The 57,671-nt window shown below is 39.1% G+C and carries 42 protein-coding genes (1 of these 42 only partly in view); 15 read left to right on the forward strand and 27 right to left on the reverse strand.

The features are described from left to right. Positions 1-613: 613 nt before the first annotated feature. The 14 genes from B4U84_RS22460 to B4U84_RS22525 form a co-directional block, all read right to left on the reverse strand. Entirely contained in the window at positions 614-1,792 is a 1,179-nt protein-coding gene (locus B4U84_RS22460; protein ID WP_131120614.1) for a glycosyltransferase family 61 protein, read from the reverse strand. A gap of 1,059 nt (positions 1,793-2,851) precedes the next feature. Next, complete coding sequence (locus tag B4U84_RS22465) at positions 2,852-4,279, reverse strand: sugar transferase (RefSeq protein WP_131120615.1); 1,428 nt, start codon at positions 4,277-4,279, stop codon at positions 2,852-2,854. A gap of 498 nt (positions 4,280-4,777) precedes the next feature. Next, complete coding sequence (locus tag B4U84_RS22470) at positions 4,778-5,959, reverse strand: endo-1,4-beta-xylanase (RefSeq protein WP_131120616.1); 1,182 nt, start codon at positions 5,957-5,959, stop codon at positions 4,778-4,780. 213 nt (positions 5,960-6,172) lie between these two features. Continuing rightward, on the reverse strand, positions 6,173-6,973 hold the full coding sequence (locus B4U84_RS22475; protein ID WP_131120617.1) for a class I SAM-dependent methyltransferase: 801 nt from the start codon (positions 6,971-6,973) through the stop codon (positions 6,173-6,175). A 41-nt stretch (positions 6,974-7,014) separates the two neighbouring features. Beyond that, positions 7,015-7,821 carry a WecB/TagA/CpsF family glycosyltransferase gene (locus tag B4U84_RS22480; protein ID WP_131120618.1) on the reverse strand — a complete coding sequence of 269 codons (807 nt, stop codon included), beginning with the start codon at positions 7,819-7,821 and terminating at the stop codon, positions 7,015-7,017. 3 nt (positions 7,822-7,824) lie between these two features. Beyond that, a complete protein-coding gene (locus B4U84_RS22485; RefSeq protein WP_131120619.1) occupies positions 7,825-8,886 on the reverse strand; it encodes an NAD-dependent epimerase/dehydratase family protein in 1,062 nt (353 codons plus the stop codon). Between the two features lie 109 nt (positions 8,887-8,995). Continuing rightward, entirely contained in the window at positions 8,996-10,159 is a 1,164-nt protein-coding gene (locus tag B4U84_RS22490) for a glycosyltransferase family 4 protein (RefSeq protein WP_131120620.1), read from the reverse strand. A gap of 67 nt (positions 10,160-10,226) precedes the next feature. Next, a complete protein-coding gene (locus tag B4U84_RS22495) occupies positions 10,227-11,147 on the reverse strand; it encodes a glycosyltransferase family 2 protein (protein WP_131120621.1) in 921 nt (306 codons plus the stop codon). 62 nt (positions 11,148-11,209) lie between these two features. Further along, positions 11,210-12,454, reverse strand: coding sequence for an O-antigen ligase family protein (locus B4U84_RS22500; RefSeq protein WP_131120622.1), 1,245 nt, complete (start codon positions 12,452-12,454; stop codon positions 11,210-11,212). 63 nt (positions 12,455-12,517) lie between these two features. After that, a complete protein-coding gene (locus B4U84_RS22505; RefSeq protein ID WP_131120623.1) occupies positions 12,518-13,759 on the reverse strand; it encodes a glycosyltransferase family 4 protein in 1,242 nt (413 codons plus the stop codon). 43 nt (positions 13,760-13,802) lie between these two features. Continuing rightward, the gene (locus tag B4U84_RS22510) at positions 13,803-14,732 is read right to left on the reverse strand and encodes a glycosyltransferase family 2 protein (RefSeq protein WP_242677684.1); all 930 of its coding nucleotides are present in this window, start codon (positions 14,730-14,732) and stop codon (positions 13,803-13,805) included. A 66-nt stretch (positions 14,733-14,798) separates the two neighbouring features. Continuing rightward, entirely contained in the window at positions 14,799-16,151 is a 1,353-nt protein-coding gene (locus B4U84_RS22515) for a flippase (protein WP_131120624.1), read from the reverse strand. A 49-nt stretch (positions 16,152-16,200) separates the two neighbouring features. Beyond that, positions 16,201-18,396 carry a GumC family protein gene (locus tag B4U84_RS22520; protein ID WP_131120625.1) on the reverse strand — a complete coding sequence of 732 codons (2,196 nt, stop codon included), beginning with the start codon at positions 18,394-18,396 and terminating at the stop codon, positions 16,201-16,203. A gap of 130 nt (positions 18,397-18,526) precedes the next feature. Continuing rightward, positions 18,527-18,952 (reverse strand): hypothetical protein, encoded by a 426-nt coding sequence (locus B4U84_RS22525; RefSeq protein ID WP_131120626.1) that lies wholly within the window; start codon positions 18,950-18,952, stop codon positions 18,527-18,529. A 2,077-nt stretch (positions 18,953-21,029) separates the two neighbouring features. Here B4U84_RS22525 and B4U84_RS22530 point away from each other — a divergent pair. Continuing rightward, positions 21,030-22,919 carry a bluetail domain-containing putative surface protein gene (locus tag B4U84_RS22530; RefSeq protein WP_131120627.1) on the forward strand — a complete coding sequence of 630 codons (1,890 nt, stop codon included), beginning with the start codon at positions 21,030-21,032 and terminating at the stop codon, positions 22,917-22,919. 266 nt (positions 22,920-23,185) lie between these two features. On the opposite strand, the gene aspS is transcribed toward B4U84_RS22530, so the two are convergent. The 3 genes from aspS to B4U84_RS22545 all read right to left on the reverse strand — a co-directional run bounded on the left by aspS (position 23,186) and on the right by B4U84_RS22545 (position 26,731). Then, the gene (gene aspS / locus B4U84_RS22535; RefSeq protein WP_131120628.1) at positions 23,186-24,973 is read right to left on the reverse strand and encodes an aspartate--tRNA ligase; all 1,788 of its coding nucleotides are present in this window, start codon (positions 24,971-24,973) and stop codon (positions 23,186-23,188) included. 196 nt (positions 24,974-25,169) lie between these two features. Beyond that, the gene (locus B4U84_RS22540; RefSeq protein WP_131120629.1) at positions 25,170-25,568 is read right to left on the reverse strand and encodes a hypothetical protein; all 399 of its coding nucleotides are present in this window, start codon (positions 25,566-25,568) and stop codon (positions 25,170-25,172) included. A gap of 278 nt (positions 25,569-25,846) precedes the next feature. Then, positions 25,847-26,731: a zinc metalloprotease HtpX gene (locus tag B4U84_RS22545; RefSeq protein WP_131120630.1), complete on the reverse strand. Its 885-nt coding sequence runs from the start codon at positions 26,729-26,731 to the stop codon at positions 25,847-25,849. Between the two features lie 522 nt (positions 26,732-27,253). Here B4U84_RS22545 and B4U84_RS22550 point away from each other — a divergent pair. Continuing rightward, complete coding sequence (locus B4U84_RS22550) at positions 27,254-28,108, forward strand: globin family protein (protein ID WP_131120631.1); 855 nt, start codon at positions 27,254-27,256, stop codon at positions 28,106-28,108. 122 nt (positions 28,109-28,230) lie between these two features. Here the strand turns inward: B4U84_RS22550 and B4U84_RS22555 are convergent, their stop codons facing one another. After that, positions 28,231-28,449, reverse strand: coding sequence for a hypothetical protein (locus tag B4U84_RS22555; protein ID WP_131120632.1), 219 nt, complete (start codon positions 28,447-28,449; stop codon positions 28,231-28,233). Between the two features lie 338 nt (positions 28,450-28,787). Between B4U84_RS22555 and bchH the strand changes: the two genes are divergently transcribed. The 8 genes from bchH (at position 28,788) to nadA (ending at position 40,516) form a co-directional block, all read left to right on the forward strand. Further along, a complete protein-coding gene (bchH, locus tag B4U84_RS22560; RefSeq protein WP_131120633.1) occupies positions 28,788-32,534 on the forward strand; it encodes a magnesium chelatase subunit H in 3,747 nt (1,248 codons plus the stop codon). A 130-nt stretch (positions 32,535-32,664) separates the two neighbouring features. Continuing rightward, entirely contained in the window at positions 32,665-33,138 is a 474-nt protein-coding gene (locus B4U84_RS22565) for a nuclear transport factor 2 family protein (protein WP_131120634.1), read from the forward strand. Between the two features lie 346 nt (positions 33,139-33,484). After that, the gene (locus B4U84_RS22570; RefSeq protein ID WP_131120635.1) at positions 33,485-34,255 is read left to right on the forward strand and encodes an RNA methyltransferase; all 771 of its coding nucleotides are present in this window, start codon (positions 33,485-33,487) and stop codon (positions 34,253-34,255) included. 292 nt (positions 34,256-34,547) lie between these two features. Then, complete coding sequence (locus B4U84_RS22575) at positions 34,548-36,173, forward strand: serine hydrolase (protein ID WP_131120636.1); 1,626 nt, start codon at positions 34,548-34,550, stop codon at positions 36,171-36,173. A gap of 6 nt (positions 36,174-36,179) precedes the next feature. Continuing rightward, positions 36,180-36,560, forward strand: coding sequence for a photosystem II reaction center protein Psb28 (gene psb28 / locus B4U84_RS22580; protein ID WP_017311406.1), 381 nt, complete (start codon positions 36,180-36,182; stop codon positions 36,558-36,560). Between the two features lie 124 nt (positions 36,561-36,684). Next, complete coding sequence (locus B4U84_RS22585; RefSeq protein ID WP_131120637.1) at positions 36,685-38,040, forward strand: histidine phosphatase family protein; 1,356 nt, start codon at positions 36,685-36,687, stop codon at positions 38,038-38,040. A 20-nt stretch (positions 38,041-38,060) separates the two neighbouring features. Then, positions 38,061-39,446, forward strand: coding sequence for a dihydroorotase (locus tag B4U84_RS22590; RefSeq protein WP_131120638.1), 1,386 nt, complete (start codon positions 38,061-38,063; stop codon positions 39,444-39,446). Positions 39,447-39,541: 95 nt separating this feature from the next. Then, the gene (gene nadA / locus B4U84_RS22595; protein WP_131120639.1) at positions 39,542-40,516 is read left to right on the forward strand and encodes a quinolinate synthase NadA; all 975 of its coding nucleotides are present in this window, start codon (positions 39,542-39,544) and stop codon (positions 40,514-40,516) included. A gap of 87 nt (positions 40,517-40,603) precedes the next feature. Here the strand turns inward: nadA and B4U84_RS22600 are convergent, their stop codons facing one another. From B4U84_RS22600 to B4U84_RS22610, 3 genes are all read right to left on the reverse strand, one after another. Continuing rightward, complete coding sequence (locus B4U84_RS22600) at positions 40,604-40,843, reverse strand: DUF3825 domain-containing protein (protein WP_131120640.1); 240 nt, start codon at positions 40,841-40,843, stop codon at positions 40,604-40,606. A 79-nt stretch (positions 40,844-40,922) separates the two neighbouring features. Further along, positions 40,923-41,780 (reverse strand): hypothetical protein, encoded by an 858-nt coding sequence (locus tag B4U84_RS22605; protein WP_131121037.1) that lies wholly within the window; start codon positions 41,778-41,780, stop codon positions 40,923-40,925. 348 nt (positions 41,781-42,128) lie between these two features. Further along, complete coding sequence (locus tag B4U84_RS22610; RefSeq protein WP_131120641.1) at positions 42,129-45,335, reverse strand: glycoside hydrolase family 15 protein; 3,207 nt, start codon at positions 45,333-45,335, stop codon at positions 42,129-42,131. 987 nt (positions 45,336-46,322) lie between these two features. Between B4U84_RS22610 and mgtE the strand changes: the two genes are divergently transcribed. Then, positions 46,323-47,678, forward strand: coding sequence for a magnesium transporter (gene mgtE / locus B4U84_RS22615; protein WP_131120642.1), 1,356 nt, complete (start codon positions 46,323-46,325; stop codon positions 47,676-47,678). Positions 47,679-47,802: 124 nt separating this feature from the next. On the opposite strand, the gene B4U84_RS22620 is transcribed toward mgtE, so the two are convergent. Together B4U84_RS22620 and B4U84_RS22625 are read right to left on the reverse strand one after the other, a co-directional pair. After that, positions 47,803-48,906, reverse strand: a complete 1,104-nt coding sequence (locus B4U84_RS22620; RefSeq protein WP_017311415.1) for a helix-turn-helix domain-containing protein — start codon at positions 48,904-48,906, stop codon at positions 47,803-47,805. A 224-nt stretch (positions 48,907-49,130) separates the two neighbouring features. Further along, the gene (locus B4U84_RS22625; protein ID WP_207390981.1) at positions 49,131-50,012 is read right to left on the reverse strand and encodes an alpha/beta hydrolase; all 882 of its coding nucleotides are present in this window, start codon (positions 50,010-50,012) and stop codon (positions 49,131-49,133) included. A gap of 152 nt (positions 50,013-50,164) precedes the next feature. Here B4U84_RS22625 and B4U84_RS22630 point away from each other — a divergent pair, with 152 nt between their 5' ends. Further along, complete coding sequence (locus B4U84_RS22630; protein WP_017311417.1) at positions 50,165-51,085, forward strand: helix-turn-helix domain-containing protein; 921 nt, start codon at positions 50,165-50,167, stop codon at positions 51,083-51,085. Positions 51,086-51,263: 178 nt separating this feature from the next. Here the strand turns inward: B4U84_RS22630 and gatA are convergent, their stop codons facing one another. Next, positions 51,264-52,721, reverse strand: a complete 1,458-nt coding sequence (gene gatA, locus B4U84_RS22635; protein ID WP_131120644.1) for an Asp-tRNA(Asn)/Glu-tRNA(Gln) amidotransferase subunit GatA — start codon at positions 52,719-52,721, stop codon at positions 51,264-51,266. A gap of 205 nt (positions 52,722-52,926) precedes the next feature. On the opposite strand from gatA, the gene B4U84_RS22645 reads away from it, so the two are divergent. The 3 genes from B4U84_RS22645 (at position 52,927) to lepB (ending at position 55,944) form a co-directional block, all read left to right on the forward strand. After that, complete coding sequence (locus B4U84_RS22645) at positions 52,927-54,282, forward strand: helix-hairpin-helix domain-containing protein (protein WP_131121039.1); 1,356 nt, start codon at positions 52,927-52,929, stop codon at positions 54,280-54,282. A gap of 344 nt (positions 54,283-54,626) precedes the next feature. Continuing rightward, positions 54,627-54,938: a DUF6464 family protein gene (locus B4U84_RS22650; protein WP_131120645.1), complete on the forward strand. Its 312-nt coding sequence runs from the start codon at positions 54,627-54,629 to the stop codon at positions 54,936-54,938. Positions 54,939-55,371: 433 nt separating this feature from the next. Then, positions 55,372-55,944 (forward strand): signal peptidase I, encoded by a 573-nt coding sequence (gene lepB / locus B4U84_RS22660; protein ID WP_017311423.1) that lies wholly within the window; start codon positions 55,372-55,374, stop codon positions 55,942-55,944. A 264-nt stretch (positions 55,945-56,208) separates the two neighbouring features. On the opposite strand, the gene B4U84_RS22665 is transcribed toward lepB, so the two are convergent. The 3 genes from B4U84_RS22665 to B4U84_RS22675 all read right to left on the reverse strand — a co-directional run. After that, entirely contained in the window at positions 56,209-56,751 is a 543-nt protein-coding gene (locus B4U84_RS22665; protein WP_131120646.1) for a ComEA family DNA-binding protein, read from the reverse strand. Between the two features lie 62 nt (positions 56,752-56,813). Beyond that, complete coding sequence (locus B4U84_RS22670) at positions 56,814-57,188, reverse strand: NINE protein (RefSeq protein WP_017311425.1); 375 nt, start codon at positions 57,186-57,188, stop codon at positions 56,814-56,816. After that, on the reverse strand, positions 57,178-57,671 hold the 3' portion of the coding sequence (locus B4U84_RS22675) for an RNA-guided endonuclease InsQ/TnpB family protein (protein WP_242677685.1). 832 nt of this gene lie beyond the right edge of the window; the window shows 494 of its 1,326 coding nt (coding positions 833-1,326); its start codon lies beyond the right edge, outside the window; the stop codon is at positions 57,178-57,180. The genes B4U84_RS22670 and B4U84_RS22675 overlap by 11 nt, the downstream gene beginning before the upstream one ends.

A 57,671-nucleotide genomic window follows, 5' to 3' on the forward strand; every position in this document is an offset into this window, starting at 1 on the left:
ACGAGCGTCTACGCGTCTGTACAATGGTCATTTGTCATTGGTAAGGCTTTTAGGCTTGTTTACTTTTCGTAACCCCAATGTTGTGTTGAGGAACCCAAATGTTGTGTTGAGGAACCCAAATGTTGTGTTGAGGAACCCAAATGTTGTGTTGAGGAACCTATTTGTGATTTTCGTGTCAGCGTTTGTTGATTCTGTTAAAGCTTTAGTTCCCAATGACAAATGACCAATGCCCAATGCCCAATGCCCAATGACAACCTCAACTAGTAGGAGGTGATAAAAATGACAGCAATTATTGTCTTTTCTATATTCTGCTTTCTTTGGATGATTGGCTTTACGCTTTTAGCAGAGTTTTTCTTTTACGAAGAAGAACAAATGTTCTAGTAGTATTCAATGTTAGTGTTCGCTACAAGTAGTGTCACAAGAGGTATTTGTAACACGGATGTACCGATTTAGTATCTGTTTATCCCTATAACCGTGCTACCTGTGTCGCACTGTGAGGAGAGAAAGCTTTACTAATAGTGGAAGCAGTAGTAGCAAAAAGAGATTTTCCCTCCCCCTCTTTTTGCTCTGCATCTCTCCTCATATCTTGAGAGCTTTACCCTCTGGCAATAAATTACACTAAACCTGCTAATTTACATATTTTTTGTAGCTTATTAATGTTAACTTTCACATTTGATAAATGGGGTATTGTGGAATTGTGCGGAATTTTCTCACCTATCATATAAAAGTAGTTAGCCTTAGAATAATTTGCTAAGGCATAGAAATGGCCGTCTAAATAGCCAAAAGGAAAAATTTCAATAACTTTTATACCTTCTCTAATAAATAGTAAATTTGTTAAGGCAGAGCCACAGACTGAGATAATAACATCTGCGCTGTAAAAGATTTCAGCCTCTTCCTTTGTTGTTCTGCCATCCATCGTCAATGCTTCAAAGCCTATACTTTCCAGGTATTCTATAACTTCATGATCATTGATCACCTCTCGATAATTTACCTGACCCCGTTTTACATATAAGCGTTTTGGATATTTATTATTTAAATAGTTTTTTGCAGGTAAGAAGAGATTTCTTGCTAATTTGTAAGCAAAACTGGTTGGATATTGATAACCACCATTTTGTAATTTGCGGTTAATTACACAAGTTACTGATCTATCAGCTATACAGGGAAAATCAACTATTCTTTCTTTTTCTATACCAAGTGCTGTGAGAGTTTCTATTTTGAAATTAGTTATTTCTCCCACATAATAATAATCAATCTCTTGTTTATCGAAAAACTTCCAATACACCTCAAGCATAGGTAAAGTGTATATAAACCAGTGTCCATAATTTTGAGGAGTTGAATTTGATAAATACGCAACTGTTCCCTGTAGTTTGGTAAAATTAACAGATAATTCACATCCGTAGATCGGTAACTCATAAAAATCAATATCTTTCTCATATATTACTTTTAGATTCGCAGCGAAGATGTGATTGTTACAAAAACAAAATTCTTTATTGGTAGTGTCTATTACTACTGCTTCAAATTCGTCTTTAAAAGGAGTAATAACTCTTAAATAATCACTTTCTAGAAATTTAGCTTTTTGAATAGGAGTTTTTTCTTGATTAACTAACTTATAAATTTTTACCTCTTTGTCATTACCAAAATATTTATCAGCATTATCAATGCATAGTTGTATAACTCCTGTTGCCAAAGGTTTTAAGAGAATATATGCTTTTAACAAATATTTTAATTTAATGTACAAAATTAATGCTGTATCATGTATGTAGTTGATCTGGAAATTATTGCGATTTTTCATTATTTTTAATTTTTATATATAGATAAAACCTCTTGTAAAACAACAGAATCGTTTCATTAATACTCCGCGTTCACTCATGAATAGATTTTGTGATATTCAGCATATAATAATCTTAACAATTTTCATTGTGAGGTCAATTTATCAAAAAGATGATTGAAGTGACGAGAATGTGAGATAAAACACAATTAATTATGATGTTTATGATTCCAGTTAGAAACTATTTTCTTCTCCTGGTAGTAACAACAAACGATTAAAATATTTAACTCATTTTCCGGAAAACAGCGCTCTTGATTTCCCACTCGTAGATAATGGGTAATGGAATGGCTCCATTACTTATTAGACAGGTGGCAATTCGGAACGCAAACATCCCAAATGTTTAAAATCATCGCAGAACTATGAACTACATATAGGAGTCCGATTTGATTTCTGAAAAAACCTAAGTATCTGTAGTATCTGTAGGGTGTGTTATGGCGTAGCTATCACGCACCTAAATCCTTAACTGGTGCGTTAGCCTTTGGCGTAACACAACGGCAACAAAGGGGGAAGAAAATCTACACCCCTTTTTGCCTCCCCTACGTGTATTTCAGAAATCAAATATGAGTCTTATAGCTACTGTAATAATTTTATTTAGTATATAACAATACTGCATCAATTCATATATATTTTTTCAATTCTTTGCAAGAAAATACGGAAACAATTTAAAAATAAATTTAGTAATGAATGTGTGGGGTCTAGCGATAGTAAATACAATCATTAGCCCTGATTAGGAAAAATTTGAATCAAAAAGTGCCAAAAAGTCTCTATAAATAAAGTATTTCAGCAGTTTCAACACATAATCTCTAAAGCGTCGCGTCAAAAAATAAGACTTGACAATATAGATACAATTTGCATCCAAGGCGATCACATGATTGCAAAACACTAGTAGTTCACCACATTGATTTTGATGAACTGCGAGTCCCCGACTTTTCTAAAAAGTCGGGGATCTATCTCCTAGCAACCTCTTAAATTTCAATCCAATTGAATAGATAGTTTGAATCAATTGGATAATTTATAAGCTTTTTAGTAAGCACCAGTCTTGTGCAATACAACATTCACAGTTTGAATTAAAATCTTTAAATCAAGCCAAAGTGACCAATTTTCAATGTAAGTAAGGTCTAATTTTACGGCATCTTCAAATTTTTCTATATTGGAACGCCCAGAAACCTGCCATAACCCAGTTATACCAGGAAGAACTTCTTGTCGGATAAAGTGTTTTGTCTTGAACTTTTCCACATCTCTGATGGGTAGAGGACGAGGCCCAACAAGACTCATTTCTCCGAGGAAAACATTAAACAGTTGTGGTAACTCATCTAAACTATAACGGCGCAAAAACTTACCAACCCGCGTAATGCGTGGGTCATCTTTCATTTTGAAGAGAACGCCATCTTTTATTTCATTTTTTGCTTCTAAATTTGCTTGTAACTTCTCTGCATTAGTAACCATAGTACGAAATTTCCAAATTTTAAATTTTCGACTATGTAAACCAATGCGTTCTTGTCTAAAGAAGACTGATCCAGGAGAATCCAACTTAATTAATATTGCAATTGACACATAAATTGGAAATAGCATTACTAGCAAGATCACAGAACAACAAAGGTCGAAACACCGTTTGATCCAAAAATCACTACCTGCAATAATTGGTGCTGGAATGGTCATACAAGGAACTTGACCAATCATCCAGAAAGTAGATTTAGCAGGACGAATTTCGCTTTCAGTTGGCAGAATTCGCAAAGTAATACCAGCTGTCTCAAAGTTCCAGCAAACGTACAGACGATTTTTAATTGCACTCCAAGAAACAAATGCTTCTACTATTCCCTGTTCACGAAGATATTCAAAAGTTGATTCTCGATTACATAAATCTAAACATGTAGAGTCAGCAATGCCTTGAATTGTATAGCAATTTTCCTTTTCTATAATCTTGATATGATTTTCTTTATCTTCTTTCTCTGTAATTAAGAATATGGGGTGACGAATCGCTCCTTTTGTACGTAAAAATTTAGTAGCCACATCAAATAGATAGCGACCAATACAGATAAATATTAAAGATGACAACCAAAAAATCAAAAAAGTTGAACGAGAAACATAATGATTTGGTTCATAAAGAAAAGCAATGAATAAAAGTAATACCTGTGATAAAGATACGGCTTTGATAATTCCAGTATAGTTACGACGCTGAATGCCGGCTTTGTATAGACCTTTTGTTGCAATTATGCCTACTTCTAAAGCCAGAGTTATTATTAAAAAAGGAGCTTTTTGTGTCCAAGGAGAATCTAGTGGAGTTCCATACAGTATGGCTAAACTCCATGCTAAAATCACGGCAAACACATCTATAGATACAAGTATTAGTACTCGAAAAAATCGAATAGCCAATCCTCTTTGTATCCTTGTGCCTTTTGCAGAACGTAAATCTGCTTTCAAGTTAACTATTGGTAGAGATTTTGTAGTCATAATAGCAATCCTTCCTGAGTTCTCACGAAGTTTTGAGTGGTTAATTCAGATTATTTTTGAAGAAAACATCTGGATATATTCTGAGAATATGAAAATGTAATTAATAAAAATTTCAAGAAGGAAATTTAAAAACCATACTTCAAAAATACATGTATAGTATAATACAAGATTACCAAAGTTAGTCTTGTTTGGAATCAAAGTTGCTACTAGTACTCGACCACACAAAGTTTACAAAGTTTGTAGTAAGTAAGGGCTACTCTGCGGGAAAGCTGCATGTACTGCCCTTAGAGTAGTGTTAAAAGAGGACTAAAGTTCTGACTACAAACCCTTCAAAGTTAGGTTGCCAAAGTATTAGAGTGATTTCTGAGCAAATAATTACGATCAAAGACAATTTGGTATAGTGTGCAAACTGATTTTCCTATATTTTGCAAAAATATATTTAAAAAGTGAATAATTGGTTTACCATCGTACTTACCGATCCTCTCGTGCAAGCTAAAATTACCGTTTTGGTGCATTGTCAAATGCTTTTGCTATGGCATTCCATGCCAACTTGCGTTGAAAACTAGAGTCAAGTGGTAAAGGACGCACTGGTAATTTATCCCGACGAGGAGCAAAATTTGAAAGCCAGGTATAGCGATCGCTCAATCCCCAAGTAATGACTGCAATCACAGCTTTTTCATCTAGTACTACTGAAAGATATTCTTCGTAAGCAGCAGCAACCATGCGATCGCGAATCTTGAAGTCTTTCGGTAAATTTTCATCTGTTACATCTAATTCAGTAACCAGAATTTTTAAACCGAGACTAGCAACATCAGCTAAAAAATTTCGTAATTTTTTAGAATTGAAACGAGTTTCGTGACCCCACAGATGTGATTGAATACCAAAGGCGTGAATCGGCGTTCCTCTGGACTTCAAACGCTCTAGCAGTTTGAGAGTAGCGCTTCTTCTTGCTTCATGTTCAGGAATGTCATATTCTAGTCCAGCATCGTTGTAGACAAGCAAGGCTTTTGGATCTTTTTCGGCAGCAACCCTAAAAGCAAGCTCTATATAATCTGGACCAAGAAACTTTAACCAAGGAGAGTTTCGCAAACCGTCAGAGCGTTTGTCATCTGGTTTTATTGCCTCATTTACAACATCCCAAGAGTGAATTCGTCCAGCATATCGTTTAACAGTCGTTGACACATGATTGATTAAAATGTTTTGAACTTCTTGAGAGGTAGTTCTAGGATCTTTAAACTTATTAATTAACCAATGAGGTATGACGTCATGCCAAACTAAAGGATGTCCCCGGAAAAGCATCTTATGCTTAGAGGCGAATTGGGCAAAAGAGTCGTTCCCAGTAAAATTGAAAGTACTGTCACTAGGCCGAGTCGCACCCCAATAGAACCCTCCTACTAAAAGGCTGCACTCCTGAACAAAAGCAGACCGTAGTTCTTTGTTTTGCAGTAATCTATTGTAACCATCGTCCGGAAAAGCTCCGTAGATTAACCCCTTAGCAGCAGCGCGATCGCGTAAGGAAGCTTTACCCACCACAGATGAACTTCTCTTTAGATGAGATTCAGATTTAGCTTGGCTGTAGTATCTGAAGGTTTTTGTACCAGCAAAGCAGATTGTACCTGCCGAAATTCCCAAACCTAGTAGAAAATTGCGACGTCTAAATAGTTTTTGTTTTTTGACCATACAAGCATCAGTTACAGTTTAAGGTCATGAACAATTTCTCAATAAGCAAATCTTGCTTATTCCTCTCCAAAAAACGAAGATAGAAAATACTATTTTTAAGCTGTCAAGACTTCTTTGCACAAGCTATGCTAAGGGGCTAAATTTCAAATTATTATTCATTATTATCTCAAAAATCAATACTAAATCTAATGTTATTGTTCGCACCCCATACTATCATTTCACGCCTGTATAATTAGTTTGAAACCACTCACGATTGACTTCTATTTTATCATCCGTTTGCTTTAGCCAAGGATGTATATTTTCAGGCATTTGTGCTTTTAAAACAATAAATGCAAAATTATTATTGAACCAAGGAAAAACTTTACTTAAAGCTTTCAAAAATGGCTCAAATAAATGCATTACTAACTCTAAATCTCTTCTTTTTAATGTCTTTAAATTCCACCAGGGTAATCTTAATGCATTGATGAATATAAATTTGTGATTTCCATAGGGAGCATAACAGTTGATAGATTGAATTACATCACGTTCTGTCCATCGGTATACATAATTTGGAATAGCAGTATTCCTTACTCCACCATAAAAGCAATCATTTTTTGCTACTTCTGCGACTTCATATTCTTGACCGAAACCAAGTTTTACTCCAAGACGTACTAAGGGGTTATCTTTTGGTTCAAATACCAAAATGCCTTTTTTACAAACCCTGAACAATTCAAGCAACCCTTTATGGGGAGAAGCACAATGATGTAGACCGCTATGAACAATCCCAAAATCGAAAGTTTCATCCGCATATGAAATATTTTCGCAATCTTGAAAACACCATTCGTAGGGTTCGTAATCCTTAGCAACCTGTCTGGAATCAACGTTAGAGATAGTTACTTTTTCAAAACCAGCTTTGAGCAATATCTCTTTATCAGCAGAAGCACCACAGACGACCAAAATCTTCATTGATTTATTCAAAATTCCCTGAGCAAGAAGTTGCTCTAGTGTTGTCAGATAAAAATCGAAATGATTCATAATGGCTTAGATTGATTTAGCTTTGAAATGTGCAAAAATTATTATCCGTATGATTCTATCTTTTCACTACCATCCGGTCTCGCTGGGATAAACTTTCTCAAGCCCATATACTGTAGAAATACATTCCACACATATAGAGGATTGAGTAAAACATAGCGTCGCCATAAGCGTTTAGGTTCTTGAACCAAGCGATAGAACCACTCTAAACCCAAATCTTGTAGAACTTGCGGCGCTTGCGGTAGAGTACCTGCATGAAAATCAAAAGCAGCACCAACTGCTAGAATTGGGATCTTTAAAATATTGCGGTATTCATAAGCCCAGACTTCTTGTCTTGGACAACCTAAACCCAGAAAAACCGCGTTTGCGCCAGAAGCTTGAATGCGATCAGCAAGTTCTATACGCTCAACCTCAGTGAGTCTACGAAATTTGGAAGGTTCCATACCAGCGATTACTAGACCCGGAAAGGATTGCTTCAGATTATGGGCAAATCTGCTCAGTGTTTCTAGCTTACTCCCGTATAGATAAACAGATAATCCACGATCTGCAAAAGCTTGAGCAACACGTAATGTGAGATTAGGTCCGTAGACCCGATCAGGTAATTTTTTTTGATGTAACCACCATAAAGCCCAGCGCACAGGTTGACCATCTGGCACAATCAGATCCATTCCATTCAAACGTCTCCCATGTACTGGATCTAAAAAACCAGTCATCACTCCATGAACTGCTAAAGCGCTCACAGAACAAGGTTGCTTTTTTTCAGCTGCGGATACAATTTTTGCAACTGCAAATTCATAGTCTACAGCGTGTACATTCACACCTAAAATGGGATATTTACCCTCATTAATCATTACTTATATCCACCTTTTGACGTTATATTCGTAAATTTCGCGTAGAATTTGCGTCACATCATATTTAATTGACCAATCTGGGTAATGTGCTTTAAATTTTGATAGATCGCTAATATACCAAATATGGTCTCCGATCCGATTGTTGTCGGAATATGAATAGTTCATCTCCTTACCGGTAATTTCTTGGCAAATATCGATCGCTTCTAGCATTGAGCAATTGCTTTCACGACCACCCCCAATGTTATAAACTGCACCCACACTAGGGTTTTTATAAAATTCATAGAATGCAGAAATCAAATCAGATGAATGAATATTGTCACGTACCTGCTTACCTTTGTAACCAAATATAGTGTAAGGCTTGCCAGTAACCGCACATTTCATCAAGTAAGCTAAAAATCCGTGCAGTTGTGTTCCCGAATGATTTGGTCCAGTCAAACATCCCCCTCGAAAAGACACTGTTTTCATATCAAAGTAGCGACCATATTCCTGGACAAGAACATCTGCTGCAACTTTGGAAGCTCCAAATAAAGAATGCTTACTTTGATCGATACTCATATCTTCGGAAATACCCGAATAGTATTTATGAGATGCTTCAATTTCCCACCGCTTTTCTTGCTCTAATAAGGGTAGGTAATTAGGTAAGTCTCCATAAACTTTATTTGTGGATGTGAAAATAAATACAGTTTCTGGACAATACTCACGAGTTGCTTGCAACATGTTGAGTGTTCCATTAGCATTCACGGAAAAATCCGAAAATGGATCGTTAGCAGCCCAATCGTGGGAAGGTTGGGCTGCTGTATGAATAATTAATGATATGTTTTTGCCAAAATGTTGAAAAATATCTGCTATTTTCGAGTAATCTCGAATATCTACGTTGTAGTGTTCATATTCCTTGAATTCCGCTTCTAAACGCTTGCGATTCCACTCGGTTGAAGCTTCTTCACCAAAGAAGAATTTACGCATGTCATTGTCAATACCGACAATATGTAGTCCAAGATGAGCAAAGTATCTTACTGCTTCTGAACCAATTAAACCAGCCGAACCTGTAATGATCGCTACGCTCATTTTTACCTCAATATTAGATTTATCTTTTGAAAAATGTTAATTATGAATACAGAGCTAATAGTGTGTTATAAAAAATGCTCATCATTTTGAATTTAGTTACCCACCATAGCTATTTTTGCAAAACATAAGAAGCCGTCTGTGCAAAGAAATTAGCCGCTGCTACAGGAGTATGCTGAGATATTAATTTTTGCGAATTTTGTCCCATTTTAGAAATATAATTTGGATTATCGATCAAGCGCTTCATTGCTTCAGCGAGTGTCTCTGGATTATACGGATCAAAAATATAACCGTTTTCACCATCAATCACCATTTCAGATGCTCCTGCCCATTTTGAACAAAGGATAGGCTTACTAAAAGCCATTGCTTCTAAGACAACCATTCCCCAAGTATCTTCCAAAGAAGGAAAAACGAAAATCTCAGCATTCTGAAAATATACTCCTAGATTCTTATAGTCAACCCAACCGACCCAGTTAACGCAATCTTGTATATTCTCATCGGTACAAAAACTCTCAAGCTCTTCCTGCTGTGGTCCTCTACCGACAATTTGTAAGGTGTAGTTACAATAATTTTCCTGTTTGAGAATAGCACATGCTTTCAGCAATTGATGAAGTCCTTTTCTCTGCTCTATCCGTCCTACGTATAAAAAAACTGGGTGTTGTTGCTGTGGAACAATTTTTTCAATATCAAAAGTCTGAGGTACTTGCAATAAACTTTTGACGTCCGGAACCATGTATGCTCTCCTTCGGACTTTATCTTTTTGGACTCCTAAAAATTGGATCAGATATTCCTCTCCACCGTAACTATTTGTAATTAATGCATCTGCAAACCAAGCCATCATGCTTCTGAGGAATGAACGGACTTTTGAATGTCGAAAGTCTACGTTTGGTGAACTACCCTCCCAAGCAAGAACAAGTCGCCATTTCCCGAAGGGTTTGAAAAGCAATGCTAATACCGTCCAAGCAGAGAAACCGCTTGTAAAAACTACATGAGGTTTAAATTGCAATAAATAACGGATAATACCTGGAGATAAGAACATAAAACCACCGCTATAGTCGGTTTTTTCCTTGTTTGTTGTTACTCGCATGGTCTTTCCGACTACTTTAACCGCAGAATTATTTCCAGTCTGTAAATCAAAACCAGGCCAAGGACGACCCGTGTAGAGAATAGTTTGCTCAGATAAGTTTGCTAGTTCTTCTAAAACTGGTTGCCAATAAGTACCTAGCTCTACAGTTGGAAGAAGCAAAGCTATACGGGGTTTGTCTATTTTATTCATTAATTTGTTACTTTTTTAATGCTATTACTGGAACATTGCTTCCTATGTTTTTATTTGACTTTAGAATTTAAGCTACTAACTTGTGAGATAACACTGACTTTAAAACTAATCTTGCATAAGGAAGTAGCCAGTAGAAAACCCAGAATGGGCCAGCATGTCTACAGGCAAATACTTTCCATTCTTTAATTGGTAGTCCTCTGGGCTGATTAATTTTCTCCCATCGTTGACGCAAAGTTAAATTTGGTTCATCCCAAGCTTGATGTCTTAAGGGATTATACTCACAGATTCCGACATATCTTGGTGCTAGCCAAACTGAACCACCTTGTTGGTGAACTCGTAGTCCATAATCAAAATCTCCTGTGCTATGACGAAATGCTGGGTCAAGATTTCCTACTGCTTGAACTACTTCTCTGGATAAGAGGACACAGTTACCATTAATGGTTGAACAGGGTTTTAATTGATTATCGTCTGGTTTGATTAAATTAAACTTCAGAGGATGCCACCAACTACTTGCAATCATACCTCCATAACTAGGCAAACCAGTTTTTGGATCTTGAGTAGACCCGACCACAACTGTTTTCACATAACCTTGTTTAGTTAAATCATGGTAAGAAGTCAGCAAACTACTTATAGCTTCTGGGTAAAGAATAGTGTCATCATTGAGCCAGAGATAGTAGTCATAATCGTACTTGATAGCCTCAGCAAAAGCTAACCTCATTCCTCCGTTCCAAAACAGGTCTCCACTTCCCAACAGAACATTGATCCCAGAGTAATGACTACGTACTACTTCTCCTGTACCATCAGTGCTGCCATCATCTACTAAGTAAACTTGCATCTCAATATTTGATGGCAATTCCTGTTTGTACAAAGCCTCTAAACAGCCTAAAGTCTTCGCCAGGCGATTGTGACAAGTCATAATTACAGCGAGACGTAAGGTTTTGGTGGTAGCTTTTTGGCTATGATTGGTGACTGTATTTTTAACCTGCATAAATGTTTATGAAAATATGATTCAGAGCAACCATAACTTAATGTAAATTATTTTTTTTCAAACTAGGTAGTTAAGCGATGGAGAGGTGAAAATTTTCTTTTGAACTCAATAGCAGAAGAAAGTGATACACAGACATATACAACCCAAAACGTATTTACTAATAAAATACAACTGTCACTGAAATTCAGAAGACAAAAAAGTCCAATAAATTGTAACATCCAGGCATATTCTATGGTTCTAGAGTAAATAAATAATATTATGACTCTTTTTAAAGTCAAAAATAAATTAACGATAAATGTTAAGAACCCAATGAAACCAAGTTGAACAAAAAGATCTACATAACCGTTATGAGAGTGGAAGGAGGTAGCACTACGAGAAACTGCCTCATCGAAAGCTGCCCAGCTATTTTTTATGACATAATCAGCAGCTTGTGAACCCCAAAAACCTCCATAACCATAGCCCAACCAAGGTCGCTCTAATCCTTTTTCAATAGAGAGACCCCAAAGAGGAGTGCGACCGTTAAATTCAAGATCCTTTCCTAATAAATCAACTACTATAAACTCCAAATTAGCAGTCAACAAAACAGTAACTGCAATAGCAAATAAAGAAAAAATTAAAAATATTAATAGTCTAACTTTACCTTGTTTATTGATTTTATATAAAAGAACAATAGCTAAAGAAAAAACAATCATTAACAATGAAGTTTTACTGTTAGCTTTTATCGCTAAAAATAAAGTTAATAAAAAGCCAATAATTGCAGCAATTTTATTATTTTTTTTGTCTAAATATGTTACTACAAATATTGAAGCAAAAAGTCCCAACTGACGGCCAAGTGTCTGTTTGTGTGAGTAGATACCTAACCAAGATAATTTTCCATCGACTACAGCAGTGCCAAAAGATGGAAATAAAAAGACACTACCTAAAGATAGAATCATTGATATTCCAGCACTCCAAGACAGCAAGCTTACCTGTTCTCTAGGACGGTATTGCATTGCTAAATAAGCTCCTAAGAGACTTGAGCGGAGTAAAAACCTCAATTGATATGCAGTACTTTCTGGATTGTTAGACCAAAAAAGTGAGGCAAACGCTAAACTGAGCAATAAGAGTAAAGAGATATCTCGTGTGGCAACATAAAGAAATCTTTTTCCTCGTCCAAAAATTACAAAAAATAAAAATAAATAGATTATTATACTGACGAGATTTACTATTAAGGGTGGGAAAGGGAAAAACTCAGTAAGTAAAATTAAAGCAATTGTACTTATAATCTCTAGCTTATTTTTCAAAGCTACAAGCGATATTTTTGTCATTTTTTCTAATCAAGGACTGATAATTTTCAGTAGCATAATATTTTAAAAATGTTTATGAAAATATCAACAAATCTCTTGAAAAAGAGATTTGTAGTGATCTGCTTGAATTTCTAAAGTAAATTCTTGTAATACCTTTTCCCTAGCAAAATATGATAGTTGACGATGCCTTTCCTGATTTTCGAGTACCCAGGCAATACCTTGAGCCAAATCTTCAACTTTATAAGCTTGAGCTAAGTAACCATTTTTTTGATGCTCAATCATATCTGGCATACCGCCAATGTTAAATGCGACACTGGGTGTTCCACAAGCGATCGCTTCCATGACTGTGTTGGCTAAATTTTCTTCAATTGAAGGTAAAACAAACACATCTGCGGCTGAATATACCACAGCCAAAGACAAATCATCATTAAGCGTACCGACGTAATGAGCCTGAAAACCAAAATCAGGAGGATTTTCTGGTTGAGATGCTCCAAAAATGACTACTTCTAAGCGATCTTTCCAGCCAGATTTGCTCAACTCTTCCAAAGCTGCTTGTAACAGATGAAAGCCTTTTCTTTTATCACTGGTTGCTCGTAATGAACCGAAGAGAACAAGTTGCTTATCTTGTGGTAATTTGAGTAGTTTTCTGGCGATGTGACGCTCAATAGGTCGATATGTTTGAACATCCACTCCATAAGGAATAACTTCAACACGTAAATCTTGAAAAAGCGAACTATCTCTTGCACATCTAGCTAACCAAGAGCTAGGTGTAACTATTGTGAGGTTAAGTTTTTTCCAAGCATTCGTTTTGCGTTTCCATACCCAACGAGACAAATCCCAGTCCTTGTTGCTACCAAGCTGAGGACAAGTTCCACAGGATTTAATGTAGCGCTCGCAATCACCACTGTAGTGACATCCTCCAGTGAACGCCCACATATCATGAAGCGTCCAAACTAAAGGTTGTTTCAGCTTGGCAAGTGTTTCTATATGTACAAATGCTCCACTAATCCAGTGTAAATTAATGATATCTGGATTAATAGCAGCAATTTTGGGAATTACTCTATCTGGTAACCATTGAAGAGAAAATATATTTTCACTTCGTTGACGATAAAACTTTAATGGTAAAGTATCAAATGTCAATTTTGAACGTGCTAGCCCTTGAAACATCCTAATTCTTGGCGCCAATACTGTTTTGTCATCACTATTTTTTTCTTGTACTAGCATTTGTGAATTGATACCAATATTTTGCAACCCCTTGTGCAAACGATATGAAGCACGAGCTGCACCACCTGAAATATCTTGAGTACTAAGGAGCAAAATTTTCATTGGAGCAAATTCTTATTTGAAAAATTTCACTAATGTTAATATGTCAAACTAGATTAAGTATCTTTTTGATGTTCTGTTTGAGAGGTTGGAGTGGGTCTTCTTTAAATAAAGTTTGTTGTGTAAAAGTATCTGCTTGCACATTTTTAGATATAAAAGGTGGATGCTTTAAAGGAAAGATCATTTCCTCTGTAGGCATATTGTTGTAGGGGGATTTTTTATTTCCAGTGAAATGAGTAGAATCTGAACCGAAGCCTATATTAGAAATTAAGTTCCCATTTGAGATAATACCTAAGCTGCTTTGAAGCCAACAAGCAAATGTCCATTGAAAATCCCATATGTTCATGGAAGGGTTATTGTAAACAGAGTCAAATATCTTGCTCCAATATTGAACTGACCTAGAATCCATGAGGATATTATCGAGAAAACCCATAGCTTTCATTTCTGGCCAAAGCTTCATGTATAAATCAAAGTGCTGCCAAGCACGTCTCCAGCTTGCCCAGCCCCAGGAATGGTTGTATATAGAAAAGTAGTAACTGTAATTAGTTCGTTTGCGTCCAAACTGAACATTTTGTCCAGAAATTGAAGAGATCCGGGTATCGTACCTGTATTTCTCTAGTAATTCTTCACAGAAACGAAAAAATGTTGGATGAGGTACACAGTCATCTTCTAAGATAATTGCTTCTTCAACATTATTGAAAACCCAATCCAGACCACTAGAAACGCGTTTTGCACACCCTAAATTCACATCTGAGTAGTTTGTCAGAACATCACAATCCCAGTCAACACGGTTAATAATTGCACGAGTAGCTTCACACTTTTCTGGCTCATCAGCACGGTCGTGTCGGGGACCATCTGCGATGACAAAAAGTTTTGGTGGTTTGGCTTGGCGAATTGTTTCAAAAACACGCTCTGTTGTATGTGGGCGTTTGAAAATAATAAACGCTACTGGCGTTTGCAAATGAAATTGAGACATGAAAGCTTACCTAATCAATTTAAGGTAGAGATGAGTTAAAAAGTAAATGATCCTTCACTCATTTACTCATTTAGTATTAAATCCTTTGACGTATCTGAATATTCTATTTAATAAACTTGGTAATAAAATTGCTTTGGTTTGCATCATAAAAATCTTTCTAGTTCGTGGCAAAAATAGAAAAGATATATATGAAGCAATACATTGAGCAATTAGTGAAGAAATTGCTGCTCCTATACCTCCATAACCTTTGATTAAAAAGTAGTTCAAAATTATATTGATGACTGCACCATTGGCAGTTGCTATAAATGTAAATTGCATTAAATTTTCTGCTGTGGTCCACAGACCACATACCAAGCCTATGGAAACAAATAATCCAGTCCAAATATGGATTATAAGTATAGTCCCTGCTTCTGCATATTCTTGGCCATACATCAAATTGATAATTTGGTATGAGAACAATGAAAATGTTACACCAACTGCAAAAGACACAATTGTCAGAAAGTCTAAAACTTTCTGTATTTGTTCATAGTACAGATCTTGATTTACTTGTTTGGCTTTTAAAATGGATGGAAAGACTGAACTTGTTATGGCAGTTGGTATGAAATACCAAATTTCTGATATCTTGATTGCTGCCGAGTAGATTCCTACTGCTTTGTCACCAATCATCTGACCTAGCATTAACTGATCAGTTCGCATGTAAATCATGACGACAAAACTTGTAAAAATGAGTGTCCAGCTATCTTTAAGTAACTCTATGGCATACTTCGAGCTAAAATGCCATGCTTGTATGAAATAACCTTTAATCCTATACGCCACTACAAGTCCCAAAGCACTCAGAGCGGTTTCAGCAGAATAAGCCCAAGCGAAAAAAAGTAATGGAGCTTGTATTTGGATCAAGAAAACCCGCATACAACTAGCTAGCACCAAACCTATATTCTTAAACCAAACCGTATATTTGGACTGAACTTGGGATTGGAACCAATAATCAATAACGTAATAAGATTCAAAAAACATTCCCACAGTCATAATTCCAACCAATTGATGGATAAGAATTTCGCGGGGACGGATAATGATAATTACCGCAACTGAGAGAAATATGATCACAACTTGGGCTAAAACCTTCATTAAGAAGGCTGTGCCTAAGATTTCATCTTTCTTGTTGGGTTGACGGACAATGTTACGAACAACAATGCTATCAAGTCCTAGATTTGCAACTGTGTTGAAGATAGCAGTAAAAGCGATCGCGTAATTAAAAATACCGAAATTTTTTGGTCCGAGGTAGCGGGCTACCCATACGCCCACCAATAGTCCCGTACCCATTCGTAAAACTCTATCTGCTAACAGCCAACCTGTGTTACTAATAATCTTTTGTAGGTTAGGACTGAGTTTATCGGTAATTCTTTCTATGTTTTTGAGCATTAGTAAGCAACTACCTCAAAAGCGATCGCATCTTTTATAAAGTACTGAATCAACGATTTTTCACCATCAGAGATTTTTTAGACACACTAGTTGACTCCACTGAATCTTTTGCATAGTAGAAGTAGCTGTCAGGTTCGCGCTTCACGCTGACACCATTAATGACCATACCCAATATTTTTTGTCCTGACTGAGTTAAAAACTCTTTAGCTGCACTAGCACTTGCAAAATCAACCACTTCTGGACGCACCACTAACAGAATACCGTCTGCTAATTTACCCAGAACTGCTGCATCTGCTGTTCCTGCTAAAGGTGGAGCATCGAAAATTACACAATCATAATCTTTTGTAAAGTTCGCAACTAAGGCAGCCATACGCTCGGAATCTAGTAGGGCTACTGGATTAGGAGGTATCACTCCAGAGGTGAGAACGTGTAAATTGGGCATTACTTCGTGGACAACGGTCTCTAAAGGAACTTGATCAACAATGATATTACTTAAGCCTTTTTTATTGCTTAGTTGCCAAATATGATGCTGGATGGGATGACGCATATCAGCATCTACCAAAAGTACTCGACGTTCAACTTCTACCATTGCTACAGCCAAATTGGCAGAAACCTCTGATTTTCCTTCTTTAGGAATGGAACTAGTAACTGTAATTGCTTTTAGCTGCTTATCTGAAAGGAATTTCAAGTTTGCTTGTAGCATTTGGTATGCGTCACCAACAGGAAAATGGGGGACATCTCTACCAACTACTCTGGGAACTGGTCTATCTAAACCTTCTACTGAATAGCTATTTTTCCCACTTCGACTAACACTAGGAATTACCCCTAGCAAAGTGTATTGGAAAAGTTCTCTCGCTTCTTTAACAGTTTTGATAGAGCGGTCTATTAAATCAGAAATCAGAGCAGCAATTATTCCAAGCAGTATACCTAAAATTCCTCCACCAAAAACAATCAGAGCTTTTCTCATTCCACTCGGCTCATCTGGTACTAATGCAGGGGAAATGATTCGAGCATTACCAATATTTTGGTTTTCGGCTACGTTAATTTCTTGTAATCTGGTCAAAAGCGTTTCATAAGTTGTTTGCGCGGCTTTCAGCTTTCGCTCTAGTTCCCGTTGGGTTTGCTCTAATCGAGGTAAAGTATTGGCTCGCTGTTTGTACAAAGACCATGTATTTCTCAAATCAGCAATTCGTTTCTCCAAACCTGCACGTTCTTTATCTGTACTTGCTAAATCTTCAATCAGCTTTTGTCGTACCTCTCCCATCTGTAAATTAGCTGTAGACATTTGCTGACTATTACCACCTACTTGCTCTACTCGCTGTCGTAATAAATTTTTCAGAGCAGAAACTTTTTCTTCTAACTGAGAGACTGTCGGATGTCCTGGTAGATAACGGGTTCGCGCCACCGCCAAATCGGTTTGTGCTTCCTGGAGTTCTTTGATTACTTCTTGAGTTCCAGCTACTTGGCTCAAGTCAACTGCTGATACAGCTTCTTGCGAGTTCACCCTAGCCTGGTTTTGTAATTTCTCCAGACGAGCATTAGCATCAACAAGTTGAGCTTGGGCTTGGGCAATTTCATCTTCTAATTTTGAGATTGTATTAACTGCTGCGGTTGCTTCTTCTTGCAGAACGATTACCTTATTTTTCTCTTTGAATCTACGTAAGGCTAATTCTGCTTTCTGCACAGCTTCCTCAGTTTTAGGTAACTGCTGCAATATAAATTTACCTGCTGAGGTTGCTTCTTCTCTATTGGCTTGGATGTTTTGCTTAATATAAGCATCAACTACTTTATTGATGACTTTTGCAGCCAATTGAGGGTTTTCATCTGTATAAGATATTTCTAGGACATCTGTACCTTTGAGACCCTCTACTTTCAAATTTTTTAGCAAATCCTTAATTTTTAAGGGTTCACCTTCATCATCTTTGAGGCTCAAGGTTGTGATGGTTTCCTGAATTACAGGAACAGATGTAACAATTTTAGCTTGTGTGTCTAAGGGACTGTCCTTCTCCGCTAGAGATTCCAGTCGTCCTAAATCTTCTCCCAATCCTGTTAATGAGGATGCTCGATTTGTCTTAATTAACAGACTCGCTTGTGCTGTATATGTCGGTTTCGATGATAATGCGTATAATAATGCAAGGGTGAGAACTACTCCAAATACTCCTACTGCGGTCATCCAACGTCGTTGTAGAACAAGCAAGTATTTTTGAACATCTATCTCTTCAAGTTGATATTCAGATTCTTTCATGGCAGATGTTGGCCTATTAATCATAAATTACAATTAAAAATCTGCTAATCGCTTATACCAATTATCTATAAAAGAAAGCTGCATATATAATATATTTTATGTGCTGTGCAGATCCAAAAATAATTGGTGATTAACCGATAAATCCGAAATCCTTGCTGCTTTTACAACCAACCATTTTTGAATGTCTGCGAGTGAATTCTCCTACCGAAGGGTTTCCTTCTGGATAAATTACCCCCATTGCTTGCTGCCAAAGTTCTGGAGCTGCAATCGATACTTCATAAACGCGATCGCGCTTTTTCAGGTGATACCATTTTTTTTCTTGACATTGATCACACCAAAATGCTTCCAACCATTCTCCTTCTAGAGGTACTGCGGTTTTCTTTGCTACTAAAAAAAGTGCTGTTTGTCGCCCTATTCCCCTCTGCTGGAGTTGTCCTGGGCGATCAGCAAATAATGGATATTTTTGACTGACACTATCTAGATAGCATCCGTGAATCGGACAATAGATCGCTCGTCGTTTTGAACGTTTGCGATTTCGGTCACATCTTCTTTGCACTTTGACCTCCCTTGTTGGGTAAATGTACAGTAGAGCAAGAAGTTTGCGCTAGAGGAACTGAGATCTAAAACTAGACCATCGTAAGTTCATCTCTATTTTTGAATTAATTATTTAGTTTAAATTTACTTTAGTTAATCAATAATTTAGTCATTCTTTTATAAAGATTCTGCAAAGGATTCTTTTCGAGAACACAAAATAGACACACAATAATTATCGATTCAGACCTCAAATTCAATCAAAAATATATCTGAGCGCTAGACAGAAGGACGTTTGTGCAGGGTAATTAAATTTTAGTTATAACTTTCCTGGTAACTCAGTCATCCTGAGATTTCTAAACATCTAAATCTAGCAAGATGGCTGGGTTGGAGGGACTGAGATCTTAGTTGACCATCGAAGCCCTACTCCATCAATTCCAAATAATTTATTCTATTTATTTTGAGTATTCCTTCGCAGGATGAGAATCATATAATTCCAGGGATTTTCCAACTACAACTCTAACAATACAATTGCAATAGTTAAAAATTATAATGTACAGATATTGGTCGATGCGTTGATAAATAGATAAATTTTTTGCTTGAGCATGACTTGCTTTCCTCAGGCTGCAAGTAAAAAAATACTTTGTTTTTCTCTATATAAATAGAATCTTGCAGTGCTTCCAAGACAATATTACTGGTATTATTTGTCAACAGTATTTATAAATAAAGATAATTTCTATTGCGCTTCCTTAAGTTTTTATGGTTACATTTACTAATGTAAATTCCGTTACATTTTAACTGTCTACTAAGCTTATTGTTCATTAATTTCCACAGTTTTGTTTTACATATAGGAGTATACAGCATATATATACCAAAAAATAAAGACTTTGTACAGAATTATTTAAAACCAGTACAATTTATGCCTCTAGGTACATTCATGTTTATAAAATCGCGACCGAAATTATTACTATAGGATTTTAAAATCAGTATCTTTTGTGTCTTTAGGTATATTCATGCCTATGGGTAATATCTCAAACATCAATTATGACGAACATCTTAGCAGGCGATAAGTAAAACTAACATTATATATGCTCTGTTACGAAAACATCCTGCTTCAATCGAGTGAGAGCAGAGTCTATTTTGACAGATACTTCTTTAGATGACACAGAGCAGGCAGAAAAAACTGTGGAGTCAATTTCATTTTCCACGTATCCGAAATACACAATCTCAAATCGAATCACATGAATGAGTCAAATAATTCTGATGTGTAAAATCAAATAGGCAAAAATATATCTCAATCTTGATATGAATAATATGTTTAGCTCAATTTTTATCTCAAATATCTTCCGCCAGATTTAGTTTGATTTAATACATGCAACTAAGTGGAAAATTTTATACCTAAATAAATATACGAACTCAACCATATCCTAAACATTAAGGACTGTGGAATGTAATAACATGCAATTAATTTATATAACCCAACCATGCAGGCTTTGTGCAAGTTAAAAGAAGCGAGAAGATAGGGTTGTGTGTTTTATTTAGTTTGTGTTTCTTGCTTTATGGATTCACTATACAGCTTAATAAATTAACAAATAGCTTGAAAATAAGTTAAATATCAGTGTAATATTCTCTAGAGACTCAAATAATTGAATATTATTCGTAATTTAAGCTGAAATTTTAGCATCTACTATGATTGAGTCGCCCAATTGTATATGTAATTTTTTATGCTCGGTTACATCGGTTGGAGTTACCTCAATTGAATTTTCAGCTTTAGTTACAGTTACCTGAAGTTAAAGGTGTAAAGTCTACCAAGTTTCGACAAAAATTCATTTCGATAACCACAGAAGATAGTGGTTTAGGGGTGTAATAAGGTTGCGATCGCGACTGCACATAGACGCAGATACGATGCAATTGACTATCAACCCAGCGAAATGAATAGCTTTTGCGTAGGTAAATGTATTTTTTACCCAATTAATTAGACTTGATACGAATTTACACTGAACCATAACTTAATTCATGGATTGGACGGAGCAAATGCAACTTCAGGATTTTTAGCGAAGGGACACTACCATTTCCTCTTACACAACTTAGGAGTATTCAAAATGGGTAAAACTTACTATGTTTCTGCCGAAATCGGTAATGATAATAATAACGGCTTAAGTGAAAACACTGCATTTAAAAGCCTACAAGTAGGAGCAGATCGTCTAAAAGCAGGCGATACACTCTACATCATGAACGGGACTTATACCCAGAGTGATCCCAGCAAAGACTTACTGTCAATTTGGAATAAAAGTGGCTCACCGGACAACTGGACAACCATCAAAGCGTACCCAGGACACACTCCTAAGTTGAAAGTCAAGGGAAGTCTTGGGATTAACGTCACCTCTTCATCTTACGTACGTATTGAAGGACTTGACATAGAAGGTAGTAAGGATGAGATTACATTAGAATATGCTCAAAAAGAGCAATACAATCCAAACAACTTTATTACCAATAGCTCTGGGATTAGAGTTAACGGTCGCTCTGACATGGGCTATTCTGACCACATTGTTATTAGTGGTAACAAATTCCATAATTTCACTGGTGCAGGTATTGCAGCTAACGATGCGGACTATCTCACAATTGAGAAAAACGTCGTCTCTGGCAATGCTTGGTATTCGTCCCATGGTACAAGTGGTATCAGTCTGATTTGGAACAGGAACTCAGACAATAACACTAGCGATTACAAGATGATTATTAAAGACAACATTGTCTACGATAATCAAAGTCTTATTCCATGGATCGGGTCAGGCAAAATTGGTGAGGGTCATGGTATTATACTTGACACATCAGATGGTACAGATAATCGTAGTCAACCCTATCAAGGAAAGACATTAGTAGCCAATAATACCGTTTACAACAATGGTGGCCATGCTATTGTAGCTTTCCAAAACTCCAATGTAGACATTGTCAACAATACTACTTACCAAAATTCTCGTAATTCATACACGAACGGAGAGATTGCAGCCCTACATTCTAAAAATGTGCGTGGCTACAACAACATTATGTATGCGAGACCTGATCGCAAAGCCAATTTAATTTGGGATTCAAAAAATGTGACGTTTGATTACAATCTGGCTTATAACTCCTCTCAATTCATGAGTTCAGATAATCCCAATGCAGGGAATTTGCAAAATATTTTGGGTTACGATCCACAATTTGTAGATCCTTCGCGGGGTAATTTTACACTCCAATCCACAAGTCCGGCGATTGATGTTGGTTCTAACATTTTTAATGGCGTCAGCACTTTGAAAACAGACCAACGCGGTAATAACCGTCCGCAAGATGGCGATGGTAACGGTAGTACCATTACTGATATTGGCGCTTTGGAAGTGGGAAGTAATTCAGCTTCTCCTCAAAATAGCCAAGTTATAGGTGTCAGTGATAGTACGACTCCTATTGTTGAGGAGACAGGTAATAACACTGTTGTTACAACTTCGGATGCAAATAGCAATCAAATTCTCCCTCCAGGATCAAATAATCAAGTTTCTGGCGATTTGGAAATCGACATTCTCACAGGACAACCTAGTGGAGATGGCTCTATCTATATCGTTAATAATCAACAACAGGGATTTTCCCAATCATCGGTGAATGGAGTCGATCCGATCACCAACTCTAATCCAAATCAAGGCGATCGCATCTGGTTCAACAATGATGGCACATTATCCACATCCACAACACAAGGAACCCAAAGAATATACGTATACGATGCAGGTTTGGTGACAGGGAACAATCTATCTGCTGCAATTCAAGCAGCTTATAACGATAAAGATCCACAAACCCAAGGTGATCAGGCATTAAATAACAACGAGAGTGTATTATTCCAATGGGAAGGTAGTACCTACTTGGCAATCAATGACCAGAATAAACCTTTTGATACCAATAATGATTTGCTGATCAACATGAATGGTGTGCAAATTCCAGGGAAAAATACAGCCACAGGTGTTTTGTGATTGCAAAAGCTATTTTTGCAATCAGGTAGGCTAATACCATTTCACGTTAATCGTGATACACATAAATAATGTAGAGACGCGATATATCGCGTCTCTACAAAAAAATATGTTTCACTTTTAAAAGAAATTGGTATAACAATACTACTCGGTTAACGTGAGTTCGATAGATTTCATGAGCCACAATCCCACCCTCAAATAATTTTACTTGTGGGCTTGCGGGCGATTCAATAGCCTAGTCTGATAATTCTAGTCGAACTCACGTTAATTCAAGATTTTGGTTTATAAGTTGAAGTCACATGTAATTCTTTGAGTTGCTTGACATCTACACCCGAAGGTGCATCTGTGAGTAAGCAACGCGCTTGCTGTGTCTTCGGAAACGCCATCACATCTCGAATAGATTCTTCTGCTGCTAACAACATCACTAATCTATCTAAGCCATAGGCAATACCGCCATGAGGTGGAGTACCATACTCAAAAGCTTCTAAGAGAAAACCAAACTTATTTTGTGCTTCTTCATGAGAAAGTCCGATCGCATCAAAAACTTGCTGTTGAATTTCCCGTTGGTAAATCCGCAAGCTACCACCACCAACTTCAAAACCATTGAATACTAAATCATAAGCTTGGGCGCGTGCTGTTTTCAAATCGTCTAAGTCATCAGGGTGGGGTGCAGTAAATGGGTGGTGGAGCGCTTCGAGGCGCTTTTCGTCTGCATTCCACTCAAACATCGGGAATTCTGTAATCCAAAGTAAATTGATTTTATCAGGATCAATTAATCCAAACTCTCTAGCAATAACTTGCCGTAATCTATCTAAGGTTTTATTAACAGTAGCACTATCCCCAGCCCCAAATAACAATAGATGACCGGGTTTTGCATCTGTGCGACGCAATATTTCCTGTTTTTGTTCCTCTGTAAGGTTATCTTTAATCGCCCCAATAGTGTCAATTTCTCCGTTATCTCTGACGCGGATGTAAGCTAAACCTTTAGCACCAGCTTCACTCGCTTCTTTGAATAAGTCACCACCTGGTTTGATGCGGACATTAGAAATGGCGTCATTACCGTTGGGAATAGGTAGGATTTTGACAATTCCCCCACTGGTGACAGCATCCCGAAAAACTTTGAAACCGCAGTCTTTGATCACATCAGAGACATTCACTAATTCCAATGCATAACGGGTGTCAGGCTTATCACTACCGTACCGTTCCATCGCCTCAGCGTAGGTAAGACGGGGAAAAGGATATTGTAACTCAATACCCTTAACCGTTTTGAAGATATAACCAACTAACTTTTCGTTGAGTTCGATAATTTCTTCTTGGGACATGAAACTCATTTCCATGTCCAATTGCGTGAATTCTGGTTGTCTGTCAGCACGCAAATCTTCATCGCGGAAGCAACGGGCTATTTGATAGTATCTGTCAAACCCAGACACCATCAATAACTGTTTAAATAATTGAGGAGATTGGGGTAAAGCAAACCACTCACCAGGGTTGACACGACTGGGAACTAAATAATCCCGCGCTCCTTCTGGGGTGGAACGGGTAAGTATAGGGGTTTCAACTTCCACAAAACCTTCTATATCTTCTAAATAGCGACGCATTGCTTTCACAACTTGATAGCGTAATTGCAGATTACGTGTCATTTGGGCGCGTCGCAAATCTAAGTAACGGTACTTCAACCGCAAGTCTTCTCGTACCGTATCTGTCTCGCTGCTAGAAACCTGAAAGGGTAATTGCTTACGAACAGCGTTGAGTAATTCTATATTCTCTGCGTAAATTTCAACTTCACCTGTAGGTATGCGGTTATTAAGAGACTCGTCTGGACGTTGCGATACCCTACCTGTGACTTTAATGACATACTCATTTCGTAAAGCATTCGCCTGTTCATAGGAATCCGGGGTACGTTGGGGATCACTGACAATTTGCACAATTCCAGAGCGATCGCGTAAATCTAAAAATATCACACCCCCATGATCGCGGCGACGGTCTACCCATCCGTATAAGGTGACAATTTCTCCAATATGTTGTGTTCGGAGTTCGCCGCAATAGTAAGTTCGCATAGTTGTTAGTTCTGAGTTACCAAGCTAGACAAATAAGTAAAAGTCAAACCTTTTAATTATCTAGCATCATTTGCAATTGTTGTGATTCCGGTTAAAAAAAGATGAAATTATTTAGCGAAATCAGGGGCAGGTTTTCCAACCCGCCCCTAAAGGGTAACAAATACTTAATATTATTGAGCAACTAGGCAAGCTAAGATTAAGAACGTGGAGTATTAAAGGCATCCCAAGCAGCTTTAGCAGCATCTTGGCAGCGAGAGCCGAATTCTTCTGCTTGTTTGAGGATTAAATGCCAGTTTTTCTCTGCTTCCTGCTGCAATACTAGCCAAGAATGTTCAATGCGATCGCGCTCAATCAGTTTCTCACCTTCAATTGCTTGGCGCGCTTGACGTACCGCATTGAGATAAGTTTCACGGGTGAGAGTCCCTGCGGATTCAGCCTCAGATTGGGCGCGTCTTCTGATGGCTTCAATTAATGCTTTTGTTTCGCCCTTAACTTCGTCAGTCTCACCAGCCATTTCCGTTTCCACTATTTCTTCGGTTTGAGAACTGACGCGCACAACAACCAAGTTTTCTTCATTGTTCGAGTTCATTTGTATCTCCTTATTGTGATACTGAATATCTGGGTGTGTAGGTTATTAGATTCAGGAGAATCAGCGCTCAGGGAACTTCAAAAAATAAATTACTCCACCTTTGCACCTAATACAATTTATTTCCCCCTGTCTCCCTTGTTTCTTGCAATTAAATACAGGACTTACGCAAAAATCGCCAAAAAGCTTTACTTATTAAACCGCCAAGACGCCTTAGACGCGCAAGCGGTTTGCGTAAGGTAGGAAGCCAAGAATCGGTAGAGTGTGCGTAAGTCCTAAAATAGTTCTTAATACCCAATCCCCAATCCCCGATCCCTAATTCCTTCTTGTTCCAATTTCAGTAATGCTTGCACTCGTGCTTCTGTGGATGGGTGACTAGAGAACAAATTACTCATAAACTGCCCTGAGAAAGCATTTGTAATTAATAGTGGCTCAAAAGCAGGGTTAGCATTAAGAGGTATTTGTCGCGCTGTCGCATCTAAACGTTGCAGCGCACGGGCTAAAGCACGGGGATTTCCTGTAATTCTGGCGGAACCTGCATCTGCTGAAAACTCTCGTGTCCGGGAAATAGCCAACTGAATAATTGTTGCTGCAAGTGGGGCAAGTATTACTGTTAATAATAACCCTAGAGGATTAGGCCCATTGCGATCGTCCCGTGAATAGGGCGAAAACCACAGCCCGTAACTCAGCATTTGAGCTAGGAAAGAAATCGCCCCTGCGATTGTTGCAGCAACCGCTTGGGTCAGGGTATCGCGGTTAGCAATGTGAGTGAGTTCGTGGGCAATTACACCCTCAAGTTCTTCTTCTGGTAATATCTGCAAAATACCTTCAGTGACGGCGACAGCTGAGTGTTGCGGATCACGGCCTGTTGCAAAGGCGTTGGCATTTTGAGAAGGAACAATATATATACTTGGCATTGGTAGATTTGCTCGTTGGGACAATCTTTCTACCAGTGCATATAGCCCAGGTGCTGCTTGGGGTGACACAGGTTGAGCGCCATAAGCAGCCAGAGCAATTTTATCAGATTGATACCATGAAAATAAATTGGTAACTGCTGCTAGAACAATACCGACTACTACGCCTGTGCTACCACCAATTATCCAATAACTAATCGTAATTAAAAGCCCGCTTAATAAAGCTAGTAAAGCGGCTGTCTTTACTTGATTAACCATACTTAATTTACTCTTGGCTACAACTACTAAACATTAGCTTGAGCCGCAATTTGATCTTATCGACCTCTACACAGATTTTTCAGGTAGAAATAGCGCCCCTTTTCTGTACGGTTTTCTCTCTTTATGTTAAAGAAAATCGAGTAATTTGGATTACAAGCAAATAGGAAACGCTTAACAGGGAAAAACGTAAAAATTTTGTTTTTAAATAAAACGCATCTATCAAAAGTAATAAATATATATAATTTTTTATAAAAATATCAAACTAGTGTGACATTTGGAATTAGCGATCGCCTAGTTTTGCAAAGTATCTTATGTTGTAATTGCGCTTTACTATATGGTGTCGGTAGAATTTCTAGAAACTAAATATTGGTCATTAACAATACTTTAAAAGTATAGTAGTCTATCACAGTAGTTTTGTAGGATGAAGCGGGAGAATATTCAAAGGTTGAGACAAAGGTTTCATAATATACCTAATCTGAGTAATTTTACGTTATCACACTGTTATTTTGTAAGGATAACCCCATGAGGGAAAGTACAAAAAGCATTGCAGTTTTACACAAAGTCGGAAAAACTTTGCACGAATTAGCAGAGTTTGTTTTCAATCCTTGGTTAAATAGTACATCTGTTCACCCATTAGAACGAAGAGTGCAAATTTTAGAACGACGCTTGTATCAGGGAATCGTAGAGAAAGAGGAGTTTCAAGACATAGTGATTCAGGATTTGCAACAACAGATAGACTGTTTGCAAGAAAGTACAAATTCTCGCTTAGAAAATATTATTCATTACGAACTCCGTAATCAAGTACTAGAAGTACTCAAAGAACAGACGCATATCATTAACCAAATCATCAAACCAGCTGTTGAAGATGTCATCTATGAGTTAGAGCATAAAAAGCAGTCTTCTCAACCTAATATCAATACTGCTGAAATTCAAAAAAGACAAGACAAACTTCGACAATCTTTAGCACATATTGAAGATTTGAATGCATCTATTCCCCATATAGAATCACAAAGAGTAGCTTGTATCGAAGCTGGACGATGGCTACTATCTCGGCGATTAGAATTAGCACAAGTAGTGACAAATAAACTCATGAGTCCACAGCATTCTCAAACAGAAGAATTTCGCCAAAATATTTGCAAATATATCAAATTACTTGGCTGTTGTATGGAAAATGAGATTGAACCACGTCTATTGTATAAAAAAGTTATTACTCACCAACAGCCATCAATTCAGATATATGTGAAAGCATTTCAAATCATCAAAACTAAATACATTAATGATTGGGAATCTTCACATCAAGTATCAACTCAAGCTGCGGAAGAATTAAGAAGTTATTTTAACTACTTGATTAAATATTTATCAACCAATTATCTTTGATGGTACAGAGCAAACAGATTATCTGTGAAACTAATCCACAATCTAAAATCCTCAAGCTCCTAGATTTATTTGTGGAGTCAATTCAAAATCTCAAATCCAAAATCCAAAATCGATTGACGGTGTCAGTCTGAATCAAGAGCATTTTTGATCTTAATCTCGATCGCAGCAACAACTCGTCGATGATCATTTTGTGCTTGCAATAAAAGATTGGCCTTATTCTCAATTAATTTACTCTTTTGCCAGCATTGCTCCTCATTTAATTGTATTGCTAGATTTTGTAACACCTGAATCATAGCTGTATTATGTTCCTGAACACGCTGGTCTAAAAATTGGTGTTTCATGGCAAGTTAAATTTCGCACATTACATTATTCTCTGGTTAAGCATGAAACCAGGAATATTAAGATTAAGAATTTAAAACTTACCAACCAACACATACTCAAAAAAAACCTCGGCGATTAACCGAGGAAGTTAGGAGAGATATATATCTTGATGGGAGATACCTATACCAAAATCAAAAACTTTTAGTTATATTTGTTTTTGTATATAAAGAAATATAACAATCTTGTTACAACATGTCAATATGACTTGACATTAAAAAGCTAATACCAGTTATTTATTTTCCTGGATGCTGTAGCAAGATTAAAATCAAGATGAAGAAACATTTCGTAGCTCAAGGACATGAAACGCATCGTCTTGGTAGCAGGGTTTGAATCTTTCAACGCCGACTTGTATCGCAAAGCGGCTTATCTGGCGATCGCTAGTTGTCCAGAGTTGGATATTAGAGTTTTTAGCGATCGCGACATTACCAGTAAGCGCCAAGAAGTAGAAGCAGCACTGAGTGGTGCTGACGTATTTTTTGGTAGCTTGCTGTTTGATTACGATCAGGTGTTGTGGTTGCGATCGCGCATTGCGAATATTCCCATCCGCCTTGTCTTTGAGTCTGCATTGGAATTGATGAGTTTTACTCAGTTGGGTGCGTTTGCGATTGGTGACAAACCCAAAGGTATGCCCAAACCTGTAAAATTTATCCTCGATAAATTCAGTCAAGGACGAGAAGAAGATAAATTAGCAGGTTACATCAGCTTCTTAAAAATCGGCCCGAAGCTGTTAAAATTCGTGCCAGTACAAAAAGTCCAAGATTTACGCAACTGGCTAATTATCTATGGTTACTGGAACGCAGGTGGGCCGGAAAACGTCGCAGCTTTATTTTGGACATTAGCAGAAAAATACTTGGGGTTAAAAGTTGGTGACATTCCCCCACCCATCGAAACCCCGAACATGGGATTGCTTCACCCCGATTATCAGGGATATTTTGAATCACCGCGTGAGTATTTGGAGTGGTATTGCAAATCTTATAGAGACGCGCCATGGCGCGTCTCTACAAAACCAGTAGTCGGAATTCTGCTTTATCGCAAGCATGTAATCACCAAACAACCCTACATTAATCAACTCATTCGCCGTTTTGATGCAGCTGGATTAATTCCTTTACCTATATTTATCAACGGTGTGGAAGGACATGTTGCGGTTCGTGATTGGATGACAAGTGATTACGAAATTCAGCAACGCCAGCAGGGTAACATCGAAACTCCATCTTTATCTGAAGAAGCAGTAAAAGTAGATGCGATCGTCTCGACGATTGGTTTTCCTTTGGTGGGTGGCCCTGCGGGTTCGATGGAAGCAGGACGCCAAGTAGAGGTAGCAAAACGCATTCTCAATGCTAAGAATGTTCCGTATATAGTTGCTGCACCTCTTTTAATTCAAGATATTTATTCTTGGACACGCCAAGGTATAGGAGGTCTACAAAGTGTAGTTTTATACGCTTTGCCAGAATTAGATGGAGCGATCGACGTTGTTCCTCTTGGCGGTTTGGTGGGAGAAAATATCTATTTGGTTCCCGAACGAGTACAACGTTTAATTGGCAGAATCAAAAACTGGATTCATCTGCGACAAACTTCAGCATCTGCCAGAAAAATTGCCATTATTCTGTATGGATTTCCGCCCGGTTACGGTGCAGTAGGAACTGCTGCATTGTTGAATGTACCTCGTAGTCTTCTGAAATTTCTAGAAGCACTTCAAGACCAAGGTTACAACGTCGGAAATTTGCCAGTTGATGGAGAAGAGTTAATTCAGCAAGTCAAAGAAGCGGATGAAGCTTTTGATGAGATGGAGAGAGATAGACGCGGTGATGGGAATAGAGAAACTTTCCCCGCGTCCCCGCGTCAGAATGTCCCCGCCTCTGTTAATGCTAAAACTCTGGAAAAATGGTTGGGATATCTCCGCACTTCCCGGATAGAAAAGCAATGGAAATCTCTTACGGGTACTGGGATTAAAACCTATGGGGATGAATTCCATATTGGCGGTGTGCAATTAGGAAATATTTGGATTGGTGTCCAACCACCCTTGGGAATACAAGGTGATCCGATGCGGTTAATGTTTGAGCGAGATTTAACACCTCATCCTCAGTATGCTGCTTTCTATAAATGGTTGCAAAATGATTTCCAGGCTGATGCTGTAGTTCATTTTGGAATGCATGGTACGGTGGAATGGTTGCCTGGTTCACCTTTGGGTAATACGGGTTATTCTTGGTCAGATATTTTGCTAGGAGATTTGCCCAATCTATATATATATGCAGCAAATAACCCTTCAGAATCGATTTTGGCGAAGCGTCGTGGTTATGGGGTGTTAATTTCTCACAATGTACCGCCCTATGGTCGTGCGGGTTTGTATAAAGAATTGGTGATTTTACGGGATTTAATCGCGGAATATCGTGAAGATCCACAGAAGAATTATGCTCTCAAGGAAGGGATTTGTAAAAAGGTTGTTGATACTGGTTTAGATGCAGATTGTCCGTTTGAGGATGCGAAGCGTTTGGGAATTCCTTTTACGCCAGAGAATGTGCGGATGTTTAGCGCTCATGCTTTTAATGATTATTTGGTGAAGTTGTACGAGTATTTGCAAGTTTTGGAGAGTAGGTTGTTTTCTTCTGGGTTGCATACTTTGGGGGAAGCGCCGGATGAGGAGGAGATGGGGGCGTATTTGGAGGCGTATTTTGGGAACGAACCGCCAAGGCGCCTTAGACGCGCAGCGGCTTCCCGTAGGGTAGGACGCCAAGAGGAGGAGTTACAGATTAGAGATTTATTAGAAAAAAGTACTGATGAGTTGACGAATCTTTTACGGGGTTTGAATGGGGAGTATATTCCGCCTGCGCCTGGTGGTGATTTGTTGCGGGATGGGCCTGGTGTGTTACCGACGGGAAGGAATATTCATGCTTTAGACCCTTATAGAATGCCATCTGTGGCGGCGTATGAGAGGGGAAGGGAAATCGCTCAACAGATTATTGCCCAGCATTTGCAGGAACATGGTAAGTATCCGGAGACTGTGGCGGTGATGTTGTGGGGTTTGGATGCGATTAAAACTAAGGGTGAGTCTCTGGGGATTCTTTTGGAGTTGGTAGGAGCGGAACCTGTGAAGGAGGGGACGGGGCGAATTGTGCGTTATGAGTTAAAGGCTTTGGCGCAGGTTGGACATCCTCGGATTGATGTGTTGGGGAATTTGTCGGGGATTTTCCGCGATAGTTTTGTGAATGTGATTGAATTGTTGGATGATTTGTTTCAACGAGCGGCTGAGGTTGAGGAACCGGAAGACCAGAATTTTATTAGAAAACATGCTTTGGCTTTGAAAGCGCAGGGTGTGGAGAATGTATCGGCTAGGTTATTTTCTAATCCGGCGGGTGATTTTGGTTCAATGGTAAATGAGCGTGTGACTGATGGTAGTTGGGAATCTGGGGAGGAGTTGGGAAATACTTGGCAAAGTCGCAATGTGTTTAGTTATGGTAGACAAGACCGGGGTCAAGCAAGACCGGAAGTGTTAACACAGTTGTTAAAAACGAGCGATCGCATTGTGCAGGAAATTGATTCGGTAGAATATGGTTTAACCGATATTCAGGAATATTATGCCAATACGGGCGGCTTGAAAAAGGCAGCTGAAAAAATTGGTGGGAAGAAAGTAACTGCTAGTTTTGTAGAAAGTTTCTCGAAAGATACCACACCCCGCAAGCTGGATGATTTGTTACGGATGGAGTATCGCACGAAGTTGCTAAACCCCAAATGGGCGGAAGCGATGGTCAATCAAGGTTCTGGTGGTGCTTTTGAAGTTTCTCAACGGATGACGGCATTAATTGGTTGGGGCGGTACTACAGATTTTACTGACGATTGGGTATACGATCAGGCAGCAGATACTTATGCTTTAGACCCAGAAATGGCAGAAAAATTGCGAAAAGCCAACCCGGAAGCTTTTAAAAATATAGTGGGTAGGATGTTGGAAGCCCACGGACGAGGTTTTTGGCAAGCTGGTGAGGATAAGTTACAAAAGTTACGAGATTTGTATGAATTGACAGATGAAGAGTTAGAAGGAGTGACGGTTTAAGTTCCAAAGTACTTGAGTAGAGGTGCTTGTTTATTGCATAGTAGTTAAACAATCATCTCTTGCACAGATATAAAGGCGCTAAGAAATATCTAGCGCCTTTCTTAAAATTAATTGAGTTGAGTTGAAATCCATGACATCTGAGCTATCAGCTATTCAATGGGTAATTGAGCGCAGCAAAATCATTGATATCATTGTAGGTATCGCAAATGCAATCGATGATAAAAACTGGCACAAACTCCGCAAATATTTAGCAGACGAGATTTATATTGATTATTCGGAATCTCGAGGAGGATTGCCACAACAAATCAAGGCAGAAGCATTTGTACAACAGCGAGTAGAGGGACTGGCTGGGTTAAAGACTCTGCATATCAGTACTAATCATGAGGTAGCAGTCAACAAGGACTATGCACAGTGTCGATCAGCGTATTGTATTTATCGATTTGACTCTACCTGTGAACCAGGGCAAGACCGACTTGATACAGCAGGAAATTACGAGCATCAGTTAATTAAAGTCGATGGAGAGTGGCGAGTTAGCGCGATTAAGCAAACTGTGGTGATTATAAGTGGTAATCGTCGAATACACAGAGGGCTGCGCGACTCATAATCGTGTTAAAAATGTACAAATTACTGTAGAGACGTTGCAGTGCAACGTCTCTACATGCCCAAAATGGTGAGGAAAAATCTATCTGGGTCTATTAGTGGTCGATTTCTAAAACATATACTTGTTTTGACATACTTCCTTGTCCTAAAGTCCAAGGATTCCTTAACGCTTCATTGGGTTGTGCTACCGAAATAGTCTTATCATCCCTCGACGTTCGTTTAAAGTCTCCCAATGCCTTATGGCGGCTATCCAAATTCTACCACAATAGTCGAAAAGCCGTCCTTCTAGGATGGGGCTTGTATCCCATTATTTTCGGTCATCAATCCAAAATCTAATAATCCAAAATCGAATGACAATAGCTGGAGTAAAAATCATATTAGTAGAACCAGCGGGCCCTTTGAATGTGGGGTCTGTAGCGCGGGTAATGAAAAACTTTGGACTAAATCAGCTGGTGTTGGTAAATCCCCAATGTGATCCTTGGGGAACAGAAGCTAGACAGATGGCGGTTCATGCCCAAGATATTTTAGATGCGGCTGTATTAGTTGAGACATTACCCGCTGCTTTGCAAGGATGTAAAAGAGCGATCGCCACAACTGGTGTTGTTCATGATTGGGATGCACCTCTAGAAAATCCCCAGACAGTATTACCCTGGTTATTAGAAGAGATTGGGCAACCCGCAGCCTTGATTTTTGGTAGAGAAGACCGGGGGTTAAGTAATCAAGAATTAAATTATGCCCAGCGATTTATCCGTATTTCCACTAGTTATAGTTATTCTTCGCTTAATTTAGCTACAGCTGTAGCAATTTGTTGTTATGAGTTGTCACTAAGTCACAACACAGGTAAAGAAGACAGGGGGGAATTCTCGGTGTCTCCCTCTCTCCACATCACCGACTCCGAAATTGCATCTATAGAAATTGTGGAAGGATACTATCAGCAATTAGAATCACTACTGCTGAAAATAGGTTATTTACATCCTCATACAGCAGTTAGCCGTATGGAAAAGTTTCGCCAACTTTATAACCGCACTCAATTGCAAAAGCATGAGGTTGCTATGTTACGAGGAATCTTGCGACAAGTAGAATGGGCGATCTCAAGTCACAAAAATCATGAAAAATTGTGACTTTTAGTTAGTAAATACGTAATTACCCCACAATTGGTAATTATGGCTTAAACTAAACACAAAAACATGACCAAAATGGAGGAAAATACACCAAGTTAGTATTTCCAAGGAAATTAGTGTCTATATATACTTACGTGTTAGCAAAATTTGGGGGCAAATTTTGATTTGAAATCGACAGAAAAATCACCTCTGTCTTTCGTTGTAGCGATTAAAGATATACTTCGCTCGACTTAGTTAAACTTCCTTCACTAATTGCTAGATTATACACTTTACTATCACCATCATTTATTTTATGGAAACCAGAACAAATTTACCCGGTTTCTCACGATCTCAGCCAGGGAACGGACACCAAAAGCCTATCCGTAAAGTGCAGAAATTGGGAAAAAGTCCAGCCAAAGTATCTAGTCAACAACAACGTCCCCCTCAAACTGCGACAAAGCTGACACGTGTCAAAGCTACTCCTAGTGCTACTCCTGTTGGTGTAGCGAAAAAGCGACCAGGTGTAGTAGTCTCAGCCGCTGTGAAACCTTTACCTGCAAAACCAGGACAAATTCCACCCTACAAGCCAAGTAATACTAAAGTAAAAACTGTACGATCGCGTAAGCAAGCATTACCAAAAAAAGTTAAAACATCGCGAAAAACAAGGTTAAAGCCAATGGCTAGGACCATGCTATACGCTTTGCGATTATTAATAGTTGGAATTGGGATTGGTGCGATCGTCGGAACTGTATTATCAGTCCTAGACCCTGCTAATCAGATGACTACAACACAGACATCACCTGACAAGTCAGAACAAGCACAGATTCAAGCTGTCCCCACTCCTACACCAGCGGCTGTTTTATCTTTATCGCAGGAAATTACTTCCTTAAAAACTACTGTGCAAAGCTTGGCGTCTGCTAACCCAAATCTCACACCAGGAGTATTCGTAGTTGATTTAGAAAATGGTAGTTATGTAGATATCAATGCTTCTGCTAGTTTCCCCTCAGCCAGCACAATTAAAATCCCAATTTTAGTAGCTTTTTTCCAGGATGTTGATACAGGTAAAATCCGCCTGGATGAAATGCTGACTATGGAAAAAGAAATGATGGTTGGTGGTTCTGGAGATATGCGGTATAAACCAGCCGGAACCCAATTTAAGGCGCTGGAAGTCGCGAATAAAATGATGACAATCAGCGATAATACAGCAACCAATATGTTAATAGCCCGGATGGGTGGTATTGAAGCTTTAAATCAGCGTTTTCGGAATTGGGGTTTAAATACTACAGTCATTCGCAATCAATTACCTGACTTAGATGGGACAAATACAACTAGTCCCAAAGAGTTGGGAAATTTGATGGCGATGGTCAGTCAAGGTAACTTGTTGAATATGACATCACGCGATCGCATCCTGGGAATTATGCGTAATACTGTCAGAAACCAACTGTTACCAACAGGGTTAGGACAAGGTGCAACTATTGCCCACAAAACCGGTGACATTGGCACTATGTTAGCAGATGCTGGTCTGGTAGACCTTCCTACTGGCAAACGCTACATAGTTGCTGTCATGGTAAAACGTCCTAATAACGATCCTAGTGCGGAAAAACTCATTGGTTCGATCTCAAAGGCTGCTTACCAACAATTTACCCAAACAACCCCCACCGTCCAAACTCCTGCACCGACTCCTACACCAACTGCTGCACCTAGTATCACTCCCAACCCAACCCCGACTAATAGATCTCAGCCACAGGTGACGATTCCGACTGCGCCAATACCAACAATTACTCAACCTCCAACCAATTATCAGCCATACCCAGTGTTCACTCCGCCTTTACCTAACACTCTAGGTAGTCCTCTACCTCCAACAGGTTATCCGCAGTATCAACCACCAGTGATGAATCAGCCGCCGTATTATTATACTTACCCCTCTTATCAAAGGTAATTGGTCATGGCATCTACTATACCGACGATTCAATTTTTTAATGGTGTTTATGAAGAATTAGGTAACGTTAGCTTGCGACGTGGTCGTTCTGGTAAACGCATTATTTTGATGATCTTTAACCAGTTGAAAGCCTTAGAGGGATTCAATAGCTTCACAAAACAACCCTTAAACTCTATGCTACTAAGCGACGAAGAAGGCGAAATCAAGATCACACCTTCGTCTGTACAATTTATTTTTGGTGGTGCAGAGGGGGACGAGTTGCAGAGAGTAGAATGCAAACTGGAAATTGAACAAGACGACCATTGGGAAAGATTTTTGAGATTTATGCATCGTTATGCTGAGGTAAATGGTATGGCCTATGGTGAATCCCCACTCACTGAAACTTAGCAAAAATGAAAGAGGTTTTTTCTCTTACACCCTTACACCCTCTTTCAACTCAGTGGGTTTTTTGCTCTCAACAGTGTAAACATTTTGCAGTAGAATGAGTCCTTTAGAGAGAGGAGGGCAAAAAGTGACTAGGGTCATCATAGTGCGTCATGGTCAAAGCACGTATAATACGGAAAAGCGTATTCAAGGGCGCACCGATGCGTCTACATTAACTGAAAAAGGTTGTAACGATGCCAGTTTAGTTGGTAAAGCCCTCAGTAATATTTCATTTAATGCAATTTATAGTAGTCCTTTACAGCGAGCCAAAGAAACAGCACAAATAATTTGGCGATCGCTAGAAAATAATTCTGATCAGTCTATTGTTCCTCAAACTTCTGATTTACTGCTAGAAGTTGATTTACCCTTGTGGGAAAAAATGCTTGTAGCAGAAGTGAAGCAGAAATTTCCTGAAGAGTACCGCATTTGGAAGCAATCACCCGATCAACTACAGATGCTTGTTCCAGATAGTCAGGGGAATAGCCGAAAACATAATCCGATTTTATCTTTGTACGAACAAGCACGGCAATTTTGGCAAGAAATTCTGTCCCGTCATCAAGGGCAAACTATATTAATTGTAGGACATAACGGAATTAATCGAGCTTTAATCAGCACAGCGTTGGGAATTTCTCCATTTCGCTACCATTCTCTCCAGCAATCTAACTGCAACATCAGCGTCCTTAACTTTGCGGGTGGTTTGGGAGATGCAGTCCAGCTAGAATCTATGAATCAAACGCAACACTTGGGAGATATTCTCCCTTCTTTGCGACCAAACCATCAAGGTGTGCGTTTGTTACTGATTCGTCATGGCGAAACCGAGTGGAACCGCCAAGGGAAATTTCAAGGTCAAATTGATGTTCCTCTCAATGATAATGGTAGGCTACAAGCACAAAAAGCTGCCTCATTTCTCAAAGATGTAGAACTTGATTTTGCCATCACAAGCTCGATGCTGCGTCCGAAGGAAACAGCTGAAATTATCTTAAATAATCACCAGAGTATTAAGTTAGAATTGCTAGATGGTTTGAGAGAAATTAGTCACGGACTTTGGGAAGGAAAATTAGAATCAGAAATTGAACAAGAATTTCCCGGAGAGTTGCAGCGCTGGCGAACAGTACCAGATAAAGTACAAATGCCCGCAGGAGAAAATTTACAACAGGTATGGGAACGCAGTGTGGCAACTTGGCAGTCTGTAGTAGAAACCGCATTGACAAACCAACTCCAAACTGGCATAGTCGTTGCTCATGATGCTACTAATAAAACTCTGCTTTGCCATGTTCTAGGTTTATCAGCAGATAATTTCTGGAATTTCCGTCAGGGTAATGGTGCAGTCAGTGTCATTGATTACCCTTCAGGCTTGAATGGTTTACCAGTGTTGCAAGCAATGAATATTACCACTCACTTGAGTGGCGGGGTGCTAGATAAAACCGCAGCAGGGGCGTTGTAAGAGCAAGTCCTAGTTATGATATGACAAGTGAATTATTACAACAAGTACGGATTATTGACCCGGTTTCTGGCACTGATCAAGTAGGTGATGTGCTAATTAATGCTGGTTATATTAAAACAGTAGCTAATAGTATTTCTGATGTAGCATCAGACACTCACATCCGAGATTGCCGTGGATTAGTCTTAGGAACAGGGTTGATAGATTTGTATAGCCACTCCGGAGAACCGGGATTTGAAGAACGAGAAACTCTGTCTTCTTTACTACAAGCAGCTGCGGCTGGTGGCTTTACCAGAATTAGCATTTTACCCGACACATCGCCCGTTGTAGATAACCCGGCGGTGGTGGCGCAGTTTTGGGAGAAGATGCGGGGATACCGGAGACAAGGGGGACAAGGAGGATACGGGGGATACGGGGGACAAGGGGGACAAGGGGGACAAGGAAGCAATTTTTCTCCCTTGTCTCCCCAGTCTCCCTTGTCTCCCCAGTCTCCCTTGTCTCCTACTCTTCCCCAACTCAACGTCTGGGGTGCGATCACTCTGGATATTGGTGGTAAGCAAATGACAGAGTTGGCAGATTTAGCGGCGGTAGGGGTAGTCGGTTTTGCTGATGGTCAACCTTTGGAAAATACAGCATTGGTACGGCGAGTATTAGAATATCTCCAGCCCTTGGAAAAGCCTGTGGCGTTTTGGTGTTGCGATCGCCAACTCAAGTCTAATGGAGTCATGCGTGAAGGTCCAGACTCGCTACGGTTTGGTTTACCAGGAAATCCAGCGGCTTCAGAAACCTCTGCGATCGCCACTTTGATCGAATTGGTAGTTGCAACCGGAACACCAGTACATATTATGCGGGTTTCCACTGCCCGCAGCGTCGAATTGATCGCATCAGCAAAAAAGCAAGGCTTACCGATTACCGCTAGCACCACTTGGGTGCATATTTTACTTGACACGGAAGCACTTAAAAGTTATAGTACAAACTTACATTTAGAGCCGCCGTTGGGTAATCCGAATGATTTATTGGCATTACGGCAGGCAGTACGCACAGGAATTATAGATGCGATCGCTATTGATCACGCTCCCTACACCTACGAAGAAAAAACAGTAGCATTTGCCGAAGCACCACCGGGAGCCATAGGTTTAGAATTAGCACTACCTTTGTTGTGGCAACATTTGGTAGAAACTGGTGAATTTAGCGCCCTAGAATTGTGGCAAGCATTGAGTCATCGTCCAGCGGAATGTTTAAAACAGAACTTGAATGCGATCGCTCCTGGAGAGAAAGCAGAATTAACACTATTTGATCCCCAGAAAAGCTGGAAAGTGGATGGACAAAGTCTCCGCACTCTCTCGCAAAATACGTCTTGGTTGGGACAACAGTTGATCGGTAGGGTAGTGAAAATTTGGGTACCTTAGGCCAAGGGAGTGTTACCCCTCCTTACATTTTTGGTAAAAACTACTATAATTACTGAAACAAGACAACCACTTGTAAAATAAAGCTACGCCTAACTGTGTTTACAACTGCACTTATTCAACGAGATCAAACCCAACCGGGTGCATTACCATTAGATTTATTTGCGGCGATCGCAAGGTTAAAAAAAGAATTGAATGCGGTAATCCTGGCTCATTATTATCAAGATCCAGATATTCAAGATATTGCAGATTTTATTGGCGATTCTCTCCAACTTTCTAAAGCAGCAGCTGACACCAATGCTGATGTGATCGTCTTTGCTGGCGTTCACTTCATGGCTGAAACAGCGAAGATTCTCAATCCCGATAAAATGGTGCTGTTACCAGATTTAGACGCAGGTTGTTCTTTAGCAGATACCTGTCCTCCAAAAGAGTTTGCAGAATTTAAAGCAGCACATCCCGGACATTTAGTAATTTCTTATATAAATTGCTCTGCTGAAATTAAAGCAATGAGCGATATTATTTGTACGAGTTCCAATGCTGTCAAAATTGTGCAGCAGATACCCAAAGATGTACCGATCATTTTTGCACCAGATCGGAATTTGGGACGATATGTCATGGAACAGACTGGCCGAAATCTAGTGTTATGGCAAGGTAGCTGTATTGTCCATGAAACTTTTTCAGAAAAGAAAATCGTCCAATTGAAGATAGCACATCCAGAAGCAGAAGCGATCGCACACCCAGAATGTGAACCTGCTGTTTTGCGTCATGCTAGTTTCATCGGTTCTACAGCAGCTTTACTTAAATATTGTCAACAAAGCCCAACTCAAGAATTTATTGTCGCTACGGAACCGGGAATTATTCACCAGATGCAGAAAGCTGCACCTCACAAGAATTTTATTCCTGCGCCACCAATTAATAATTGTAATTGTAATGAATGTCCGTTTATGCGGTTGAATACTTTGGAAAAATTGTATTTGGCTATGAAAAATCGTGCGCCGGAAATAACGATGTCTGAAAAGATACGATTGGCAGCCTTGCGTCCGATTCAACGGATGTTAGAGATGAGTGTTTAGTTAGGTATTGGGTAGAGATGCGATCGCTCGCATCTCTATATAATTTTTTGGGTATGGGCTTTTGTTTAGCTCTACCCAATCTGTTTACTATGGCTGTAGCGACTCAGTATCAGGTTTTGCTAATAATCTTGCATTGTTATATGCCATATCCAAAGTCAGAATTGTTTCACCTGAGTAAACATCATTAGTTCTATTAATAACAAGAGCTACATCTGCCTTTGATGAACTAGTCATGCAAAGTGGAAGAAGAAGTTGGAGTTGACCTAATGTAGCTTTTTTATCCCAAAAAAACTGAGGAACTGCTGCCTTATAATTACGTCTCAGCATCAAAATTAATTATGATTGTTTTAGTTTCGGTAAATTTTATTCTAGGATCTCTTATATGTAATATCACTTAACAGAAAAACTAAAATTTACTCTTCTCCGCTTCTTTCTGCGCCGCTTCACTATATTTCTTATACAATTTCGTCCGAATTTGTGCTTCTTGATAACGACTATGGCTAGGTGGAACATTACCCATTAACTCAGAAGCTCTTTGCCAGTCAGCTGCTATTTCTAACCATTGAGTTGAGGTTTTTGCTATTTTACCTGCATCGGAAGCTTGGTTAGCAATGCGTACTGCTATTACAAATGAGTCTTCTGAGTTTGGAGATTTTTGTATTGGGATTAAAGATTTTGCTGTTTCTGGTATGAAGGGATTTTGTAATTTACCATTTAACACTGCATAAATCACTGAGCTTAATAAGAGTAAAAATAAACTTAAACTTAAAGAAAATAATAACTGGCTCCAAGCAGAATAATTAGTTTTCTTGTTAATTGGTATTGGCTGATAAAATTGGATTTTATGGAAATTTAGTTTGTCTGACTCAGATTTTTGCTCTTGGTAATTCTTAATTAATTGCTGAAAAACATTAGGCTGTTCTAAGATAATTTCTTCTGACCACAACAGTTGCTTTTCTGGATCACGAATAATTTCTTCTAACCATAACAATTGTTGTTCTTGAACAAGGCGACTGCTAATATTGACTCTACCAATATTACGGGGTTTGATTGACTCCAGAATTTGCTGAATTCGTTTCACTAAAGTGGATTGCTCTAGTTTATCTAGTGTGGAAGCCTCACATAGAATTTGCAATACACCATCATGATAAATTGCTCTGGTTCTCACGCCAGAATTTGCTAATTTTTCATTTAACACTTGGATAATCGCAGCAACGCTACCCTGACGTGCTTGCCAAGCGATATCATTGGTTCTGTTTAGCATCATGTGAAAGTGCGATCGCTTTTCAGCCTAAGTTATAACCGACAAATCAGTGAAAACATATTTGGACTTGTGCTGGATACAACAAAGCCTGTTTTTGATTGTATGAGTAAAAACACTAGCTTGCCACATGTAGCCTAAAAATTGAAAATTTATTTTTTCCCACTAATCGCCACTCTACTGGCGTGTCAAGGCTATCTGGTGCGTTTTCCTCCGCGATCCAATACTGCAAGGTCTAGGATTTTTCGTCATATTTTTGGGGTTGTAGACGCGATATATCGCGTCTCTACATGATTTAAACGTCAATTGATTTACATTATCCGAGTAGTATTGCTCCGCGATCCTCTGCGTTTAAAACTCTTGCACAAACTCGGTCAAGAACCTAAACGCCTTCACTACGTAACTAGCACATTCTTTGGGAGAAGTATTGTAAAACGATCGCCACGCACTTCCTTTATCTTCATCATAGCGATCGCCTCTTTCTGGATGTCCATCCAACCATGCTAGTCTGACAGCATGACCGATTAATATATCTAAGACTATATATTCTTCGATTTGCAAGTCGGGGTTATTGGATGCGATCGCAGCTAATTCCATTAATGTTTCGATATTGACTTGGCGATATTCGGGGGCCTCTATTTTATTTAACAGATGTTCTACTTGCAGGGCAAAGTTCTTTTCCCCGGCTGTCATTTCGGAAATCATCTCTTTACTTTCTAAGCGGTTGCGACGTTCTAATTTATCGCCAATTACCAAACCCTTACAATGATGCATTAACAGCCAAACTTGTTTAAAAAAGTCTTTAGGTGTGCGTCCTGTCGCACCTTCAGCTTGACGAAACCGTCGCCAACCACCCGGTTGAACTTCGATGTCCTCGAAAACTATTGGTTGTACCACCCACTCAATATCGCTTTCTTTTTGTTTGACGTGCAAAGACTCTTGCTGACGTAATAGCTTACTCATGTCTGAATACTCGCCTAATACCTGGCTTAACCGAGTTTTGACTTCAAATGGTGAAAGTTGCATCAAAGTTTCGTAGGCTTCATCTTGAGTCAGTTTCAACTCTTGTGCAAGTTCGCTGGTAAGCAACAAAATTAGATAACCTACTCTGAGGGTGAGTAGTCCTTTAAATAATTGTGGTTCTGACTTGATTAGGGTACTCAGATAAATGAGGATTTCTTGAGTTAAAACGCGATCGCGTATATCTTCGCGACAAAAATGATTGATTTTCTCGACAATTTCGTTATGGGAAAGGGGTACAGTCATCAATGAAGCTTCACTGTAAGCTTTACCAACTGCTATTTGCTTACCACGGACGATGATACTGGTAACTACGTCTGATAAAGCAATATACGCCATTTGCCGCAACCCTGCTGCACGCCGTACAACCGCCCACATCCCTAATTGTGCGGCTTTGGTGTAAACTTCATCTAGTAAATCTCCGACTGTGACAAGATTTCCTGGCCCGCCAAAACCTGTATTAAAATCTAGTCCTTGCAAACGTGTCAGCGTCTGCAACAATTCTATTTGTTCGTAAATATTTTCTGAGGAACGCAAGTAACCAAGCAATAACCCAAAGTTGGTTTCGTACTCTACTTGGAATTCTTGAATATGTCCCAAAGGCCAATTTTTATCTGGATGTAGTGCTAAATAAACGCAGCGGGGTTTGGCATCTTTGACGGAAGACAGGCTAAATTTAAACTCTGGCAGAAAATCAATTCGTTCGATCGCTGCTGTCAACATCAACTGATTCAGCCGTCCTAATTTTACCTGCACACCGTTACAAATACCATCTTTGAGTTCTTGCATGAGGTTTAGTAGCGCCTCGGAACCAGTTTCTAACATTGTGCGTGTCAACATTAAAGTCAGAATCGGACGCCCTAAATCACTCCAATATTTTTGAATATAAGCAAGTTCACTGCGTAATTGCGCGATCAAAAAATGATAATCCAGAGTTAAATAGAATTGCTGAGGATCTAAAAATGAAGGTAAAAATACAACTGTTTCACTACCAATACGAAAAATTCTTGATGTAGTTAAACTACGAGGACGACGGGGTGGACGTCCAGTTAAACCGAGTTTGTCACTACGTCCAATTTGAGCATAAATATTGATAAAATCATCAGCTTGGCGGATTTGAATTGGTTCTACTTGCTTGGGTGTTTGGGTTTCAATTCCGTAAACTTCTAGTTCTGCTTGTAAATCTTCATCTTCTGCCAATAAAGCAATTTGTACTAGAGGTTCTCGGTGTTTATCCATGCGTAAGTGTCGCCCCAAGGGATCAATATCTCCCACGGCAATTAATTTTTCACTGAGCATTTGACCGAGATAATATAAACTCTGCGCCCATACTAAAGGTACATTTTCATTAGGTAAACGTGGCTGAGTGGATGGTGTTTGTTTTTCTGCTTCGACCAATTCTGCACTCACATAATAAAGTTCTGGTAATAAACCCAAGCCATCTTTTTCTACAACTAAAAATTCTAAACGTTCTTGATAATATTTCGCTTGCTCTTCGTTGCCACAAAATAACCCATCTAAAAATAAATAGGTGAAAAATAAAGGCCATTCACATTCAATATTTTCAAATTGTTTCAGTTCCCACGGTTCATAGTGCAGACGTTTGTTATCTTCCAAAACAGTTTGGTGTCCGTCGCGTAAAAAACGCTTGCAACCGTATTTACCTTCGAGTTTTGTAATAATATCGTTCCGGGTGCGATCGCGTAATTGTATATCTTCAACTGCAAACGCCGGAAAACTAATCACACTCAAAAGTGCTGCATCTATTTCTTTAGAAGCAGATTCTCTTGGTAGTAGAGATTCAAGAGTAATTCTGGCACGCGCAATTTCATCTGGTAGTACATGAATTACTGATGCTTGACTACCACATACACCGAATAAATCTAGTCCATCAATTGCTTCTAAAGCAGCTTTCGCCATACCAATAGAACTAGCATTTAATTCTGCATTACCATGATTTATTTTATTGCCTCTTTCCCAAATTCCATAATCAGGTGTGCGATAAGCCCTACCAATGTAGTAAACCAAATTTTGGACAAAGTTGACTTCATCAAGAGTAAAAATAATCTGCAATCCTGAAGAAGTCATCTGTGCCAAAATCAACAAAAAAATTGATGTTGCATCTAGTTGTAAATGTCCCCATTCTTCATCACCAACAACAATATCTCCTGTAGCCGTATTGTATTTGGCATGTAAAGCATCTAAAGGTGACTGAGTATGTTTAAATTTTTCTACTTTGTGCGCCTGTCGCATCATCGCAAACAACAAACCCCGCATTAATTTGACGACGCTGTGTTCTAACTCATAGGCGCGTCCTTTGTCTTCATCAACCTTGCGGTACGCTAGCGCTAACCCCCAAACAGCCAAAATACTATAAACATTATCACGTACCCAAGCATCAGTGTAATCACCATGAGCAGTGATTGCTGTACTTGCAGGTAATAAACCAGTAATTGGATTTTGCCGTGCTAAGATTATTGTCTTGATTTGCTGATAATAATTCTCTAGACGTTGTGGCAATTTGGAAGCTTTTTTCATGTTGAATTAAACAGTAGATTCTGGAAAATAACCCTGTGACTTTGTATTTAATTATCTCAGCAAAATTTTATTTTGCTGTAATTTAATAGAACTTATGCAAAAACCTCTCAAACTCTTATTTCTCCGTGTACTCTGCGTCCTCTGCGGTTCATTTTTCCGTTACCTGTGCGTAAGTCCTGTTTAAGACTAATATTATATAGCAACATTAAATTATTTGTAAAATTCCTTTTTCTCTCCTTATTTGTATCCTTTGCAATTTGTTGATAAAAAACATTATTCTCTGCAATATATCAAAATAATTATTAATTAATTAACTATTAATAATGATGCCTAATTTAACAAAATTATGATTTTTTCAAATTTTGATATATAGCCGTCTTCTATAGACTATGAAAATAATCTTTTTTAACGAACCAGATAGACGATTTTAGATTATTTTTTCGGTTCAAGCCTCACCCCTTGTGGAGGGAACATACAATCATCAATCCAAAATCGCAAATCTAAAATCTAAAATCGGTTGGCTGCCAGCTTTCAGTGGAATTGCAGTAGTAATTGCTACTAGTAAAACTAATAGTGTCAGTTAGGATTGTTGAATTTTTGCCGATGAATACCTTGAAAATACCTTGCAATAATCACTAATTCTCAAGGAGTAATTGTTTTAACTTCGTAAAGTTGAAAAATTAATCCTGAGAGAAGCTTGACACATTTGCTAACAGTAGTAGAATCTACTCAAAGTAATCAAAAAATCAGGGTAGCTAAGTGGGTTGCTTGTGTGTAGCATTACATAATATCCACTTTGACGCTTAAGCGTTCACCGGATGCTTAACAGCTCCAGGGTAGTCTTAAATTGAGCGATGCCTTGATTGGTCATCGATGTTGAGTTCCAGAGATTTTATGGACCAAAGTCCACAAGACGGTAGTACTATCCTCCTCTAAGCTGGCGAGTTTGTCTCCCGGCGCGGGGGAGGCAATTGGGAGGTTAAATAAATGCTTGTACAGGACGTTCGCAATTCTGTCATTGACGTTGCTGACTTGAATCAGCTCAAATGGGATTTAAACCGTTTACAACCGGTTGATGTCGGAGAGTACATCACCCAGTTACCCAGAAAACAAAGGGCGATCGCATTTCGTCTACTTAATAAACATCAAGCTACAGACGTTTTTGAATATCTACCTCCAGACGTGCAAGAAGAATTAATCAATTCTCTGCATGATGTGCAGGTTGTGCAAATTGTCGAAAATATGAGTCCCGATGATCGGGCAGAATTATTTGATGAGTTACCTGCAAAGGTTGTTAAACGCTTATTACAGGAACTTAGTCCAGAGCAAAGACAAGTAACAGCAACAATTCTCGGTTATCCTGAAGGCACTGCCGGCAGGGTAATGACCACAGAATATGTACGCTTGCGGGAAGGACTGACTGTAGGCGAAGCTTTGAGCAAAATTCGTCGCCAAGACGAAGACAAAGAAACGATTTACTACGCCTATGTGACAGATGACAACCGCAAGTTGGTAAGTGTTGTCTCTCTGCGACAATTGTTGTTTACTTTTCCTGATGTTTTGATTGGGAGTATCGCAAGCGATCGCGTTGTCAATGTCAAAACAGAAACGCCCCAAGAAGAAGTCGCCCGCATCATGCAACGATACGACTTGATCGCTTTACCTGTGGTTGACCGGGAAGAACGACTAGTTGGTATTATCACCATTGATGACGTAATTGATATTCTTGAAGAAGAAGCTACAGAAGATATTCAAAAATTAGCAGGGGTGAGTGGTGGTGACGAAGCTACTTTGTCTTCTCCATTGATCACGCTCAAAAAACGTTTACCCTGGCTATTTGGAGTGATGCTGTTGTACATCGGAGCATCCAGTGCGATCGCCCCATTTCAATCTACTATTTCGATGGTGCCAGTATTGGCTGTAATTATGCCCCTATTCTCCAATACAGGTGGTACTGTTGGCATTCAAGCTTTAACAGTGACAATTCGCGGACTTGGAGTCGGAGAAGTCACACCCAAGGATACTTTGAAACTTCTGCGTAAAGAACTGACAGCAGGTTTGGGTACAGCTATAGCTTTAGGTTTGACGATGATTTGTCTTTCCTTAATTTGGGCGCCTCCTCAAGAACGTTGGGTATCATTGATTGCTGGAACGGTAATGGCGATAAATACCCTTGTCGCCGTCACTTTAGGGACTTTGTTACCAATGGTTCTAAAGCGCCTCAAACTCGACCCAGCACTAGTTAGTGGACCATTAGTGACAACCATGCTGGATGCGATCGGGTTTGTCATTTTCTTAACTTTAATTTCTAGTGCTTTGCATATATTCCACTTGAAACCCTAACTTTTACTATTTTTTAGCTCAAGGGGGATCGGGGATCAGGGATCGGAGATAGGGAGAAATTTCCCCCTTGTCCCCCTTGTCCCCCTTGTCTCCCTTGTCTCCCTTTCCCCTTTCCCCAATCCCTCTACAACGCCTCTGGTGGTGAAATATCTGGTCCGACGGTCACACCAGCATCGCTAGACTTGATTCCCGGTATAATTTTGGATTCATTATGCTTGAGTGAGCCTGAAACAGAAGAAGAGGTAGGAGCGGGAGTAACTGTATTTTGATTCACAAATCTGCTAGTTTCTCCTTGTTGGGAAATGTACGATAATCCGCTTACAGCACCAGCAACAAGAGCAGTGTAGCCCACATATAAATGCATAGGACGAATTTCAAAGTTTAGTTGTTTAGAAGTTTTTTTCGACTCACTCCAGGAGGGTAAAACAGATTTTGTTGTTTCTGGTGCTGGTAAGGAAGCGACTAAAGCTGTTCCATTGAGTCCTAAAACATTTGCCATTGTACGGATAAAACCGCGCACAAACACATCTTCTGGTAATAACTCCCAGTTCCCATTTTCTATCGCTTCCATTTGATGAGGTGAGATGTAAGTGTAAACGCAGAGCTGATCAAGACAAAGACCTCTAGACTCACGAGCTTGGCGGAGTTGTTCCCCTATTTGACGCAGACTTTCTGTACGTTGTTGATCTGTGGTTTGCGTTGTGACTTCTGTTTGGGAAACTGTTTTATTTTTGAGCCATTCTAAAGGTGTTTTTACTACCGTAATATTTTCGTTGTTAGCTATATTTGCTACTAACTGCTGTTGAGATGTTATGTTTTCTATTTTAGTATTTTCTTTGTTTTCAAAAGTATGAAATTTTACGTCTGTTAAACACTCTGATAAATTATTGTAATTATCTTGTTGCGTCTTTTCCGTGAAATCAGCAGTCTCTGCTTGTGGTTGATTACCTGTAAATTTTTCCAGAGGTTTTTCAACTTGTTGATACTTTTGAACTAATTGTTGAAATGCTAAATCAATCACTTCTCTAGCCACGGCTTTGATCAATAATTTACCTTGGTCAGCAGAGTCACCAAGTAGTTTTTGTATTGTAGCTAAAGCACGACGGTAAACCAGAGAATTATGCAGTTCTGCTTCTATTTCTCCTAACAGCGATCGCAATTCATCTTGAGAAATTTCAATAGTGGGATTCTCTAATATTTGTGAAAAGCACACAGGTGTAGTAACCATTACTATAAGTCTCTGTAGTAATCAAAGCAAAAAAAGTTATACCTGTGTCATTTCTTCTAAAATTATTTTCTCATATCCGGATTGTTAAGTATAAATTTATCACCATTCTCAAAAGCAATAACAAATAAATTTGTTAGTACTTTCAACAGTATGTTTTTGGTTTTTTATACAATAGTCTTTACTTAATTTACTATTAAAAATCATACTTTCAATGAAAAGATGATTTAATTTTTATTTGTTTGATTAAGCTGGTTGGATAACCAAAGCACTGCTTGTAAATACTCAGCAGCAGCTACTTCTGCGATGTTATTATGTCCACCATCGGAAACTAAAAGTAATCTTTTCGGTTCAGGAGCAGCAGCATATAATTCTTCACTCATGAAAGCAGGGATAGTGATATCACTGATCCCATGAATGAATAAAATAGGCATTTTTAACTGAGGTACTTTTTGAATTGATTCAAATCGCTGTGTCAATATTAAGCCGACAGGAAACATCCGAAAAATGTTCCGGTAAGCTACCACTTGGCGAATTGAGGTAAAAGAGCTTTCTACAATCAATCCAGCGGCTTCTGGCTGTTTAATAGCTAGATCAATAGCGATCGCACCTCCCAGAGAATGACCATAGATAAAAATTTGACTGGGTGCAATTTTGCGTTGATGTACTAAATAATTCCAAGCGATCGCAGCATCTTCACATACTCGCCTTTCATTAGGAAAACGACCTCGACTGTTACCATAACCTCGATAGTCAATTAATAATACCGAAAACCCTAGTTGATAAAATCTACTGGCATTAGCAATATTGGCGCCAATATTTATACCATTACCATGTAAATAAAGTACAACTTTCCCATTCGATTGATTTGGTCTGAGCCACCAGCTGTGAATATATTCCACCTGATGCGATTGAATTTGTATAGGTATCCAAACTTCTTCATAATGTAAATTTAAAAACCTTGGTGTTGTTTCAACTTTAGAAGACGGGAAAAAGATAAACCGTGTTTGTTGGAAAAAAAGAAGTATACATACAGCACAGTAGATGAGTCCTGTAAGGGTTCCAAGCCAAAATAATATATTGGTGAACAATTGTATTTTATGTTGCAACTTAATCTGTTAAATGCCAGTATTTATGTATACAATATAATCGCAAAAGCTTGTAAATTTCGTCTTTGCCAAGTAACATTGTTTATCAAAAAAATTATGATTTAAAAGTTTAATAAATAAAGAATAGTAGATTATTCAGTAGATTTTGGGAGATGACAGTGACGTCCTTTAATGAGGCTCAACAAGAGCAGCTCAAGGAAATCGGAGCATATTTACGACAGATACGCGAAGAGAAATCCGTGCGTATAGAACAAATAACTGCTCAAACCCTGATCAGACAAGCATTTTTAGAAGCATTGGAAGAAGGTCGATATGAAGACTTACCAGAGCCAATTTTTGTACAAGGGTTTATCCGACGCTACGGTGACGCATTAGGACTTGATGGTGTAGCATTAGCCAAAAATTTTGCAATTAACTTCTTCCTGCTCGATTCTGGTAATGATGGTAAGAAGGCACAGAAAAGCTCAAGTATACATATCCCTCTTGCTGTTCCTTACGTAGTATTATTAACACTTGCTTCTTTTATATTGTTTTTTCGTCTTAATCCCAAAACTCCAGCCGATTCTGTTGCTCAGAATCAAAAATCCCAAGCTTCTCCACAAACAACACTATCTACAACTGTAGCTGCATCACCAACATTGTCCCCATTTACTACCCCAGCAACAGCAACTCCATCACCAGCAGCATCCTTAGCTGCGTCACCAACACTATCCCCATTTACCACACCAACAACTACAACTCCCCTACCAGAAACATCTCCTTCCACCCCACCAGCATCTCCAGTTGAAGTAACACTAGAACTGCAAGGAGAATCATGGATACGAGTCAAAGCAGATGGTAAAACTATGTTTGAAGGGACTTTAAATAAGGGAGACAGAAAAACTTGGACAGCAAACAAGCAATTGACTGTACGTTCTGGAAATGCAGGTGCTGTATTGGTTTCTGCTAACAACAGTGAACAAAAACCCCTTGGAGGTTTAGGAAAGGCTAAGACAGTAACTTTTACTCCTGAAATTGTTAATAATCAAGAGTCCAGGGTTAATAGTCCAGAGTCAATAGTCAATAGTCAATAGTCAATAGTATTCAATTTTGGATTTTGGATTACTCTTTGAGAAGCCGCTATCGCGTCTATGGATTTTGGATTTTAGAATTGACTCCAATAGTGAAATCTGACTAAATCCATACCATCAAAGAAATATTGGTCAACAGTTTTTGACTATTGACCATTGACCATTGACAATTGACCAATAACTATACTTGCGGTACTTGTAAATGCCACTGAGTAGATTGTTCATAAGCGTAAGCCACTTGAAACAGTTGGTCTTCTCGTAAAGGCTTACCAATTAACTGTAAACCAATCGGTAGTCCACTGTCATCAAAACCACAGGGTACACTTATACCTGGTAAACCTGCTAGATTTACGGGAATAGTCATCAAGTCAACTAAGTACATACTTAGAGGGTCAGCAGTTTTTTCTCCTGCTTTAAATGCTGTGCTGGGAGCTGTGGGACAGGCTAAAACATCAACATGTTCAAAAGCTTTTTCAAAGTCTTCCTTAATTAGGGTGCGTACCTTTTGTGCTTTTAAATAATAGGCATCATAATACCCTGCTGAAAGAGCGTAGGTTCCCAACATAATCCGACGTTTGACTTCTGTACCGAAACCGCTTGCACGAGTACGGGTGTACATCTCAATCAAGTTTTCCGCTTCATCAGCACGATAACCGTATTTGACGCCATCGTAACGAGCTAAGTTTGCTGAAGCTTCCGAAGGAGCAATGATATAGTAGCTAGGCAAACCATAACGGAAGCGGGGACAGGAAACAATATGAATTTCTGCACCCAGATTTTGCAGTTGAGCAAGTGCTATATTAATAGCCTCTTCAACTTGTGAATCTAGACCTTCACCAAAGGTTTCTTTGATCACGCCAATTTTGAGTTGTCCTCTTGGCTTGAGGTCTGGCTGTAAACTTGCGGTATAGTCGGGAATCGAAACTTTTAAGCTAGTAGAATCTTTAGGATCGTGACCTGCGATCGCTTGTAATAATGTTGCAGCATCTTCCACAGAACGAGCAAAGGGGCCAATTTGATCCAAAGATGAAGCAAACGCCACTAAACCATAACGTGAAACTAATCCGTAGGTTGGTTTCATCCCCACCACACCACAGAAAGAAGCAGGTTGACGAATCGAACCCCCAGTATCAGAACCCAGAGATACAGTACATTCTCCTGCTGCTACCGCGGCCGCCGAACCACCAGATGAACCACCCGGAACTCTCGATAAATCCCAAGGGTTAGCAGTCAAACCATAAGCTGAAGTTTCTGTGGAACCACCCATAGCAAACTCATCTAAATTGGTTTTTCCCACCATCACAGCACCAGCTGCTGCCAACTTTTGTGTTACCGTTGCCTCATAGGGCGGCACAAAGTTTTCTAAAATTCGGGAAGCACAAGTAGTAGTGATTCCCTTTGTACATATATTGTCTTTAATACCAATGGGAACACCTGCCAATAACCCAATTTCCTCGCCTGCGGCGATTTTAGCATCTACCGCCCGCGCTTGTTCCAATGCTCGTTCGGCAGTTACGCACAAAAAACTGTGTAATTTTGGCTCTAGTGTTTGAATGCGGTCTAAAGCTTCCTGAGTAATTTCTACGGCACAACGTTCTTTTTTAACTAGCTGTTTGTGCAACTCGCGGATGGATGCCATGATTGCTTCCTTAGTGACTCAAATCATTGATTTTAGTACAGTTTGACAATTTATGATCAGGGATCGGGGATCGGGGACAAGGGAAGGGGGACAAGGGAGACAAGGGAGATAAGGGAGTGTGGGGAGAATTATTTAACAAGTCTCTTCCCAATGCCCCATGCCCAATGCCCCATGCTCTGACAAATGACCAATGACAAAGGACAAAATTGTGAAAATTGTAACACGCAGATTATTAGGTATACAGAATGTATATGACATTGGAGTAGAGCAAAACCATAATTTTGTGATCAAAAATGGTTTGGTGGCTTCCAATTGTTTCAATAAATCCCACTCTACAGCTTATGGTTATGTAACTTATCAAACTGCGTATTTAAAGGCTAATTATCCTTTAGAGTATATGGCAGCACTGTTAACGGCTAACAGTGACGATACAGATAAGGTGCAAAAATATATTGCTACCTGTACAAATATGGGTATTCAGATCGACCCACCTGATATAAATCGTTCTGGGATCGATTTTACCCCTTTGGATGGGAAAGTTTTGTTTGGATTGTCAGCAGTGCGAAATGTCGGACAAAATGCGATCGCTGCTATTTTGGAAGCGAGAGAATCTAAAGGCGAGTTTAAGTCTTTATCTGATTTTTGCGATCGCGTTGATTTGGGTACTGTAAACCGTCGCACTTTAGAATCACTAATTTATTGTGGAGCTTTTGACAAAATTGACTCCAATCGTAATCAATTACTTCATGATTTGCCTCTAGTTTACGATTGGGCCCAATCCCGTGCCAAAGATAGAGTCACGGGTCAAGGTAATCTCTTTGATTTATTAGGCGGTGGATTTGCTAGCAATACTAATAAAAATAATATCCAAAATAGTTTTGATAGCGCTCCCAAAGCTAAACCTGTTCCTGATTTACCTCCCCAAGAAAAGTTACGCAAAGAAAAAGAGTTATTAGGTTTTTACGTATCAGATCATCCGCTGAAATCCGTACGCAATTCCGCACGAGTCCTCGCACCAATTAATCTTTCTCAATTAAGTGAACAAAAAGAGGAATCTATTTTATGTGCAGTAGTAATGCTCAATAATGTCAAAAAAGTTATCACCAAAAAAGGTGACCCCATGGCAATATTACAAATAGAAGATTTAACTTCCCAATCCGAAGCAATTGCCTTTCCTAAAACCTACGAACGTATTAATTCACTTCTGCAAGTTGATTCTAGATTAATAGTTTGGGGTAAAGTAGACCGACGAGATGACCAAACTCAATTTATTGTTGAGGATGCAGAAGCAGTAGAAACAGTAAAAATGGTGATGGTAGAATTGAATGCTCAACAGGCAGCTACCTTTGAAGAACACCGTCGCTTACTAACAATTCTGCAAGAACAGTCTGGGGATAAAGAAAAAGCCAAAGTTCCAGTAATTGGAATTGTTCAAGCTGAAAATTCTCGTCATCTCGTCCGTTTCGGACGTCAATTTTGGGTACAGGATTCTCGAAATGCTGTTTTGGCTTTACAAAATGCTCGATTCTCTGCTCATGCACAATTACTTACTAATACATAGTTACAGCAGGGAACTCTTAACAGGAAACTCTTAACTATTAACAGAGTTGAAAGTTTCTTGGTATATGGCTTTGTTTTTAAAATTTGTACTTAATTTACCTGAAATCTGCTGGATTTTGGTAAAAAATTATCTAAATTGATTTTTTCAAGTAATACCAATTCTTCGTGAAGCTGCACAGAATTTTACCCCATCCCTTAATCCTCTCCCCGAAATCGGGGAGGGGAAATTCGAGCGTAAGCGGCTTCAAGGTAGAGTAATCCAAAATCCAAAATTGAATGACTTCTTTCTCAAGAGTGAATATGTAACACTAGAGAAGAAAAGCGCACACAAGAGGTATAAAGAAGGTGTTTAGAACACTTTTGGTGATTGCCATTGGTTTCTTACCATCGCTACTTTCCCTGTGGTTAATGCGTAAAACCCAGGCGAGAATGCGATCGCACCTTAGACGCGTAGCGAGAGGTTTTCCCAGAGAACCAATATCAATAGACACTAGACCAGATGCAAGCGATCGCTACTACCTAGAAGGGGTAGGTTATCTTATTGGTGACGTCAGCTGTCGGTATAATGCTCGTTCTGGCTATTTACGCTGTGCCGTCAATCCTAGTGGACCCTGTGAAGGTTGCCGTTACTATGAAGCTAAAGAATTTATGAACTAGGTCGGCACAAATTAAAGCTAACTAGCCAAGGTCATCATTTGTCGTTTGTCATTGGTAAAGTCTTACCAATTCCAATGTGTGTGTGCTGTCCAGTGGCGATCGCTTCATTGATAAACCTCCACTGCTTGCAAACCCACCTCAGCAAATAATTCTTTCATCTCATCTATAGTTAAAGCAGGGTGCAGAGAATCACAAAATAATTTTTTTGATGTTCGTCGTATTCGATATCAATATGCATATTTAGTTGGTTGTTTGTCCCTTCCCTTGTCTCCCCTCTCCCCCTTGTCTCCCTTGCCTCCCTTGTCTGTGTTGTCCGTGATCTCCAATCCCCATTTTCTGGACAGAGTACCCGCAGGATTGTCAATAAAAGATATATTTAGCGTCAAGATAAGTAAAGTGTTCGTCTAATTTTGGAACCAAATAGTTAACTTCTATGACCCCTCAAAAAAGTAATACACAAGACGCTTCTGCGTCGTCAGGAGTATGGCGCAGTGTGCGGGAGAATTTGGGTTTGATTGCCATAGCCTTAGTTTTAGCATTTTTGATCAGAACGTTTATTGCTGAACCTCGCTACATTCCCTCAGATTCAATGGTACCGACTCTACATACAGGCGATCGCTTGGTGGTAGAAAAAATTTCTTACTCTTTTCACCCTCCACACTTAGGCGACATTATTGTTTTTCAGCCTCCCGAAAAACTACAACAAAGAGGATACCCAAAAGACCAAGCTTTCATTAAGCGTGTAATCGGTGAACCCGGTCAAACAGTTGCAATTACTGGTGGCAAGGTTTACATCAATGGAAAACCCTTACAAGAAGATTATATTGCCGAACCACCAATCCAGCCATTTACACAAGTGCGAGTCCCAGAAAATGAATTTTTCGTCATGGGAGATAATCGCAATGATAGTAATGACTCCCGTTACTGGGGTTTTTTGCCCAGAAAAAATATTATTGGTCGGGCAGTTTTTCGTTTTTGGCCCTTTGACCGCATTGGGTTGGTTTAATAGACGGGGAACGGGGATCACGGATCGGGGAAAGGGGAAAGGGGATCAGGGATCGGGGATCGGGATTGGGCATGAATCAGTTAACTATTAACTGTTTAATTTGATAACTGATAACTGATAACTGATAACTGATAACTGATAACTGATAACTGATTATTCTCCCTTTTCTCCTTTGTCCTCCTTGTCCCCCTTTCCTTGTCTCTCCACACTCCCTAATCCCCGTTCCCCGATCCCCGATCCCCATTCCCCGTTCCCCGATCCTATTTAGAACCTGAGATAATACATCAGCTGTGTAAGGATATCACTGGATAGATTTAAGCGTTGTTGGAAATCTACCAGGTTACGATAAGGCCCAGCTGATTGACGATTTTCAATCACTGCTTGAGCGATAGATAGTTCTATAAATGGTATTTTGACTAAACTTTCAACTGTTGCTGTATTGGCATTAATTTTATAAGTAATATTATTTACAGAATCGTCATCATAATAACTAAAATCTAATATAGTCTCTAAAGACTTGAGTCGCTGTACCGATATACTCAAAGCAGCAGCGATATCTTCAATACAGTAAAATTTGATACCATTTTGAGAGAGTTCTACAAGCGATCGCGCCTGATGAATAGATAAACCAGGTAGGCGCAACCAATCATCCACAGTTGCTTGATTGGCGTCTATGCGTATACCTAAAGATACTGCGATCGCGATTTCTTCTGTTGACTGTAATCTATAGTAAGGATCATTCAGTAATTTAGAACGCAGTTTTTGCAATCTGGGGTTGAGTGGAAATGGCAGCCTATTTGAGTTCATTTCACTTTTTAGGTTATTGGTTAACGCTAACAACCAACAATTAACAAGCATCAAGTAACTAATCAAGAAATTTGATCAAGCAAATGACGGCGTTTTTGTTCAAATTCATATTCGGAAATCAATCCATCTTGACGTAAAGCATCTAACTCACGCAAAGCATCTGCGATCGCTCCGACTTGATTGACTTGTGAGCGTACAGAACGAGCTACTGACTTACCTTCATTAAAATTCTGATCAAAAGCTTCTTCGTCTTGAGCTAAATACCATACTCCTTCAATCGCACTTGCTACCTTGGGAATTGGTGTCCAGGACAGCAGCACATACAATAGACCCCACAACGGCTGTCCTAAATAAAATTTATGTAAACCAGAAATTGTCAACGTACCAGCAAACGCTAAAATTGCCGCAATACTCCGGCTTTTTCGCTTAGTCAACATCTTTGATTCTCCTCATCCGACTAACCACCACCATACTGTTTTTATTGTATTGAAGTGAACTACCTACACTGTACTCTTGGAGTACAGTGTAGGCTTCCTGTCCAACAGAAAGCGCAGTAGTAGATTTCTTGCGTCCTCTATTACTGCGACTTACATCTGGACGACAGGCTTTATCCCCCGTTCCAGAGGAGCCAGTGCGGTGGACGGGTTCCCCGGCATAAAGCACCTGGCGTGTCAAAATCCGTAGTCCCTCATCTCTGAGGTTAATAGCTGCGTTCACATCCCGATCATGCTTTGTATGGCAGTTTTCGCAAGTCCAGAATCTTACATCTAGCGATAAACTACCAACTTGATTCAAGCACACGTGACAGGTTTTTGAACTAGGGAAAAATCTATCAACTTCTTGGTAAACTTTTCCTCCCATTTCTGCCTTGTATTTTAACATGGTGCAAAACATTCCCCATCCTACCTGATGAATGGATT

Source organism: Westiellopsis prolifica IICB1 (genome assembly GCF_004323185.1).
GTDB classification, from domain to species: domain Bacteria; phylum Cyanobacteriota; class Cyanobacteriia; order Cyanobacteriales; family Nostocaceae; genus Pelatocladus; species Pelatocladus prolificus_A.

Excerpts from the sequence above, each read along its gene's own strand:
- B4U84_RS22460 (WP_131120614.1), bottom strand. The coding sequence starts at position 1,792 with ATGAAAAATCGCAATAATTTCCAGATCAACTACATACATGATACAGCA.
- B4U84_RS22465 (WP_131120615.1), bottom strand. The coding sequence starts at position 4,279 with ATGACTACAAAATCTCTACCAATAGTTAACTTGAAAGCAGATTTACGT.
- B4U84_RS22470 (WP_131120616.1), bottom strand. The coding sequence starts at position 5,959 with ATGGTCAAAAAACAAAAACTATTTAGACGTCGCAATTTTCTACTAGGT.
- B4U84_RS22475 (WP_131120617.1), bottom strand. The coding sequence starts at position 6,973 with ATGAATCATTTCGATTTTTATCTGACAACACTAGAGCAACTTCTTGCT.
- B4U84_RS22480 (WP_131120618.1), bottom strand. The coding sequence starts at position 7,821 with ATGATTAATGAGGGTAAATATCCCATTTTAGGTGTGAATGTACACGCT.
- B4U84_RS22485 (WP_131120619.1), bottom strand. The coding sequence starts at position 8,886 with ATGAGCGTAGCGATCATTACAGGTTCGGCTGGTTTAATTGGTTCAGAA.
- B4U84_RS22490 (WP_131120620.1), bottom strand. The coding sequence starts at position 10,159 with ATGAATAAAATAGACAAACCCCGTATAGCTTTGCTTCTTCCAACTGTA.
- B4U84_RS22495 (WP_131120621.1), bottom strand. The coding sequence starts at position 11,147 with ATGCAGGTTAAAAATACAGTCACCAATCATAGCCAAAAAGCTACCACC.
- B4U84_RS22500 (WP_131120622.1), bottom strand. The coding sequence starts at position 12,454 with ATGACAAAAATATCGCTTGTAGCTTTGAAAAATAAGCTAGAGATTATA.
- B4U84_RS22505 (WP_131120623.1), bottom strand. The coding sequence starts at position 13,759 with ATGAAAATTTTGCTCCTTAGTACTCAAGATATTTCAGGTGGTGCAGCT.
- B4U84_RS22510 (WP_242677684.1), bottom strand. The coding sequence starts at position 14,732 with ATGTCTCAATTTCATTTGCAAACGCCAGTAGCGTTTATTATTTTCAAA.
- B4U84_RS22515 (WP_131120624.1), bottom strand. The coding sequence starts at position 16,151 with ATGCTCAAAAACATAGAAAGAATTACCGATAAACTCAGTCCTAACCTA.
- B4U84_RS22520 (WP_131120625.1), bottom strand. The coding sequence starts at position 18,396 with ATGAAAGAATCTGAATATCAACTTGAAGAGATAGATGTTCAAAAATAC.
- B4U84_RS22530 (WP_131120627.1), top strand. The coding sequence starts at position 21,030 with ATGGGTAAAACTTACTATGTTTCTGCCGAAATCGGTAATGATAATAAT.
- aspS (WP_131120628.1), bottom strand. The coding sequence starts at position 24,973 with ATGCGAACTTACTATTGCGGCGAACTCCGAACACAACATATTGGAGAA.
- B4U84_RS22545 (WP_131120630.1), bottom strand. The coding sequence starts at position 26,731 with ATGGTTAATCAAGTAAAGACAGCCGCTTTACTAGCTTTATTAAGCGGG.
- B4U84_RS22550 (WP_131120631.1), top strand. The coding sequence starts at position 27,254 with ATGAGGGAAAGTACAAAAAGCATTGCAGTTTTACACAAAGTCGGAAAA.
- B4U84_RS22555 (WP_131120632.1), bottom strand. The coding sequence starts at position 28,449 with ATGAAACACCAATTTTTAGACCAGCGTGTTCAGGAACATAATACAGCT.
- bchH (WP_131120633.1), top strand. The coding sequence starts at position 28,788 with ATGAAACGCATCGTCTTGGTAGCAGGGTTTGAATCTTTCAACGCCGAC.
- B4U84_RS22565 (WP_131120634.1), top strand. The coding sequence starts at position 32,665 with ATGACATCTGAGCTATCAGCTATTCAATGGGTAATTGAGCGCAGCAAA.
- B4U84_RS22570 (WP_131120635.1), top strand. The coding sequence starts at position 33,485 with ATGACAATAGCTGGAGTAAAAATCATATTAGTAGAACCAGCGGGCCCT.
- B4U84_RS22575 (WP_131120636.1), top strand. The coding sequence starts at position 34,548 with ATGGAAACCAGAACAAATTTACCCGGTTTCTCACGATCTCAGCCAGGG.
- psb28 (WP_017311406.1), top strand. The coding sequence starts at position 36,180 with ATGGCATCTACTATACCGACGATTCAATTTTTTAATGGTGTTTATGAA.
- B4U84_RS22590 (WP_131120638.1), top strand. The coding sequence starts at position 38,061 with ATGACAAGTGAATTATTACAACAAGTACGGATTATTGACCCGGTTTCT.
- B4U84_RS22600 (WP_131120640.1), bottom strand. The coding sequence starts at position 40,843 with ATGCTGAGACGTAATTATAAGGCAGCAGTTCCTCAGTTTTTTTGGGAT.
- B4U84_RS22605 (WP_131121037.1), bottom strand. The coding sequence starts at position 41,780 with ATGCTAAACAGAACCAATGATATCGCTTGGCAAGCACGTCAGGGTAGC.
- B4U84_RS22610 (WP_131120641.1), bottom strand. The coding sequence starts at position 45,335 with ATGAAAAAAGCTTCCAAATTGCCACAACGTCTAGAGAATTATTATCAG.
- mgtE (WP_131120642.1), top strand. The coding sequence starts at position 46,323 with ATGCTTGTACAGGACGTTCGCAATTCTGTCATTGACGTTGCTGACTTG.
- B4U84_RS22620 (WP_017311415.1), bottom strand. The coding sequence starts at position 48,906 with ATGGTTACTACACCTGTGTGCTTTTCACAAATATTAGAGAATCCCACT.
- B4U84_RS22630 (WP_017311417.1), top strand. The coding sequence starts at position 50,165 with ATGACAGTGACGTCCTTTAATGAGGCTCAACAAGAGCAGCTCAAGGAA.
- gatA (WP_131120644.1), bottom strand. The coding sequence starts at position 52,721 with ATGGCATCCATCCGCGAGTTGCACAAACAGCTAGTTAAAAAAGAACGT.
- lepB (WP_017311423.1), top strand. The coding sequence starts at position 55,372 with ATGACCCCTCAAAAAAGTAATACACAAGACGCTTCTGCGTCGTCAGGA.
- B4U84_RS22665 (WP_131120646.1), bottom strand. The coding sequence starts at position 56,751 with ATGAACTCAAATAGGCTGCCATTTCCACTCAACCCCAGATTGCAAAAA.
- B4U84_RS22670 (WP_017311425.1), bottom strand. The coding sequence starts at position 57,188 with ATGTTGACTAAGCGAAAAAGCCGGAGTATTGCGGCAATTTTAGCGTTT.